The sequence below is a fragment of the Aeromicrobium piscarium genome, from assembly GCF_007421815.1.
In the GTDB taxonomy this organism is placed as follows: Bacteria; Actinomycetota; Actinomycetes; order Propionibacteriales; family Nocardioidaceae; genus Aeromicrobium; species Aeromicrobium piscarium.
The window spans coordinates 1-57,671 of sequence record NZ_VLNT01000010.1; the positions used below are offsets into that span (position 1 = coordinate 1).

Here is a 57,671-nt window from a genome sequence, read left to right on the forward strand (position 1 = left end):
GACGACTCGAACACCTCCGCGGCTCTGCCCTCGGCTTCAGGAATCTGACCAACTACATCGCTCGGAGCCTGCTCGAGACCGGCGGCTTCAGACCCCAACTACACCCTCGATTCGGATGAGCCGCTTTGTACTGAGGAATGGCATGCGGCTCCCCGGCATTGTCATCGATGCGTCGACGAACCCTAACGGCGTATGGAAGGCCTACAAGGCGGTGTGGCGCGAGAACGACGAGTGGAACTGCGGCAATCTCGACGACAGGGCTGTACTCCCCTGTTCGCATCTCCAGCATGTGAGAGCACCCAACCAGCTCATCTTCGGCCGTCGCTGCTCAACCCACTGATTTGCTGAAACACTGCTGGGAATGCACACGGGCCGATTCGTTTCGTGCCATGGATCTACGCTGCATTCCACCTACACAATCGCGGCCGTTCGCATATGCATGCAGTTGGTGACCGCGGCCTACGCCCGAGACGTCAACGGCAAAGACTGACGCATGCGGTGGGTTCTAGTCGCCGAACCACTTGCGGTCCAGGGTCTTGAAGTAGCCCTTCTTTAGTGCACGTTCCGCACTCGCTTTCGGCGTGGAGAAGAAGTCCCGCTCTGACGAAGAGAGCCCCACCTTCTCGATCTTCTTACGCAACAATGCCATAGTGCAACACAAATCAGCCATCTGGAACAGGCTGTAATCCGAAGGCACGACGTTGCGGACCTCGACGCTCAAATGGGCGTTGAAAACGCTATTGACGAGGTTCGTGATCTCCTTCTGGCCGTTGTCGTAGTAGATGACGATGCGTTCCCACCGCGCGAAAAACTCATACTCGGCGCGGATCCAAGCGCCAAGCTCACGCGACATGGCGCTGACGAGCCGATCGCTGTCGTCGAGCTCCCTCTTGCTGAACACCCAGGAGTGGTAGGTGACGTCACATCTGTGTACGAAATCGACGAGCATTCGAAAGATCGAACGCCGATCAGACAGCCCCATCCAGCGGTACTCCCGCTCTCGACGAATCAGCGGACCAGTGTGGACGGCGTGATCTTGTGGAAGCTTCCGAGCTCTCAGTCCCTCGTGGATCGAGTCGAGGTGCCTTGAGATGTCGTCACTCTGATCGTGCAAGACGAGACTGAGAACGTAGAACGGAGAGTGCTTCTGGAAAGGCCCGAAATCGCCCGACTCATCGATGAAGATGCTGAATTCTCGCAAGACAGGCTTCCCAGAAAAAGCTTCAGGCGGGTATTTACCCGCCTGAAGATGTGTGGCGGGGGTATCCCCGCCTAGAGGGTGGACCATGGCCCTTCGGCCAGCCCAGTGCGACGATCCTAGCACGGCGTTCAGAAGCTCGACAGGCTCCACCAGCTAGCCTCGGCACCCTCCGGCCGTCTCGTGGCGAAGCCATGCCGAGGCTAGCTGGTGGACGCAAAAACGCCGCGGCGCTCGACGGCTTCTGACAGGTCAGATCAGGTCGACGAGGGTGTCGATCTGTCCTGCCGCGGGGACGAAAATTTGGGCGGTCTCCCACAAGCCTTCGGACCCTCGATCAGGACGGCACCGATGCAGCCGAGACGCGCGTCAAGTTCTCGATCCGCGATCCGCGGACGATAGGTGGCCATGGTTCTATTCTAGTGTTTGCATAGAATCGAGACGACCTTTCGCAAGATGCACGTAGCAGGGCACCCCGGCCTCGAGAATCGGCCATGGCCGCATAAGGGCGGGACAGCACCATGTCGGGAGGTGTCGACGAAGCTCAGTCCTCGCTGATGTGGAGGACAACCTTGCCGCCGCCGTGGCCTTCCTGGTTTGCGCGCAACGCGTCACCAGCCTGCTCCAGGCCCTCGAACTCGCGGGTGATGTCGATCTCGACGCGACCCGCGGCCACGAGGTCAACGAGCCACTGCAACTGCCCGCCATCGGGGCGCACCCAGACGATCTCGTCCTCGATACCCGGCACATCGTGCTCCGCGATCGAGGCGTGGCGACCACCCTCGGTCAACAGCGCCCGCGTCACGTCGTAGACACCACCGACGAAATCGGCCACCGCATCGACACCATCAGGCGCGATCTCCCGCACCCGATCCGCGAGGCCGTCGCCGTAAGCGACCGGTGCGACACCGAGCTCACGCAGGCGATCATGGTGGCGCTCCGAAGCCGTCCCGATGACCGTGCTGGCGCCCAGCACCCGAGCGAGCTGCACGCCAATGCGCCCCACACCGCCCGCCGCGTTATGCACGAGCACGACATCGCCCTCACCCACGCCGAGACGATCACGGATCGTCCGCGCCGCGGTCTGGCCGGCGAGCGGAAGGGCCGCCGCCTGCTGCCAGCTCAGCTCGCGCGGCTTCCGCGCGATCGCCCGCACCGGCACAGAGACGAGCTCGGCGAACGTGCCCGCCTGAACCCAGTCCTTGCGCCCATACGCGAGCACATGATCACCGACCGCCACCTCCGGCGTATCAGGACCGACGGCCCGGACGACACCCGCAACATCCCACCCCGGCACCACCGGGAATCGGACCTCCATCAGCGCGTCCAGTCCCCCGGCCATGACCTTCCAGTCCACCGGGTTGATCGACACCGCGCGCACCTCCACGAGGGCCTCGCCCGGCCCCACCCGTGGGTCCGGCAGCTCCCCGGTCTGCAGCACATCGACGTCACCGTACGAGTCATAGAACGCAGCACGCATACCTTTCACAGCGCGTGATCCCGCGCCCGCATTCCCTGGCCGCAACCAGGCGAAAGCCACGTGCTGAGACACCGTCCGCTTACGATGGACGGGTGCCCGCTCTTCCCGCCCTCGGACACGCGAACCTTCGTCTCGGTCCCCACCTGGACGCGCACCGACTCCAGGTCACGGCACAGCGAGCCGGCAGCCTCGACACGGTGACCATCGACCTTTCGGACGCCTCCTTCGTGACGCCCTACGGACTCGTCTTCATCGCCGTCCACGCCGAACACATCTCCCGGGCCGGACGCCGCCCGCTCGTCATCGCACCGCACGATCCCCACGTCGCGCGCTATATCGCCCGGATGAAGCTGGGCGGGGTCATCGAGGGCCTCGGCGGTACCCACGACCTGCCCGCGGTCCGCCACCACGATGTGGGCGACCGGCTCCTCGAGCTCCAGCGAGTCTCCGACTCCGCCCGCACCGATGCGCTGGCCGAGAATGTTCACGACCGGCTTCACCCGGCAGACCGGAGAGCCGCCAGCGCCATGCACCAATCGATCTGCGAGATCGGCCAGAACGTCTTCCAGCACTCCGGCCAGCCACACGGCTACATCGCCGCCCAGTCCTACGACGGCAATCGAGTCAGCTTCGCGATCGGCGACGGCGGAGTCGGCCTACGACGCTCGCTGGAACCCTTCCGCCATTTCACCGACGACCTCGACGTCATCGACGCCGTACTCCACGGCGGTGTCACCTCGACCGGGAAAGCCGGCCGAGGACACGGGATCGCGCACACGCGCGGGCTCATCGCGGCCCGTGGCGGGACCCTCACCGTGCACACCGAAGAAACCGTCCGCACGGTATCCAGCAGTCATCAGACCCTCGCTCGACGCCCGATGTCGGGAACCCTCATCTGCGGAGATATCAACACCCAGTAGATGTCATCGCGCCTGTGGATGAGCCGTACGCACCTCGTACGCCGTGTCATACTGGGGCTATCAGCGCCCCGGCTGGGCGCCCGACCCGACGAGAAAGGGGCCACGACATGACCGTCGAACACACACTCCCCCTGCCTCGCCTCGCCGGCAGCCGCGAGGCGGCCCGCCGCGCCGTCGAGAAGCTCGGCGATATCCGCAACGCCATCGTCATCCTCGACGGGCGCGAACTGCAGTCAGCCGCCGGATCCTACGCCGACGAGACGGTTGAGGCCGTCCTCGTCGACGGCGACGCCGCCGCACTCGTCGTCAAGAACTCCACCGCGGAGTTCGAGCAGTATCTGCGGGAGTCAGTCGCCCACCACGGCATCTCCGCCGATCGCGTCGACTTCCTCGACCTGACGCGTCCCTGACCTCAGGAATCGACCCGCCGGAGCTCGACTCGGATGGTGTCCCGCAGCGCCTCCCATCGCTCACGCTCCTGCACGAGCGTGACCTCCTCGGCTCTCCGCCACGCCAGCCGAGCATCTTTCACCCACCGCTCGCACGCCTCACGCACCGTCGCACAGGCGACACGGTCCGCGACCAAACCGAGCCCGCTGTCCAACTGGTCATAGCGCCGCAGCTGGTCGTCGGTCATGTCACCTTCGCCCACCTCGATCAGCACCTGCCGCAAGGCACCAGCGGCCTCCTGCAACGCGTGCAGGGCCGAGACCTGATACTGCGAACGGCGCGCACGCTTCTCCGCGTAGACCTTGAAGAAGCCAGACACCGCTCCGCCCGCCAGCGCACCGACCAGTCCACCGATCGCGCTGAGAACGACCGGCCACCACACGGTGGTCGAGTCGACGGCGACGCTCCAGGACGACATGCCGGCCAGTCTCGCAGAGAACACGGACGTTCCTCGGCTTTTCCACAGCCGGCAGCCGATCGCCCTGACGGTTCGTGGGAGACATGACGATGCCCACCGGCCCGGGATCCGGTGGGCATCGTCATGTGTTCCTCCTACTGATCGGCCAGCACAGACCTCCGGCGCCAGACGAGCACCCCGCTGCCCGCGAGCGTCAGCAGCACCGCCAGCGCCACGAGGGTCATCGAGTCCTCGGGAGCACCGAGATCCGGCAGATCAGGGCCGCCCGCCACCGGACGATCGGCCCCATCTCGGTCCACCCCACCAGGCGTCTCACCCGTGGGCGGCGGCGTAGGCTCCGGGGTCGGCTCGGGCTCCTGCGGTGCCGTGTCCAGCGCGTAGGCGTACACCGCCGCACCGATCCGCTGGAGATACGGATTGGCCGTGGCCTGGACGTCCCCGCTGAAACCTTCCGCGCCCCGAGAGAACACCGAGAGCGTCATCTCCTGGCCCGGCACCAGCAGCATCCCCACATCGTGGCTCACCACATCGTTCTCCCCCGTCTTGTGCGCCAGCACCTCGGCGGGCACCGTCGCACCGAGCTTGGTCTTCACCTGCTGCGCGAGCATCAGCTCCACGATGTGCTGCGCCGACTCCGCGCTCAGGAACTCCGGCATCGCCTGCTCGCCCGATGCGATGTCGTAGAACAGCACCATCAGCCTGTTCATCCCGCGCGGCGTCAGCCACACATCCCCATCGGGCGGGACCACCGGACCGAACATCTTGCGGCCGAAGTGCAGATCGCGCTGAGCGATACCCGCGTCCTGGGTGAGCGTGTTGATCGCCTCGAAGCCGCCCACCACGTCGACCAGCTTGTTCGTCGCCGTGTTGTCGCTGACCGTCACCATCAGCTCGAGCAAGGTGCCGACGCTGACGTCCTGCGGGAACGGGTTGTCCTTCAACGTCCCCGACCCGCCATACCGCTCGTCCTCGGTGATCGTCACGACGTCATCGAGGGACAGCTGACCGCGCTCCACCTGGTGCATCACCGCGGCCGCCAGCGACATCTTGATCGTGCTCGCGGTCGTGAAGCGGTCCTGCGCCCCGAGGAAGAGCTGACGATCCTCGTAGTAGCCCGAGAGATCCTCGATCGCCACACCGATGTCGATACCGTTCGCCCGCGCCTCATCGATGATCGGCTGGACGACCGCCGCCAGCTCCGGCCAGTTCTCCGGCGTCGGCTGATGTTCCGGCACCAACGGCTCGCGCGTCGCGTCGTACACAATCGACGCCGCACGCTGGACGTAGACATCGACCTGCGGGCGCTCGATCACAACGGGGTCGAAGGACGTGGTCACCGTCAACGCCACCTCGCGGCCGGGTACCAGGATCAACCCCGAGTCGTGCGACACATCGACCAACTCACCCGTCTTGTTCGCCAGCACCTCGCGCGGTATCACCGCACCGAACTTCGTGTCGACCAGCTGACCCTTCATCAACGAGATGATGTGTTCGCTCGACTCCGGGCTCAGCACCTCGTGCTCGTAGAGCATCCGCACCAGCTCGTTCACCTCACCGCTGGTGATCCAGTTCTCCTGCAACGGCGGCGACGCCGGATGGATCATCTTGCGCCCCAGCCACAGGTGCTCGAAGCCCAACCCCTCGATGTACTCATTCACCCCGTCGAACCCGCCCGCACGGTCGATCAGCACATTGGTCGCCGTGTTGTCCGAGACCTGCACCATCAGCTCCATGAGCTCGGCGATGGTGATGTCCAGCGGGAACTCGCGATCGCGCAGCGTCCCCGACCCGCCGACGATATTGCTGCTGCCCGCTTCGATGGTGACGACCTCGTCGAGGCTCAACCGGCCCTGGTCGGCCTCGTCCATCAGCGCCGCCAACAGCGGCAGCTTGATGATGCTCGCGGCCTTGACCGGCTCCTGACCGCCGACCTGGAAGGTCGCACCCGAGAACACGCCGCTCAGGTCCGTGACGGTCGCGCTGAGGTCGACCCCCGCCTCAGCGGCCTCGGCGGACAGATGGTCGAGGCTCGCACTCATGTCGTGCCAGGCCTCGTCGGCAGTCGACTGCGCCGATGCCGGCACAGCGGCGATCAGCGGAAGCGCCACCAACCCGGCGACCGCCGCGGCGACGCGAGCGCGGACCCTCCCGGACCGCACTGGAGATGAAGTTGTCATCGGAACCTCTCGTCAGAGCGCCACTCCCTCCGCGGCGCGTCCTGACGAGGCTATGGACACCATGCTTCGTCCCGATGACGACGAGTTCTCACTCGCGTGACGAGATGCGACGACCCGAGCGCAGTACATCAATCACCGCCCCGCGCTGTTCTCGCTCACATGATGAGCAGCCGTTTTCGACCCAGGACGCCTCGGTAATTTCACGGCTCTCACGTCGTCAACAGATCGAGGCCCCATGTCCAGCATCATCACCGCCGCACAGCTGCGCGAGCTGCTCGACACCGACAGCGAGATCGCGGTGCTCGACCTGCGTACCCCGCAGGAGCGCACCACCGGCCACATCGCCCGCAGCAGCGGAGTCCCGCTCCACGACCTCGAACAGCGCATCACGCGCCTGGTGCCGCGGAGGCACACCCCGATCGTCCTGGCCTCGACCCGTGTCCTCGACGAGCGCGGCGCCGCGATCCTCGGCGATCTCGGCTACACCGATGTCCGCCTCCTCCCGAACGGAGTCGACTCCTGGACCGAGGCGGGACAGCGTCTCTACACCGGCACCAATGTGCTCAGCAAGACCCTCGGCGAGTGGATCGAGGAGACCTTCGGCACCTCCACCGTCGACCCTCAGACCGTGCAGGACTGGCGCGAGGAGGGACGGGATGTCATCGTCCTCGACAGCCGTCCGCACGCCGAGTACGTCCACCACCACATCCCCGGTGCCTATGACACCGGCGGCGGCGCCGAGCTCGCCTACCGCGGCCTCGACACCGTCCCGGACCCGGACACGACCATCGTCGTCAACTGCGCCGGCCGCACGCGCGGCATCGTCGGCGCGCAGTCGCTCGTCAACACCGGCATCACCAACCCCGTCTACTCGCTGCAGAACGGCACTCCCGCCTGGGAATGGGCCGGGTTGGAGATCGTCCGGGGCGAGGAGAAGTCCCTCAACGCACCCGTCCACGTCGAGCGCCACCTGCTGCGCTGGGCTGCCGACACCCTCGCTGAGGCCGAGGCCGAGGTCCTCGACTCCAACCAGGTGGACGCCTGGCTTCGCGACACCGCCCACACGACCTATGTCATCGACATTCGCAGCCCCGAGGAGTACGCCGCCGGCCACCTTCCCGGAAGCCACCACGTCCAGGGCGGACAGCTCATCCAGACCAGCGACGAGCACCTCGCCGTGCAGCAGTCGCGCGTCGTGCTCATCGACACCGAGGACCATGTCCGCGGCGCGAGCACCGTCCAGTGGCTGCGCTACCTCCACCGCGGCCCGCTCGCCGTCCACACCTACACCCCCAGCGGCCTCACGATCGAGTCCTCCGACATCCCCGTGCCCGCTGTCTCCACGATCAGCGGCGTCGAGCTGGCCGAGCTCGTCGGCACCGCCACGGTCGTCGATCTGCGGTCATCGAACGCGTACCGACGCGCTCACGTACCCGGCTCGATCCACGCCCGGCGCGAACACCTCGAGAGCATCGCCGACGGCGCCACCCCTCCTCTCATCCTCGTCGGAGACTCGAGCTATCTCCCGCACTTCGCGGCCGCCGAGCTGACAGCGCCCGCTGCCGTGCTCGACGGCGGCATCGACGCCTACCCCGGGGAGCTCACCGCCGAACGTCCCGTCCATGCCGGCGACATCGTCGACCAGACCGGGCCACCGCCCTTCGGCCCCGAACGCGATGCCTTCTACCGCGCCTACTTCGAATGGGAGTACAGCCTCGTCCCGAGCTCCGAGGGCGACCCCGACTTCGGCTTCGACCGCATCGCCACCCGCACGAGGCTCCTGCGATGAGTACCACCATCGCACCCGCACGCGACGACCTCGCCACCATCACGCGGCGCTACGCCTCCACCGACGACACCGCTCGGACCACGCGTACCCCCAGCCGGTGGCGCCAGCTGGCCCTGCGTGCCGCCGCGCCCCTCCTCGTCCTCGTCCTCTGGCAGATCGGCAGCTCCCGTGGTTGGATCTCGCCGGTCATCCTCCCGAGCCCCGCGACGATCCTCGCCGCCTACCGGGAGCTGTGGTCGACGGGGGACCTGCAGGCCGCACTCCCGATCTCGCTTCAGCGAGCCGGCCTCGGACTGCTCGTCGGAGGCCTCGCCGGACTCGTCCTCGGGGTGATCGCCGGCCTGTCGGTCACCGCCGAACGCATCTACGACGCGCCCCTGCAGATGATCCGCACCATCCCGTTCATCGCGCTCGTGCCGCTGTTCGTCGTCTGGTTCGGCATCGGCGAGGACTCGAAGGTCGCCCTCATCATCGGCGCGTCGATCTTCCCGGTCTACCTGAACACCTACCACGGGATCCGGGGCATCGACCGCAAACTCCTCGAGGTCGCCCGCAGCTTCGAGATGTCGCGCTGGCAGACCGTCCGGCTCATCGTGGTGCCCCAGTCGCTGCCCAGCATCCTCGTGGGCTGGCGCTACGCCGCCGGCGCAGCGCTCCTGGCCCTCGTCGCCGCCGAGCAGATCAACTCCCGCGCCGGCATCGGCTACATCCTCAACACGGCCAACCAGTTCCAGCGCACCGACATCATCCTCGCCGGAATCCTCGTCTACGCCGCACTCGGCCTCCTCGTCGACGCCGTCATGCGGGGCATCGAACACCTGCTCTTGCCCTGGAGGGCCACCCACGATGGCAGCTGACCTGATCACCCCTCCAGCGCCCCAGGTCGTCGCTCTGCGCGGACTCTCCAAGAGCTACGGCGACCAGGTCATCCTCGATGCGATCGACCTGACCGTCGAACGAGGCGAGTTCGTCGCGCTCCTCGGACCGTCGGGCACCGGCAAGACCACGCTGCTGCGCATCCTCGGCCGCCTCGAGGACGCCACCTCCGGCGAGGCGACCATCGCGCAGCGCACCTCCGTCGTGTTCCAGGAGCCGCGCCTCATCCAAGCGCAGAAGGTCTGGCGCAATGTCGTCCTCACCGACGGCCGCGGCACAGCCAGCAAGGCCCGCGCGGTCGCCGCCCTCGACGAGGTCGGCCTCGCGCCGAAGGCCGACGCCTGGCCCAAAGTCCTGTCCGGCGGGGAGGCACAGCGCGTCGGACTCGCCCGCGCGCTCTACCGTTCGCCCGACCTCCTGCTCCTCGACGAACCCTTCGGGGCTCTGGATGCCTTCACCCGGCGCACGGCACACGACCTCGTCCTGCGGCTCTGGAACGACCACCGGCCGGGAGTCCTCCTCGTCACCCACGACGTCGAGGAGTCCATCCTGCTGGCCGACCGTGTGCTGATCCTGGGCGACGGCCACGTCCAGGCCGATATCCCCGTCGAGCTGGAACGTCCCCGCGACACCACCTCCGCGGCATTCAACGCCACTAAACGACTCGTGCTCCACCACCTCGGACACGTCTCGGCCCGCCCTCACACCACCAGCCCCTGACCCCCCGACCGGAAGAACCATGAAGAAGACCCTCCTCGCCCTGACCGCTGCCCTCCTGACCCTCGCGACCGCCGCTTGCGCCTCCGGCGAGGGCGATGACGAGCGCACCACCCTGGTGATCTCCTATCAGGACTCCGCCTTCCCCGCGCTGATCGAAGCCTCCGGTCTCCTCGACGGCGCCGACTTCGACATCGAGTGGGCGAATCTCTCCGGACCGGCCAGCAACCTGCAGGCCCTCTACTCCGGAGCCATCGACCTCGGCCACATGGGCGACACCTCGCTCACCATCGAACAGGCCAATTCCGACACCGAATGGACCGAGGAGAACGCTCCCCTGCGGATCGTCGCCGGCTGGCGCAGCGCCCGCGACGACGAGCACTCGCCCCTCGTGACCGCGGTGCGCACCTCATCGGGGATCGACGACATCGCCGAGGCCCGCGGACACGCCTGGGCGTACAACTTCGGCGGCTACAACCACGCGCAGTACCTCATCTCGCTCGTCCAGGCTGGACTGAGCGAGGACGACATCGAACCCACCCAGTTCGCCGACGGCGCCTCCTCCGCCGCCGCCTTCAACAACGGAGAGGTCGACGTGTACTCCGGAGCCCAGGGCGCCATCCTCAGCTCGCTGAACTCCGGCGACGCCAGGATCCTCCTGCGCGACAGCGACACGGACATCCCGGCGCTCAATGTCTGGACCGCCCGCAGCGATGTCCTCGACGACCCCGCCAAGGACGCCGCCCTCCAGGACTTCTTCGAGCGGCTCTCCGGCTACTTCGACTGGCATGCCGAGCATCCCGACGAGGTCAAGGAGATCCTCAAGAGCTCGCTCAAGCTCGATGACGAGCGCACCGAGTTCGAGTACATCGTGCGCGGGGGAGCCTTCCAGACCTTCCACGACGACCTCCTCGCGTAGGAGCAGGCCGTCGCCCAGAGCCTCTACGACGGCGGCGCCATCGAGCGCCTTCCCGAGGTCAGCATCTCCTTCGACGGCCGGTACAACGAGGCGCAGGGTGCCGTCGAGAGCGCCGCAGAGGGACGCTGATGACGGCCACCCTCACGACATCCTCGGACTTCCTGGGACGACTCGATGCGATCGTGGACGATCTCCGGGAGACCGCCGGCCATCGCGATCGGCACCGGCAGTACGCACGTGAGGAGATCGACCGCCTCCGCGAGATCGGGTTCTGGCGCCTGACGGTCCCCGTCGAGCACGGCGGGCACGGCCTCGACGCCACGACCCTCGTCGAGGCCGTGCTGCGCCTCGCCGCCGCCGACGCCAGCCTCGGCCAGATCCCGCAGAACCACTTCATGACCGTCGAGCGCCTCCGCCTGAGCGCCCCCCGCGCTCAGCGCGAGCACTGGCTCGACGTCCTCGGACGCGGCGCGCTGTTCGGCAACGCCGCCGCCGAGCCCGGGGAACGACCGCCCGGCGCCTCCGCCACCTCGGTGACGCCGGCCGCCGCTGGTTGGTCACTCACTGGCAGCAAGGTCTACAGCACCGGCGCCCTGCTCGCGGACTACGTCGCCGTACAGGCACGCGATCTCGACGATGTCGTCATCACCGTGCTGGTGCCGGCATCGGCCGACGGCGTCACCATCGACGACGACTGGGACGCCCTCGGCCAGCGCACGACCGCCTCCGGACGCTCGTACTACCGCCAGGTTCCGATCGCCGAACACGATGTCATCGTCCACACCGCCGACCCGGTCGCCACCTACCGCATCAGCGCCCTCGGCCAGCTGCTGCACGCCGCCATCGACGCCGGGATCGCCAGCGGCGCGCTCGACGAGAGCATCGACCTCGCCCGTCGCGTCCACGCCGGCCGGGGAAGCGGCGCCGCCACCTTCACCGAGGACACCCTCGGACTCGACCTCGTCGGCGAACTGCATCTCGCGACGCTCACCGCACGGCGCCTCGTCGAATCGGCCGCCGCCCAGGTGAGCGCGCTCGACGACACGTCCACGCTGTCCGAGACCGCCGCCGCCTTCCACGAGGTCGTCGCCGCGAAGGTGGCGAGCACCCGCGCCGCACTACGCGTGACCAACGGACTCTTCGAGGTCGGTGGATCGAGCTCCACCCGCCCCGACCTCGGACTGGACCGCTACTGGCGCGACGCCCGCACGCACACCCTGCACGACGCGGTGTGCTGGAAGCCGTACACGCTCGGGCGGTGGGTCGTCACCGGCGACCTGGCCGACCCGTGGAGCATCGCCCACCCCTTCGCCCCGACGCCCACAGCGCACGAAACGAGTCCCCTCCCATGAGTGACACGCCCCCTCGTCAGCTCCACCTCAATGTCAACGTCAACAACTCCGGGCGCCACCCGGCCGCCTGGCGGGTGCAACCCGATCCCCTCGGGTTCCTCGACCTCGGGTACTACGAGACCATCGGCCGGCTGGCCGAACGCGGCAAGCTGGACGCCGTCTTCTTCTCCGACGGCTTCGACTACGGACAGCCCTCCGTGTCGCGCCCCTGGCAGTCGCTCGACCCGCTCGTGCCACTGACCGCCATCGCCCGTGTCACCGAGCATGTGGGCCTCGTCGCCACCCAGTCGTCAAGCTTCGAGCACGCCTTCAACATCGCGCGAGCCACCGCCTCGCTGGACTTCATCTCCGGGGGCCGGGCCGCCTGGAATGTCGTCGCCACCCGCAATACCGCCGCGGCAGGGTTGTTCGGACTCGATGAACTGCCCACCCACGACGATCGCTATGAACGCGCGGAGGAGACGGTACGAGCCGTGATCGGGCTCTGGGAGTCGTGGGAGGCCGACGCCCTCATCGCCGATCAGAGCACCGGCGAGTTCGCCGACCCCACACGTATCCATCCCATCGAGTTCAGCGGGCGCCACGTACGGGTCCGCGGCGCCCTCAACGTCCCCCGCTCTCCGCAGGGACGCCCCGTCCTGCTCCAGGCCGGCGGGTCACCGCAGGGCACCGCCCTGGCCAGCCGCTACGCCGAGGCCGTCTTCTCCGTCAGCCACACCATCGAGGGCGGACGAGAGTTCTACGCCGATGTCAAGGCGCAGGCGGTCGCGTGGGGCCGTCGTCCCGAGGACATCGTCATCCTCCCGGGGCTCTTTCCCGTCCTCGGCGGCACCGAGCGCGAGGCCCGCGAACGAAAGCGCTGGCTGGACGAGACCTCGGGCCTCGACAACGAACTCGCCGCTCTCGCCGGCACCCTGGGCCTCCAGGTCGAAGACCTCCCCCTCGACGAGACCCTCCCCTGGGATCTCCTCGAGAAGGCCTCGGCACCGAGCCAGGGCTTCGCCCAGGCCATCCTCGATCTCGCCCACCAAGAACGGCTCACCGTTCGCGAACTGCTCGACAAGAACCCCAACGGCCATCGCAGCTTCGTCGGCACACCCGAGCAGGTCGCCGACACCATCGAGCTGTGGTTCCGGGAGCGCGCCGCCGATGGTTTCAACCTCAACGTCGACTACTTCCCTGACGGGCTCGAGAGCATCGTCGACCATCTCGTCCCCGAGCTGCAGCGGCGCGGCATCTTCCGCACGGACTACACGGCATCGACCCTGCGCGGGAATCTCGGCCTTCCCGTGCCCCGGCCACTCGCCGACGCGACGGCAAGCCCCGCCGGGTCCTAGCTTCTACCGTCGTCGAGCACCCTCCTGTCAGTGCCTACCGGTGCAGCCGGCACAAAGATGATGAGATAGGAGCATCACAAGCGGACGATGGGGCGTAGATGAGCGACGAATCGGTGGGATCTACCCGCCTCCGGGACTGGCGGCTCTGGGTAATCATCGGTGCAGTCGTCGCGTTACTCGCCGCCATCGCCGTCGTCGCAGCCTTGAGCGGAGACGATGGCTCCGACAGCGCCGACGGCGACAGCGACGGCCGCCGGGTCACAGACGTGAAGTACACCGATGCCGACTGGCCGGCCACCGGCAGCCTCGTCGACGATGCCGACTTCATCGAGGACGCCGCGGCCCAGCTGGACACCGACACCACTCCGATCCTGCTCTGGGCCGGCACAGGAACCATGGGGACGCTCGACATCAGTGAGTACGCCGCCTTCGCCGTCCCCGTGAACTCCCTGGACACGTCCCATCGGCTGGCTCGGCTCTACGTCGTCGGCATCGGCGACGACATCGACTCCCCCTACATCAAGTCCGGCCTCGCGCCCCTCGACAATCTCGTCATCGCGCTCCCCCTGGACGAGGCCGAGGGGAACGACCACTCCGGCGTCTGGCTGGCGCGCGAGGATGTCGTCTCCGCCGCACCGCTCGACAGCGAGAGCGATGAGGAGCTGACGATCGATGACCGATTCATCGGCGGAGGGGGCGGCCGTGGGCTCGAACTGAAGACCGATTCCGGCGTGTTCTACACCGATCCCAAGCTCGACTCGCCACTCCCCGCCGACCCCTGGGACCGCGAGGTCGTGATCGATTTCTTCGGCAAGCTCGAGTTCGACGGCCCGTGGGTCACAGCGATCGGCGAACCCTCCGAGGTCGAGTTCGCGGAGGGGACCGGCATCGTCGCACCGATCGCCGAACAGAACCTCAGCGATCTCGCTGAGGAGGAGGACGGCGCGATCCGCTGGTCGGCATTCATCCAGCTCCCCGCCGCCATGGTCGACACAGCCACCTCCCCCACCATCCGTGCACCTGCGGCAGCCGACACCCAGCACCCCGACGCCCTCGCCACCGGCTACCCGTACGCGGTCGCGCTGACCGACCGACGCATCGGCGAACCCGCGCTCGTCATCACTCCCGGCATCACCACTCGGAATCCCCGCGACTCCGGACGAGGCCTCGGCACCCTGTCACCCCTGGTAGCCAGCGCCCGCACCGAGCCCGAACTGCCTGTCATCGCTGCTCCCAGCGAGGGGAAGCCCGCCCAGATCCTCGGTTTCGACGCCTCCCCTGTCGTGGTGATCTGGTACGACGAAGGAGGCGCGCCGCTCTGGTCCACCGTCGTCAGAGCCCCGGAGGAGTGACCCGCGATGACGGCCTCAGAAGAAGGGAACGCATGACCGGCGCACCGATGAGTGACCAGCAGACCCACCCGCCTGGCCACCGCGACTGGCGGCTGTGGGCGGTGCTCGGGGTCACCGCCGTGCTGCTGACCGGAGGGCTGATCGCCTGGGCCGTCAGCGAAGGCGTCCTCTTCGGCGACGAGGACACTCCCCACCTCGTGGACGACTACTCCGGCTGGACCGCGACGGGCACGCTCGCGGACGACACCGATCTCATCGAGGATGCCGCTGAGAAGCTGGACAGCGAGAGGACCCCCGTACTGCTCTGGGCCGGAGAGGGCCGCAACGGTGTCAACGAAGTCACCGATTTCGTCGCCTTCGCGGTGTCGGTGGACGATCCGCAGCTCGCCCGCGGAATCGTGCGCGTCGTCCTCGTGAACATGGGCGACTCGCCCACCTCTCCGGCGATCTCCGCCAGCTCCGGCTCGCTCGACAATGTCGTCATCAGGCTGCCCCTGGACGAGGCCGACGGAACCGAGGAGAACAACATCTACCTGACCCGTGAGGACGTCCGATCCCTCACCACGCTCGACGGAGACGAGGTCACCGTCGACGATCGCCTCGCCGGATCCTCCGACAGCCGTTTCGAGATCCGCAGCGATGACGGGATCGGCTACACCTCGGACCGGCTGGCCACACCGCTCTACCGCGACGCGTGGGATGCCGAGATCGCGACCGTCGCCATGCAAGACACCCCTCACAAGGGCGGCTGGATCACCACCTTGGGCGAGCCCACGAGCGTGGAGTTCGACGAAGGCACCGGTGTCGTCGTGCCTCTGGTCGAACAGCGCGTGCGAGGCCTCACTCCCGGTACAGAGGATGTGGACGATCTCCCCGAGAATGTCGAGGTCACCAGCCGCTGGGCGGCCCTCGTCCAGGTCCCCGATGCGATGGTCGACTCAGCCACCTCGCCCACCGTTCGCTCCCCCTACGTGCCGACGAATCAGAACGTCGACGCGCTCACCGTCGGCTACCCCTATGCCGTGCCCGTGACCGACGACCGTCTGGGCGGAAGCGTGCTCATCACCACCGAAGGTCTGGCCCCGCTCGGGGGCACGGGTGGGGCCGTCCCCGATCCCGCCTACGGGACCTTCAACGCCGAACTGTCGAGCGTGCGGACCGAGCCCGATCTCCCCGCCATCGCCAGCGCGGAATCGGGCGTCACCTCGGTGCTCCGCTTCGACGCGAGGACCGCTCTGGTGGCCTGGTATGCCGAGGACGGCTCCCCCGCCTGGTCCACTATCGTCCGTCCAACAGAGGACGACTAGATATCGATCGACCGGACTGACCCGGTACCGCACCATCCGCGTGAACGACGCCGAGGTCTACGAGACCCACCGCGACCAAGTGACTCCAGGCATCGGCGCTGGACTACTGCTGGATCACACGGTCAGACGCGACGGACTCTTCGTCAACGGGCCGCCGCAAGCTGTCCGCCGGGTTGCCTGTGGACAACATCCGCGGATCCCTCGGATCTCTGGAAAGGTGGTCGGGGAGATGCCAGGATGGGAAGGTGATCGAGTTGAACGAACCGCAGGTGTGGACGCTGATCGGCGTCTTCGCTGCCGCTCTGTTCGGCATGCTCACGCTGATGTCAACGATGTTCGCGCGGCTCCTCAACGCCCGTTTCGACAGTCTGCAAGCGCAGCTGGAGGCCCAGATCGGCGGTCTACGCGGCGAGATGAACGCTCGCTTCGCGAAAGTCGAGTCCCAGATCAACCACCTCGACCGGGATGTGCAGGCGCTGGCCAAGCGAGTCTTCCCGGACTAAGCCGCCCGCTACCGCCCGCGAAGGTCCCACCCGCCATCTCGGATGGGACCTTCGCCAGTGCGCTCAGCGCGAACGGCGTCGGATCAGCACCACGACCACGACGGCCACCAGAGCCACCACCGCGCCCGCACCCGCGAGCACCTTGGGGTCGGGTCTCCCGTCGTCCGTCGTCCCGGCGTCCTTGGCATGTTCGGCGAACGATGTGGCCTTCGCCTTGGCCTCCTCTGCCTTGCGCTTCGCCTGGGCCTTCACGTTCAACCGGTCGGTCAACGCGTCGACGGTGTCGCCGAGATCCTCTCGTGTGCGCTCGATATCGGCCTCGATATCGTCCACGCTCGCGCCCTGCTCCGGTTCGGGATGCTCACTTGTCATGGTGCGTCGCCTCCTTGATCTCCTCGATGTCGTCCTTGACCGTCTCGACGGTGCGCTCCGGCGTCGGCGCGGCCTGCTGGATCTCCTTCTTGCCGACCAGGGCCGCCACTCCCGCGGCAACGAACAGCACCGCGGCGACGACCAATGCCGCGGCCCACGCCGGGAGGACCAGGGCGAGCGCGAGCACTGCCGCGGCGATCAACGTGCCCAGTCCGAACAGCGCCAGCAGACCGCCTGCCCCGAACAGGCCCGCGCCGATCCCGCCGTGCTTGGCCTTCTGTGACATCTCGGCCTGCGCCAGCCGCAGCTCGTCACGCACCAGTCGAGAGGTCTGCTCCGACAGCCGGGTGACCAGCTCCCCGGTCGACATCTCCTGTGGTCTCTCGTCGCTCATCGCTCATCGCTCCTTCGTCGTCGAGGATTCGTCATGGTCGTCTGTGTGCGCCCGGTCGTCTGCGCCGGTCCGCTGCTGCGCCTGCCGCCGCAGCCGACGGCCGCGCACGCGATCCTTCTCGTCCTTCTTCTGGGCCTTCTCGATCTGCCGCGTATCGCGCGGCGGCAGTTGGATGCTCTCCTCGGCGGCGATCCCGGCCTGCAGCTCCCGTCCGCGCTCCACCTCGGCGTCGAACTCCGCCCCGAACAGCAGCGCCAGATTGGTGATCCACAGCCACAGCAGGAAGACGATGACGCCGCCGAGCGAGCCGTAGGTGCTGTTGTAGTTCGAGAAGTTCAGGACATAGAGGGCGAAGCCCGCCGAAGCGATGATCCAGGCGATGATCGCCAGGACCGCCCCGATGCTGAGCCAGCGGAACTTCGGCTGCCGGACATTCGGCGTGGAGTGATAGAGGAGCGCCACGATCACCACGACGATCGCGAGCAGGACCGGCCACTTGGCGATATTCCAGGCCATGACCGCTCCGCTTCCGAAACCGACCGCCGATCCCACCGAGCTGGCCACCGGCCCCGACAACGCGAGAAGGAGCCCCGCGATGCCGGTCAGCAGCACGATCACCACCGTGATCACGATCATCCAGGGACGCAGCTTCCAGATCGGCCGACCCTCATCGACCTCGTAGATCCGGTTCATCGCGCGGCCGAAGGCGCCGACATAGCCCGACGCCGTCCAGAGGGCGCCGAGGACACCGGTGACCAACGCGAGGCCTGCGGTCGGAGCATTGGCGAGGGTCTCGATCGGCCCGCGCAGTGTGTCGACGGTCGAGCTCGGCAGCAGATCGGCCAGCACGTCGAGCACCGCGTCGGTCGTCCGGTCGGCCTGGCCGACCACGCCGAGCAGGGAGACCACCGCGAGCAGCGCCGGGAACAGTGACAACGTCGCGTAGTAGGTGAGGGCGGCAGCGAGATCGAGGCACTGGTCCTTCGTGAACTCGCGCGCGGTCTTGCGGACGATATAGAACCACGAGGGTTTGGTCAGGTCCGTCGGGTCATCCGGCTTGCGCGGATCCTCCGGCGGCGGACCTCCATGGACATGACTATCTGCCGAACTCACACGATCCCCCACGTCGATATCGAACGGCCACTGCTCGACCTGACTTCACCATAGATCGCCTGGCGCCGCGCCGCGCGACGAACGAGAGGCCCCGCGTCGCAGCCGCGACGGGCACGCACCACGACCGGCCTCACGGCGGACGCTGCGGGACATCCACGCCGGCGGCCGCGTGGACCTCTGGGCCTGACCCCTCGTGTCCGTATGTCGCTTATTAAGTGACATACGGACACCGCGGTCGTCGCTACCTCGACTGGCTGCTGCGCGGGAGAGGGAAGAAGAACGGCACGCGACGCTGGTAGTCGCGGTAGCCGGGACGGTCTTCCATGCGCTTCTCGGTGCGCTTGGCGCCGGTGGCGTACATCAGGAAGTACGACATCGCCGCGGGCGCGGGCCACGTCCATCCGGCGGGCGCCGAGGCCGAGGCGGTCAGCCAGGCGCCGTCCCACACGATCGAGTCGCCGAGATAGTTGGGATGGCGGGAGATTCCCCACAGGCCCGTGTCGAGCACCTCGGGCTTGTCCTCGTCGTCGCGGGCCTTGTACGCGTCCTTCTGCCGGTCGGCGATCGTCTCGACCACCAGTCCGCCCACCATCACAGCGACACCCAGAGGGAACGCCAGCCGGCGGGCCGACCGCGGCAGCGTGCTCGCCGCCGCCACCTGAAGCGGCGCGGAGACGAGCAACTGCGCGAGGCCCTGCGTGACGAAGACCTTGCCGACCACTGCCGGCGTGGAGTCGCCCTCGAGGTATTCGGTGTAGCGAGGATCCTCCTCGTCGCTTCCCCGCAGGCGACCGACCATCAGCGACGACAACCGTGCCGCCCAGGCGCTCGTGACCGCCGCCAGCGTCCACCTGCGCCACGGGTTGCCGTTGCCGCTGAGTGCACTGGTGACAGCCACGGCCGCCAGGCCCGGCCCCCACGCCGCGTCGGCGTAGTCCCGGCGTCCCCGGCGAAGCGCCGCCACTGCCGTCGCCCCCTGCACGACTGCCACCGCGAGCCCGGCGCGACGCGAGACCCGTCCCAGATTCGACCTGTCGAGGGCCATGATCAGTCGTTCGGCTCGACGACACCGTGCCGGGCATCGTAGGTGTCACCGGTGAGCTTGGTCTTGACCAGGCTGATGACCGAAGCGACCTTGCCGCCCGGCGTGTCCCAGTACTCCGCGCGATCGACGGTCACCCGCAGCAGCGTCGAGTTCTCTCCCTCCGGCCCCTCGGGCAGCCAGGCCTCGGCGAACGTCGTCCACAGCTCGCGCAGCTTGTCGACATCGTCGACCACCTCGGCACGCCCCGTCAGCGATACCCAGGTGTCGGACGAGCTGAAGGACAAGGACACGTGCGGCCGAGCCCGCACGTCCTGGGTGTGCTCGGTGTCGCGAGCGGTGATGAACCACAGCAGCTGCGGATCCAGGTCGGTCTCCTGGCGCGCCATCGGCACGCTCCGCATCGAACCTTCGTCCGTGATCGTCGTGAACATGCAGATCGGCAGGCCGTCGAGCAGTTCGTCGACGGTCCTCTCGTCGTTCTCACTCATGCTGTCGCCTCTCCTCGTCGGGCCTTCCTCATGACCGTACGGCCGGATCCGCGCCCCCGCGCGGTGACGGCCGACTGGCCCCAGACTGAGGAGATGACCTCTGTCTCCCGCACCTTCACCGTCGAGCCCAGCCCCGACCGTGTCATCGACTACCTCAAGGACTTCTCGAACGCTCCCGAGTGGGATCCCGGCACCGAGTGGTGCGAACGCATCGACCACGGGCCCATCGCCCCGGGCAGTCGGTGGAAGAACTCCTCGAAGATCGCCGGTGTCTCCACCGAGCTCGTCTACGAGCTCAAGGAGCTGACCGATGATCGCGTCGTCTTCGAGGGTACGAACGACACCGCCACGGCGACCGACACCATCACGATCCGACCCCACGAGGGCGGCAGCGAGATCACCTACGACGCACATATCCAGATGCACGGCATCGCCAAGGTCGCCGACCCGGTGATGAAGGTCGTCTTCGAGAAGATCGGCACCGACACCGAGGACGATCTCGTCACCATCCTCAACCGACTCGCCTGAGTCAGCCGGCGAGGCCGGACACGGGCCTTCAGCCCCACGTGGTTGGCAACCGCTCGCCGATGCGATCAGCGCGATGCCCGTCGACGCCGTAGCGTGGTCCCGTGTCCTCGATCCACGTCCCCGACGACCCGTGTACGACGATCCATCTCGCGTACTCGGCGGCCGTCGCGCGACGGGCCCGGGCGCTCATGCACGCAGAGCTCGTCGACGCCGGCGTCCGCGAGGCCGTGATCGACGACGCCGTCCTCGTGCTCTCCGAGCTGGTGGCGAATGCCGTCGAGCACGGGCACCCGGACAAGCAGGGGCGCATCGAGGTGTCCTGGTGCATCCACGAGGACTATGTGCGTGTCAGCGTCCACGACAGCGGGCAGGCTCCCGATCTGCGCCCCCTCGAGGCCCCCGACGACGCGGTGAGCGGGCGCGGTCTCACCATCGTCGACTACATCTGTCGCACGTGGGACGTCGACCATGACTCCGGCCTGCGGATCACCGCCGAACTCGACTACTCCGCCACCTGAGCCGACGCATCCTCCTTGGTGCCACCCACACGGGCGGGCAACTTCGCGCGCAGCGCCGCCGTCCCGGCGGTCACCCGGGGCTTCAGCCAACGATCGAGCGCCATGAAGGTCGCCGTCGAGACGAAGATCGCGTCGAAGGCGAGCATCGACAGCGAGAACCAGGGCAGACCCATCAACACCGCGATCCCACCATGCAGCAGCACCACGCCGATGAGCACGATGCGTCGCGTCACGGGGTGGAGCAGGCCGATCACGAAGTAGAGCTGGACCAGGACGCCGACGTACGTCCCGATCATGACCCCGAGGCCGTTGCCGGTCAGGAGCGTGTTCAGCCACGGGAACACCCCGAACTCGTGCAAGGCCAGCGGGTAGTAGATCGCCGTCCCGTCCTGCCAGTAGGTGCCCTGCATCTTGAACAGGGCCGAGGCGGTGTAGAGGATGAACAGCTGCAGAGCCAGCGCGATGAGGGCGACATTGTGCAGCACCGTGCTGAGCCACTCCGGCAGCACGGATCCGCCACCCCACCACCGACGCCACAACGGATCGGCATCGCTCACCCGGGAACGTCGTCGGGCGTCGAGCGACCAGTGCCGCGAGGTGTCCATGAAGAGCATCAGCAGCAGGCCGACACGAGCGATGTTGTCGCCCTGATCGCCCACGAGCCCGTTGCGTTCCACCAGCGCGGCGAGGCCGATGACCAGCACCGCGACGGCCGCGCGGGTACGCCACCCCACGATGACGGCGATCGCCACGGCCATCAACAGCAGATAGGTGAGGGTGAACCGCGTCGGTCCGCCATCGAACACCCAGTAGAGGAAGCCCCAGGACGAGTCGCGGCGCAGCGGCTCGACCCACTCCGAGGCCCCTCCCCAGAGCGCATGCCGGTGGCCGAAGTTCGCCAGCAGGACACCCAGGGCGGCGATACCCACCAGGATCCGGCTGACCGCGAGTCCGTAGAGGGCGTGCTTCTTCTCGAGGACCCAGTCCTCGCCGCGGCCCAGTAGGTCGGCGAGGCGATCCAGCGCCGTGACGATGAGCGTCCTCACTGCGGCTCCTCCCCCGTGTAGGCGGAGAACATGCGCGTCACGTCGGCATCGGGTGGAGTCGTGGAACGCCAGCCGTACTCGTAGTACGTGCGTTCGGCATCGTCGATATCGCGTTCCTTGCGCTGGTCGAAACCGGGGACGTACCGGATGGACGTGCGGTACTGCACATAGGCGATGTCGCCTTCCCAGACGGTGGAGGCGTAGTAGGTCGCGAGGCTCGTGGCGATCTCGTCGTAGCGCATGTACCGGCTGACATCGGAGATCCCGGCCCCGCCTTCGATATCGGCGAGACGACCGCGGAGATCGGCGACGGGCGTCGTCAGGTAGTTGGCAGCGATCTGGGTGCGCTGCCGTTCATTCATCTCGGCCATGACCGAGTTGAGCGTGTTGGCTGTGCGCCGGCCGGCCAATGACATCCGCGACGGTGTCATATTGCCGCGGATGATGTCGTCCTCGCGTTCGACGACATCGATCCAGTCCGTGGGCGAGGTCTCTCCGGTGGTCGGATCCTCGATCGAGGCGCGGATCTCGAAGGTGACTGCCGCGCGGCGCGGGGTGGGCGCGAAGATGCGCCAGTTCTGGTCGAAGAACGGCATGACGTAGCTGCGGAGACGCTCATCGCCCACTGCATTGCGCAGCGGGGTGGAGGGGCCGACCCACAGGGCGATGATCGCGGTGTGGGCGAGCACGATCGCCACGAGGAACCACGCCGTGGCACGGCGAACCGGCGACCGAGCAGCTGACGAGGAGCTGGGACGCCGGGAGGAAGGGGAAGCACTGTTCATGGAACAACCTGATCCGATCGAGGAGACGGCCATGTGGGCCCGGCATACGCCGGGCCCACATGGCCTAGATGAGACGGATGACTCCGACTCCCCTTGTTACTCGTTCACTCCGTCCCGGCGGCGCGAGACCACCAGAGCACCGGCACCGGCCATGAGGAACATGGCGGCGATGGCGCCCAGTGGGAGCGCTCCGGCGTCAGCACCGGTCCGGGGCAGCTTGCCGCCGCTGGCGCTGCTGCCACCTCCGTCGGTGCTGCCTCCGTCGGCGCTGCCGCCGGACTCGGCGACCACACGGAAGTCGATCGACTGATCCGGGTAGTCATCGGCCGCCAGGCTGAACGAGTGGACCGCCAGATCGGCCGAAGCCGGGATCTGCCACTCGAACCGCACATCGCCGTTCTCATCGGCGACCTGCGTACCGAGGTCGAGCTGCGGGCTCGAGTTCATGTAGCCCTGCACCACCGTGCCCGGTGCATAACCGCTACCCGTGCCCACCTGCGTCTGCAGGCGCTCGAGGACCGGACGGCTGATGTCGATGGAGAGATCACCAGCGTCGGGGTCCGTGCCCGCATCGGGATCGGTACCCGCATCCGGGTCCGTGCCCGCATCCGGGTCCGTGCCCGCATCCGGGTCCGTACCGGCATCCGGGTCCGTGCCCGCATCCGGATCGGTGCCCGCATCGGGATCGGTGCCCGCGTCCGGGTCCGTACCGGCGTCCGGATCGGTACCCGCATCAGGATCCGTGCCCGCATCCGGGTCCGTGCCCGCATCAGGATCCGTGCCCGCATCCGGATCGGTACCCGCATCCGGGTCCGTGCCCGCATCCGGATCGGTACCGGCGTCAGGGTCCGTGCCCGCATCCGGATCAGTACCGGCGTCAGGGTCCGTGCCCGCATCCGGATCAGTACCGGCATCCGGATCAGTGCCCGCGTCAGGATCCGTACCGGCATCCGGATCAGTGCCCGCGTCAGGATCGGTGCCCGCATCCGGATCAGTACCGGCGTCAGGGTCCGTGCCCGCATCGGGATCGGTACCCGCATCCGGATCCGTACCCGCATCCGGATCCGTACCCGCATCCGGATCGGTACCCGCATCCGGATCAGTACCGGCGTCCGGATCGGTACCCGCATCCGGATCCGTGCCCGCATCCGGATCCGTACCCGCATCCGGATCCGTACCCGCATCGGGATCGGTACCCGCATCCGGATCCGTACCGGCATCCGGGTCCGTGCCCGCATCCGGATCCGTACCAGCGTCAGGGTCCGTGCCCGCATCCGGATCAGTGCCCGCATCCGGATCCGTACCAGCGTCAGGGTCCGTGCCCGCATCCGGATCCGTACCAGCGTCGGGGTCCGTGCCCGCATCCGGATCCGTACCCGCGTCGCCATCGACGACGGAGATGCTCACCGAGTCACTGCCCGCGGGCTCGCCGTCCACCGTCTGATCGGCGACGATCGTGTGATCGCCGATCTCCAGGCCCGGAACGTCGAGCGTCCAGGTGCCGTCTTCCTCGACAGTGGTCGAGCCCGTGAAGTCACCGACGGTGACCGTGATGGTCGCGCCCGGCTCGCCGGTACCCGAGACGGGGACCGTCGCGGTGTCGTCGGTGCCCGCCGGGATCTCATCGCCCTCGGACGGATCGGTGATGACGACATCCTCGATCGCGACATCCTGGACCGAGTTCGGACCGACACTCGCAGTCGCCAGATTGGCTGTGGCGACGCCGCCGGTACCGAGGATGTCACCAACCGTGAGCCGTAGCGCAGTCTCACTGAAGCGACCATCGGCCTCTTCCTGGACATTGCCCTGGAGCGACGCCACAGCATTGACGACCTGGAAGAGTCCGAGCTCGTTCAAGTCCGTGACCAGACCAGTGACCACGCCGGTCACCACAGGCGTCACCTGCGCAAGCACACCGGTCTCTTCGTCGAAGAGCGTGTCGACGATCGGAGCCGCCAAGGTGCTGAGCAGCTCACTGACCGGGATGGTGATCGGAAGCTGAGCCACGATCAGGGAGATCGACGCGTCGGCGGAACCTTCGATGACCTCACCCAGGGTTCCGTCGACTGTGACATCGATTCCGGTGGCGCAACCAACCACGGGCAACGTCAGCAAACAGATGTCCGCGCCGATGTTGAGGTTAGCGGCCCTCAGCGCGGAGTCCACGGCGGTGTTCACCGCTGCCGGGATGGTGTTGACGATCTGGCCAACGCGCGTGACGAGGTTGTTCAACACCGACTCGGACAGGATCTCCTCGCCCGGATTGAGGTTGTTCAGGCCCCGCCCCGTCGTATCCGTCAGCAGAGCGTCGATGTCCGCGGTGACCGTGCCCTCTCGCAGGTCAAGGGTTACCACCCCATCGCTGAGATTCAGGCCCTCGTCGATGAGCGTGTTCAGCGTCGCGGTGATGTCTGAGGTGATCTCCACCGTGAGCGCGTCGTTGCCGACGATCGGCGCCAATGCCGCGTTCAACGTGGCCAACACCTGAGCGAGCGCACCGTCAGGCCCCGTGAGACCCGCAACGGCGGTATCGACCTGGCTCGCAACGCCCCCTTCGCCGACCAGCGTGTCGACGATTCCAGTCAACGCCGGGACACCGAGGCGTAGATCGCCGCCCGCGATGCTGTAGTCCCTCGTAACGGCCGGATCCGCCGCCGCATCCATCGATGCCTCAGCGGTGATGGCCCCCAGCTCCAGATCGAGGGATGCCAGCGTGCTAGTGATCTCGGGGCCGAGCAGACCTGTCAGGCTCAGCGTCGCATTCGCCGGGTAGCCGGAGCTGCCGGTGGTGTCGACGATGCCGTCATCGCTCACCGCACCCGTCGCCGCCCGCGAGACACCCTCGTCGTTGGCTTCTGCGTAGTGGTTGACGGCGCCGATCCTCAGGAAGCTGTCGAGCGGGATCTCGATACCTCCGGGGATCTGGACATTCAGCAGGTCCAGGGCCGTGAGGTCGAGGTCGGCGGTATCGACATTCGGCTCGGCACTCGAGCCGTCGTGGCTGGCCTGAGCTCCCGCGAGCTCCGCGATGTCGTCGAGATCGATGTTGTCGATCAGCAGGCTGCCGCTGAGGAACCTCGCGTCAGCATTGGAGATGTCGCCAGGTGCGGCGGTGGCCGCTCCAGCTCCGAGCATGCCGCCGACGAGCGCCCCCGCCGCTCCCGCGGCCACCCATCGACGGACTGAACTTCTAGCAGCGGACCGTGGTGGCCCGTTTCTTAAGCGATTCCAGTGTGAATCCATTAGTCCCCATCCGAACTATGGATCGACGCGAGGTCGATACCCGAGCAGAAACCGGGGAGCACACGTCACCCCGTTGCGGGGACGCTATCGTCCGCTAAAGCGGACAACCACCTTTTACGAAAGGTAGGTGCCTCCACTTTTGCCGCGAGTCGGACGATTTTCACCGTAATAGCGGACGAAAAGTTCGCTAAGAAAACTCTGAAAATCGATCGTGGCCCGTCTCACACCTCGAAGCATCCGACGCGAGGAACCGCGGGCCCCGCCCGGGACCCGCGGCTCCTCGACCTGCGTCGGCGGCTCGCTACGTGGCCGAGGACAGCTCCGGCAGGAAGGTCACGATGCCCGGCACCGCGATGAGCAGAGCGACCACGACGACATCGGCCAGGATGAACGGCCCGATGCCGCGGAACACCTTGCCGAGTCCCGCCTCCGGCACGGCACCGGAATATACGAAGGCGTTCATGCCCACCGGCGGCGTGATGAGCGCCATCTCAGCGACCTTCACGATGATGATGCCGAGCCAGATCCCGTCGAAGTCGTAGCCCGTCAGGATCGGGTGCAGCAACGGCGCCGCGATGAGGATCATCGAGATGCCGTCCAGGAACATGCCCAGCGGCAACAGCAACAACAGGCACAGCACCAGCACCAGATAGGGCTGGAGATCGGCATTGACCACCACGTCGACGAGCGCGGCGCTCGCTCCCGAGAGGGCGAGGAAGTAGGTGAAGACACCCGCGCCGGTCATCAGCAGGAAGGTCATCGCCGTCAGACCGATGGCCTCGGTCACCGACTCCTTGAGGCGTGCGATCCACTGCGGCGGGCGCACCCGCAGCAGCATGATGATGAGCGCGGCCAGCGCACCGAACGACGCCGCCTCGGTCGGCGTCGCGACACCGAGGTAGATAGTACCGATCGACGTGCCGAAGATGACACCGAGGAACACCACGCCCATGACGTCGACCTTGGTGGCCGTATCGACGCGGGTGGCCGTCGACGTGCCACCACGTCCGCCGTCGGCCGCATCCGTCTCGGCGGCCTCCGCACGGTGCCGTCGACGACGGACCGAGACGATGATCATCGCCGTCGCGGCATAGGCGAGGATCGTGAGGAGTCCGGGCCCGATGCCGCCGAGCAGCAACTGGCCGATGCTCTCGCTCGCGACCACGCCGTAGAGAACGAGGACGATCGACGGTGGAATGAGCACGCCCAACGTGCCGCCGGCGCAGACCACCCCCGCGGCCAGCCGCAGGCCGAGGCCCGCCTTGACGATGGCATCGGTCGAGACGCGCGCCATCGTCGCGACGGTCGCGACACTAGAGCCGGTCACGGCAGCGAAGAGCCCCGAGCCCGCCAGCGACGCCAGTGCGCTGCCGCCCGGCAGCCGGCCGAGCACCCGCGAGGCGAAGTCAAAGCCCGCCTGGGCCAATCCGGCGTTCACCGCGAGCACACCCATGACGATGAACAGCGGGATGATCGTCAACGAATAGTCCGCCGCGGTGGAGTACGGCTGATTGGCCGCCGTACCCACCGCCGCACCGGTGCCGCGCAGCACCACCACGCCCGCCAGCCCGGCGAGCATGAGCGACAGCCCGACGTGCAGGCGGACAGCCAGCAGTCCGAGGAACAGGACGATGACGAGAACCAGCGTCACGATGGAGTCAACGGTCACGAGAGCCTCCCAGGGCAACGGGCTCGGTCTGCTCGATGAGCACCTCGACATCGCTGGAGGGGACGTCCTTACCCGCCCGCAACGCGCGGAAGGTCAGGATCTCCTTCCAGATCGCGAGGACGAAGAACAACAGGAAGGACAGCGCGACGGCCAGCTTGGCCGGCCAGGTCGGCAGCCGGAGAACATCGTTCGTGGTCTCACCGCGCTCCAGGGCGCTGTCGAAGGTGCCGAACATGCCATACACGAGCACCACGCCGAGCACGGTCACCAGGACCGCGCGCAGCAGGCTCATCGCCATGCGTCCGCGACGCCCCAGGCGCTCCTCGACCAGGCTCACCGAGACGTGCCGGCCGTCGATCTCCGCCGCGGCCAGCCCGAAGAAGGCGACGGCCACCAGCAGCAGCGTCGAGATCTCGATGGCGCCGAGGATCGACTGGCCGCGCAGATTGCGGCTCAGCACGTCGGCGACGGTCAAGATCCCGAGGCCCAAGAGCACGATGCCGGCCACGATGACCAGCACCGACGAGAACCTGCGGACGGGACGGGGAAAACTCACCGGGCTCATCAGGGCACCTCCTGCAGGCAGATGTCGAGGGCATCGGCATAGGACGACGACTCGTTCTCCTCGGCGAGGAAGTCGCGATAGTCATCGAGGACGGACTGCGCGTCGTAGTCCCGCTCCTCGTACCGCTCGACCCAGGCCTCTGCCGCACCGGTCTCGTCGCGGATCTCGGCCACGTCCTCGTCAGCGAGCGCCGAGAAGGTGGCACCCGCCTCGCGCAGCTGGTCGCAGGCGAGCAGACCGAGCTCGTCGAGCTCCTCGATCCCGTAGGCGCGCGCCTGCACCGAGGCGTCGAGCAGAGCCTCTCGATACTGCTCGGGCATCTCCTGGAAGAGGTCCTCGTTGACGACGACGATCGAGGATCCGTAGGCACCGATCCCGGGATCGACGATGTACGGCGTCGAACGGGACAGGCCGAAGGTCGGCAGATTCGACATGCCCAGCGAGGTGTACCCGCCGACCACGCCGCGCTCCATCGACTCGTAGACATCGGTCGCGGTCATCGCCACCGGGTTCACACCTGCCGCCACCATGACCTCCGAGAGCAGACCGCCGGCGCGGATGCTGCGGCCACGCAGATCGTCGACGGACTCGACCGGCCGCGTGGTGCCCAGCACCGCGTTGCCGATCGGCAGCGGGAACAGCAAGCGAACGCCCTGGCGCTCGAAGTCCTCACGGAAGGTGTCATTCTCCTCGTACAGCCGCTGGATCGCCGCCATATGGGCCTCGGGATTCGAGGACTCGAAGGGCAGTTCCACGGCGGTGTACATCGAGAGGTCCGAGGCCGCGTACAGCGAGCCCACCTGGGCGAGGTCGACCCGTCCGTCCAGGGTCGCCTGCACCGACTCGTCGGCGTCGACCAGGCTCTCGGAGTAGTGGAACTTGACCGTGACGCCGCCGTCTGTCAGCTCCTCGACATCCTCGGCCCACCGCTGGACGGTCTTGGACTGGTCGGAGGTGGGGTTGGAGTAGGTCGAGTAGTGCAGCACGTACTCGTCGCTTCCCCCCTCGCCGCAGGCAGCGAGGCTCGTCGCGGCCAACAGCGCCGCCGTGGCCACGGCCACGCGCGTGGCCCTGATCCTCATCTCGTCACTCCTCTCGTGGCACGACGCGGTACCGGCGCAATGTCAGTGCTGGATTGATGGTCCGGACCGCATCGATGCGCGATCGCTCCACCTCGGCCACGGCGACGCCGACGGCCTCGCCGATCCCCGCGAGTGTGTTGCCCATCGGGTCGAGCACGACGCTGTTGCCGGCACCCGTCGGCGCGCACTGGTCGGCGGCGACCACATATACGGTGTTCTCGATGGCACGCGCTCGCAGCAGCGTCGACCAGTGGAACTCCTTGAGCGGGCCGGGGACCCATTCTGCCGGGAGGGCGATGACATCGGCTCCCGCGTCGACGAGCGTGCGCGAGACCTCCGGGAAGCGCAGGTCGTAGCAGGTCTGCATGCCGATGGAGTAACCGTCGATCTGCAGCAGCTCGGGCGCGCCCGGGTCACTGGCGATCACGCGGTCGGACTCGCGATAGCCGAAGGCATCGTAGAGGTGGACCTTGCGGTAGACCGCGCGCACCTGACCGTCCTGCAGGCCGACCAGGGTGTTGTGGATGCGCCCCTCGCCGGCCGCCTCGTTGACTCCGGCGACGATCGTCGCGCCGGTCTCGGCGGAGAGCTCGCGCAACCGCGCGACCGAGGGCCCGTCCAGCGGCTCGGCGCTGTCGACGAAGCGGTCGTCCATCGCCGGTGCGGTAAAGACGGCGTACTCGGGCAGCACCACGAGGCGGGCGCCTCGCGCGACGGCCGAGCGCACGAGGCGCTCGATCTCGGCCAGGTTGGCGTCCTTGTCCTCGGTGGGCGCGAACTGCACCGCGGCGACGTACAGGCTCATCGGTGACCTCCGTGCTCGTTCTCGATGGCGCGCATGGTCTCCAACGCGGCGGTGAATCCGCCGAGCATGGCGCCGTACTGCATGACGCCCACCATCGTGTGGGCGCCTTCCTCGACCGCGAGCCGCTTCTCCGCATCGCTCCAGGCGGGCAGGATCCAGGGCTTGCCGGCGGCACGTGCCGCGCGGGCGATGACCCGCAGGTCGTCGAGATCGGCCGCGGTGACACCGTAGGCGCCGCGGCCGCGCAGCAGCGACAGGTCCGAGGGGCCGATGAACACGCCGTCGACGGTGGGCAGCTCGAGGATGCCCTCGATCTCGGCGAAGGCCGACGCGTCCTCGATCATCGGGTAGCAGCGGGTGGTGGTGTCCTGCTCGGTGACCCAGTCGTCGGTGAAGCCCCGGTAGCGCGACGTACGACCGCCGGCGAAGGAGCGCAGGCCCAACGGCGGGAACTTCGCGAAGGCGGACACCTCGGCGGCGTGCTCGACGGACTCCACATGGGGGATCGCGACGGCGCTCGCGCCGAGGTCGAGGGCCTGCTGGATCGGGCCACGCTCAGGACCCAGCACCTTGACGATCGATGTCAGGCGCTGCGCGCGGATCAGCGGCAGCATCCAGTCGAGCGCGGCCAGGTCGAAGGTGCCGTGCTCGACATCGAGCACCACCGTGTCGTACCCGGCCAGCGCGGCCATCTCGACGGCCGCGCTCGACGGCTCGGACAGCCAGACGGCGTGCCGCGGGGTCGTGGATTCGGTCATCGTTCTCCCTCGATGTCGGAGTCGAACCGGCGTGCGTACGCTCGGTGGACGTTACGTCTACAGTGTGTATACAAGTGGAGGCTACACGTCCACCGTGACCTGGGACACGAGCAGGGTCCGACTCAACAGATAGGCTGAACAGCATGCCGACGCCGCCGATGCCCCTCTTGCCTGAGGGAGGCGCACGCGCTTCAGCCGGGGAGACGGCCTATCGGCATATCAGTGAGGCCATCCTGCGTGGCGAATATGCCGAAGGTGGATTCCTCGACGAATCCACCCTCGCCCGCGCCGTCGGCACCTCACGGACCCCGGTCCGCGAGGCCCTCAACCGGCTGCATGCCGAACGCTATGTCGATCTCGTTCCCCGCCGCGGCGCGCAGGTCAGGGTCATCACGGCCACCGAGATGCAGGAGATATACGACACCCGGCTCATCATCGAGTCCGCCGCACTCGCCAAGATCTGCCGGCACGAGCGTGGCGCGCCGGCAGCGGCCGCCCAGATCCTCGGCGAGATGGAGACGGCCGGTGCCCAGCAGGACTGGTCGAGCTTCGCGCGGCTGGACCAGCGGTTCCATCAGTCGATCGTCGAGCAGGGCGGCAACGCGGTCCTCACCGATCTCTACCTCGCGCTGCGCCCCCGACACATCCGGCTCGCGATCCGCACCATCACCGAGGCACCGCACCGGCGGGCGACGATCGAACGCGAGCACCGCGAGCTGGTCGAGGCGATGAACACCCATGACGCCGAACGCGCCACACAGGTGCTCAGCGAACATCTGCGCTTCGTGCCCGAATTGATCAACGCCCTTCCGGGCTGACCGCGCGCGGCGACCAGCCCGGAAGGGCGTCTCTCAGGCTGACGACTCGGTGGTTGACAGCTCACCGCGATGCGGAGGTACGTGATCGCGGTGCGTGGTCAACCACGGGATCATCTGCCGCCGCCTTGAGACGGCCAGAGAGATGGTCGGGTGACGGCGACCGCGACCGCCGAAGCACCTCCGATCTCACCAGCCGGCTCGAGTCGACGAGTCAGATCCGGCGTCGCTGACGACTCAGCACCGCCGCACCCGCGAGCACCAGGAGCGCCGCCGAGGCGAGGAGCCCACCCGAGACCTCCGCTCCCGTGGCAGGCAGTCGTCCACGGACGGCGGCGGGCTTCACCGCCGCCGCAGGCTCGTCGTCCGCACTCGGAGCCACCGGAGCGTCGACCACGGTCACCGCCGTGCTGACATGTCCCGCCTCACTGACCAAGAGGATCTCGGCCTTCCCGGCCGGGATCGACGCCGGCAGGCCGAGCTCGACACCGGTGTCCGCACCGGCGAGCTGCTCACCGGCGACGAGATCGTTGACCACGATCGTGACCGGCTCGCCGGGCTGGAAGCCCATCCCGCCCACGAGCACACCGTCGGTGAGCTGCTGCTGGGTGACGGTCTCCGGCGCATCGACCGAGAGATCGGTCAGCACGAAGTCGTCGAGCAGGAACTGGACCGTCGGCGCGGCCATCGGCGTCACCGACATCAACATCGGCATCTCGGCGAAGAACAACGCCTCGACCGTGTAGTCGCCGGCCTCGACCTCCTCGAAGAACTCCCCCGGAAGCTCCAGGACCACGGCACCGTCCTCATCTGCCTCCGCATCCGTGATGGCCAGGGGATCCCCCTCCGCGTCGAGCAGGGCCACGAAACCGTAGGACCCAGGCTCGATGCCCTCGATACGCACGTCGAAACCGTGCCGCGCGTGCGTGGCGCGGTCCAGCCAGCGCCCGGCGATATTGCTGGTCAGATCGGTCTCGAACTCCGCATCGACGATCTCCAAGGTCGACTCCCGGAGCACGCCGACGTGGTCGTAGATCCGTACCTCGTGATCGCCGACCTCGAGATAGCCGGGCACCCAGAACTCGACTCGACCGCCCGCGACCCGCACCGTGTCGATCTCCTCACCGTCGATCTCGAGGGTGACGGGGAACTCCTCCGGAAGGTTCTCACCGGTGATGACGACATCCTCGAAGAACAGGTCCAGGAGACTGACGCGCTGGGGCACCTGGAAGCTCGGATCGCGACGCTCCACGACCTGCTCGACCTTGCGCGTAGGGCTTTCGAGGGTCAGGATCGGGGCCTCGCCGAGACTCGAGGCCTCGGACTGCGCGTTGATGTAGAAGCGCAGCTTGCCGGCCGAGTCGGCCTTGCCATTCGTATAGGTGAATCCGTGCAGTGCGGTCACCGATACCGGCTCGTCGGGAGCGAAGCCCTCGGCCTCGATCTGGTAGCCGCGGTGCTGCACGATGCGGTCATTGGTGAAGCCCGGGGTGACCACCACGGGGTCGGCGACGATGGTCAACGTGACCGGGTCGGAGAGCTCACTGCTCGGGGCCCTGACCACCACCTCGTAGGTGCCCGGCGTCCGCGGCAGCGTGCGCCACGTCAGCTGTCCGCCCTCACCCGCGGTCCCGAGCGTCTGCTCCTCCCCGTCAACGAGGATGCGGTACTCACCCGGCTCGGGGTGCGGACCGACCCCGACACTCAGCCCCGCCCCCTCGTTCAAGGACCGGGCCTTCGTCGCTGAGAGCGTGGACTGGGCCAGCGTGGCCTGGGGCGGATCCGCCGCGAAGGGCTTGAGGCGCTCGGCCTGCGGCGCCTCGGACTCCGTGACCTCCTCGACGACCGGCCCGGCTTCCTGCTCGGCCTCGGGAACCACCGGGACGTACTCGCCCTCCGCCTCCTCGTCGACGGGGGCGATCTCCTGCTCCACCGGTTCCTCGAGGGGCTGTGGCTGCACGTCCTCGGCCTCCACCACCGGATCGACCACGGTCTCGGCGACGGCCGGAGTCACCCCACCGGCCAGCATCACCGCGAACAGACCGCCCGCGATCGCCCGGCGCGCCCGACGGCGCACATTGGTCCTCATTCTTCAGTTCTCCTCCCAGACCCCACGCCCAGTGCGCGAGATCCCCTGGCCGGAGAGTAACGGTTCGTGACCGCGCTTGGAGGCCAAATCGGTAAACCGGCGGCAGCTACTCGACCGGCCCGTGAAAACTGTCGGCGATCTCATCGAGGTGCGCGCGCAAGGCCGCGAGCCGGGTGGCATCCCATCCGGCCGGATCCAAGGTCTCGTACCACGTCATCAGCGGCATCGTCCCGTAGCGATGCCCCCAGCCCTCGCCGAACTCCGTCCCGACGACCTGGTCGGCGGTCAGCTGCAAGAAGGTGGTCACCGGACGCCAGGAGATCCCCGGCATCACCCGGGAGTCCAAGGGCTCGGACAGCCAGTCCGGACGCCGCCACAACAGCCGCGCATCCCACCAGACGATCGGATCATCGGCGAACTGCAGGAAGGCATGGGTCGCCGCGGTCCCCTCGAACTCCGACTCGCGACCGCCGACGACGAGCTGCGGCAAACGTTCGATCCGCGGACGGATCTGCAACGATCCGGGGTCCCGGCGCCGCTCGGCCTCGCGGCGCAGATTCGACATCGGCGGCGTACCGACCCACAGCGAACCGTCGACGCGCCGCACGAGCTCATCGAGGTTCTCGAAGGCACCGGTACCCCCGTAGGCGCCGAGGCTCTCCCCCGCCACCAGCAACAACGGCCGCTCATCCTCGGGCATCTGCTCCAGGCGCGCGGTGACGGCATCGATCAGCGCTGTGGCGCTGTCGACCGCCGCGTGCTGCTCCGACACATACGCGACCGGACTCGGCAGATGCGAGTACTGCACCGCCACCGTCGCGGTGTCTCCGGCATGGAAGTACTCCACCGGCTGCACGATCTGCTCGTTGACCCAGCCGGTGCCGGTGGGAGTGACGACCAACAGGACGGACCGCTCGAAGCCGCCCGATCGCTCCAGCTCCTCCACTGCGAGGGCCGCGCGGCCGTCGAAGCTCGGATCCGAGGCTCGGCCCACGAACACCCTGACCGGCTCCATCGGCTCGCGACCGGCGAAACGCGCGAGCTCGTCCGTGCTCGGCGCCCGGGTGATGAACCGTCGTCCCTCCCGGCCGAGCGACGCCCAGTCGACGACATCGGAGGCTCGCGGGTCGGCCGGCTCCTCCTCACCGACCTCGATATCGGCACCCGATCGCGCCTCGTTGATGCCGTCCATGAACCTCGTGTAGGCGAACTCGTTCACCGCGAGCACCGTCACCAGGATCGTCGCCAGCACGCTCACCGTCGCGGCGATCGACAGCGGCACGATCTTCGACACCCCTCGGAAGATCCGGTGATAGATCCACCGCAGGCCGGCGATGACGAGACCGCAGACGACGAGCACCGCGACCACGACGACGACAACACCCAGGTACAGGAAGCGATCGGTCACGTCGTATCCGAGGGCGCGCCACTCCTCCTGCCGGCCAGGGACGCTCAGCAGCAACAGCAGCGGCAACGCGGCGACGCCCACCCAGCCGACGACCACGCGCCATCGGCGGATCCGCTCAAGTCGCGGGCCATCGAACACGGCCGCGGTCAGCCGGCCGACCCCGGCACCGAGCAGATAGAGGACCACGACACCCAGGCCGCTGATGACCCCCTGGGCCAACCAGGTGCGCGGCAGCAGCGAGGGCGTGAGCGATTGCTGGTAGGCCACGATCGCGAACACGATCCCCGTGCCGCTTCGCCGTCCGAAGAACGCGCTGAGACCTTCGAGGGTCGCCCTCACGGGGCTCAGTGTACGACCGTCCACGCCCCGTCGCGTGACGTGCGCGTAACGCGCCGTAATCTGTTCGTCATCGTCGTCATTCCGGCGACCATGCAGAGAAAGGCCCGCATGAGCAACGATCAGATCGACGCCATCCTCGAGCAGGTGCTCGCACGCAACCCCGGCGAAGACGAATTCCACCAAGCCGTGCGCGAGGTCTTCGACTCGCTGCCGCGCGTCCTCGCCAAGCGCCCCGAGTACACCGAGGCCTCGATCCTGCAGCGACTGTGCGAGCCCGAGCGCCAGATCATCTTCCGTGTGCCGTGGGTCGACGACAACGGCCGCGTGCAGATCAACCGCGGCTTCCGCGTGCAGTTCAACTCCGCCCTCGGCCCCTACAAGGGCGGGCTGCGGTTCCACCCGACGGTGATGCTCGGGACGGTCAAGTTCCTCGGCTTCGAGCAAATCTTCAAGAACGCGCTCACCGGCATGCCCATCGGCGGCGGCAAGGGCGGCAGCGATTTCGATCCCAAGGGCAAGAGCGATGGCGAGATCATGCGCTTCTGCCAGTCCTTCATGACCGAGCTCAGCCAGCATCTCGGCGAGTACACCGATGTCCCGGCGGGTGACATCGGTGTGGGCGGTCGCGAGATCGGCTATCTCTTCGGCCAGTACAAGCGGATGACGAATGCCTACGAGTCCGGTGTCCTCACCGGCAAGGGGCTGACCTGGGGCGGGTCGCTGGTCCGCACCGAGGCCACGGGTTACGGCACGGTCTTCTTCGCCCGGCGGATGCTGGAGCTCGCCGGTCGCTCGCTCGACGGAGCGAAGGTGCTGGTGTCCGGGTCCGGCAATGTCGCCATCTACGCCGCCGAGAAGGTCAAGGAGTTCGGCGGCCTCGTCGTCGGCGCATCCGACTCCGCCGGGTCCATCTACGACCCGGAGGGCATCGACCTCGACCTGTTGCGTGACATCAAGGAGCGTCGCCGCGACCGCATCTCGGCCTATGCCGACGAGCGCCTCGGCGCGCAGTACCGCGACGGCCGGCGCGTCTGGTCCGTCGCCGATGAGACGCCGATCGATGTCGCCCTCCCCTGCGCGACCCAGAACGAGATCTCGGAGTCCGACGCGAAGTCACTGCTGAACGGCGGCGTCACGGCGGTCGCGGAGGGGGCGAACATGCCCACCACCCCCGAGGCCGTCCGCCTGTTCCGCGATGCCGGCGTGCTCTTCGCGCCGGGCAAGGCCGCCAACGCCGGCGGTGTCGCCACCTCGGCCTTGGAGATGCAGCAGAACGCGTCCCGCGACTCGTGGAGCTTCGAGTACACCGAGCAGCGACTGTCGGACATCATGGACGGCATTCACGAGCGGTGCGCCGAGACCGCCGAGGAGTACGGCACCCCGGGCGACTATGTGCTCGGCGCCAATATCGCCGGTTTCACGCGCGTGGCCGATGCCATGCTCGCTCTCGGCGTGATCTAGGAGATCGTGGAGAGGCCCGGCACCGGCTCATCGGGGGGATCGGGAGACTGACGTCGAGACGTCGGCCCACCGGTGCCGGACCTCGGTAGGATCCTACGCGATACCGCCATCTTTGTCTGGCCATTTCCCGAATAACCCCGGAAACTCGTACGACAGCACGATCTCCGGGGCCGCCGGTTAGACGGAGCGGGGGCGAGGGCCGCCCGACATCAGCAAGCGCACACGTTCGGCGGACGAGACGATGTGGTGACGCACAGCCTCAACGGCCGCCTCGGCATCGTTGTCGATGATGGCCTGCGCGAGCTCGGAGTGGTCCACCCGGATCTCCTGATCGGGAGACAGCGACTGCACGCAGAGGTACCAGACCTTGAGCGCGAGGTTGTAGTGCTGATTGAGCGCCGCCTCCAGGAAGCGATTGTGCGTGAGGCGGTAGAACTCACGGTGGAAGCGCGCGTCCTTGTCGATGCGCTCCTTGCGAGTGCCCCCCACGTTCGCGGCGAATGACGCCAGCTGGTCGCGCTCACCCATCGTCGCCCGCTCACACACCAGCCGGGCGGCCAGCGCCTCCAGCTCCAGGCGGATCTCCTGGATGAGCTGCTGGTCGTTCAGCCCGATGCCCGAGGCGAAGGTGCCCCGCCGGGGGTAGATCTCCACCAGCTTCTCATGCTGAAGGCGACGCAAGGCCTCGCGGATCGGCGTCAAGCCGATACCCAGTTCCTCGCTCAGCGCGCGCTCGTTGAGAGGCTCCATCGGCGCGTAGTGCAGCGACACCAGCCGATCGCGAAGAGTCAGGTAGGCCTGCGTGCTCAGGCTCACCTGCGGTGTCGCGTCCGTCCCCGTGTGAGTCACAAACGTCCCGCCTCCGTCACGCGCCGCAGGAACTGCTGCGTAGCCGCCTCCACCGGCGCACCGAAGATCTGCTCCGGCGGCCCCTGTTCGACGATTGTGCCACGACTCAAGAAGCACACACGGTCGGAGATCTCACGCGCGAAGGACATCTCGTGGGTCGTGAGGATCATCGTCATTCCACCGTGCGCGAGCTCGCGGACCAGATCCAAGACCTCCACCACCAGCTCGGGGTCGAGGGCGGAGGTGATCTCGTCGAGCAGCAGCACACGGGGCTGCATGAGCAGGCTCCGCGCGATCGCGACGCGCTGCTGCTGGCCGCCCGACAACCGGTCGGGGAAGGAGTCGGCCTTGTCGGCCAGTCCGACCCGCTGGAGCATCTCCATGGCGGCCGTCCTGGCGGTCGCCTCGTTCACCTGGCCGTTCTTGACCGGTGCGACCGTGCAGTTCTTGAGCACCGACATGTGCGGGAACAGGTTGAAGCTCTGGAACACCATGCCGACCTGGCGACGCAGCGCCACCAGGTCCACGCCCGGGCCGGACACGACATCGCCGTCGAACAGGATGCGGCCGCCCTGGATCTCCTCCAGGCCGTTGACGCAGCGCAGCAGCGTCGACTTGCCGGAACCGGATGCGCCGATCAGCGTGATGACCTCGTGCTGGCGGACCTCCAGGTCGATATCGCGGAGCACGACATGCTCGCCGTACTTCTTGGTCACCCGATCGAGCTGGACCAACTGCTGGTCACTCATGCCGACACCTCGCAGAAAAGAGAACGGTAGCGAGATGCCGGCATGACACCCCGTCGATGATTCACTCGCTGGCGCTCACTCATGCCGACACCCCGCAGAAAAGAAGACGGTAGCGAGATGCCGGCATGACACCCCGTCGATGATTCACTCGCTGGCGCTCACTCATGCGGTCTCTCTCCGGCGGGCCTTGGCGAGCTGATAGTCCACGAATCGGGTCTGCGGGATGGTGCAGGCGATGAACAGCACGCACACGACCACGATCGAGGAGAGGTTGTAGTAGTTGCCGGAGTAGATCTTCGACTGCTGGAAGGCGTCGACGATGCCCACGATATTGACCAGCGCCGTGTCCTTCTGCAACATGACGAAGGCACCGAGCATCGCCGGAGCGAGCCGGCGCGCCACCTGCGGCAGCACGACGAGCCGGTACACCGAGGCCGGCGACATGCCCAGCGAGTAGGCCGCCGAGATCTGGCTGTGGTGGATCGACTCCATGCCCGAACGGAACAGCTCGGCGTTGTAGGCGCTGAAGGTCATCGACAGGGCGATGATCGCGTAGGCGATCGGGTTGGCGTCGCTGATCACGGGCACGCCGGAGAGCGGCAGCCCCAGACAGATCAGATAGATGACGACGATCGCCGGCAGGGAGCGGAATCCGTCGATGTACATCACCGCGAGGACCCGCAGGGGGCGGAAGCTGTCCCCGGGCAGGGAGCGGCCGATCGCGAGCACGAGGCCGAAGAGCATGGCCAGAATCTGCGCCGAGCACGCGATGAGCACGTTGATCGCGAACGCCTTGGTGATGTCCCCCGCACTCAGCTGGATCAGATCCCAGCGGAAGAAGGTCTCCTGGACGGCGAAGTCGTCGGCGCAGACCAGCAGCACCACCGCGGCCAGGATGACGAAGAAGCCGCTGTAGGCCATCGAGCGCAGCGAGTGGTGGCGGGACCGGGCGGCGGCGTGACGCGCGGAGACGATGTCACCGGCGCGGCGCGCGGCGCGGGAGGCCCCGGCGGCCTTGGTCGCCGCCGCGAGCGAAGCGCCGAGCACGCCGACGACGATCAGCAGCACGCCGATCGTCGCCAGCAGCCGGATCGAGCCGGGGGTCTTGCTCGTCGCGACCGACACCGCGAGGTAGCTGACGGCGAGCGCGATCACGGTGAGGATCGACGCGACCGCGATCAGCCGGTCGGTGCGGGGCGGCGGGGCGAGCAGCGTCGCTGAGCTGCTCGCCTCCACCGTCTCCTGGGGGACGGAGGTCATCACGCCGTCCACACCGGCACGTCGTTCGGGTCACCGCCGAGGATCGGGTTCAGCCACTCCTCGAAGATCGCGTCGAGGTCGCCGCTGTCGAGCCAGTCGGCGACGATGCTGTCGACGGTCGCGGTGTTGGGCGAATCCTTCGGCAGCACCACACCGGGCTCGCCGCCCTCCTCGAACTTGGCGATGACCTCGAAGCCGCCACCGGAGGCCTTCGCCGCCGGCATCAGGGTCGTGAGGTCCTGCAGCACCACATCGACCTGCCCGGCGCGAAGAGCAGTGAACATGTCCTCATTGGACTGGAACTGGCGCACCGGCTGGCTCGGCTGGATCTTCTCCTTGGCGAGCGTCTCCTGGAAGGAGCCGATGAGCACGCCGATCTGGGCGTCGGCGAGATCGCCCTCGTCGAGCTCCTCGCCCTCCTTCACGGCGACCGCCGACGGGATGAGCATGTACGGCTCGGAGAAGTCGACCGCCTCGGCGCGCTCGTCGGTGCGGATGACGTTCCAGATGGCGATATCGAAGTCGCCGCCGCGGCCGGTGACGATCGACTCGAAGGACGTGTTCTTGACGACGACCTTCTCCAGGCCCGCGCGCGAGGCGATATCGGCCGCCATGCAGTACATGTAGCCGCCGTCGATGCTCTCGGGCGTATCGCCCTGGTAGCCGTTGGGCGAGGGCAGCGGGACCGCCACCGTGAGCTGGCCGTCCACCGCCGGCTCGAAGGTCAACGAGTCGTCCTGCGGTGCGACATCGCAACGGCCGTAGCCGCCGGAGGCCGCGTCGTCGCTGCCGTCGTCACTGCCGCCGCACGCGGCCAATGACGCGGTCAGCACCAGTCCGCCGGCGAGGGCGGTGAGCTTGTGAAGACGCATGGGGATCTCCTTGTCAGATGAGGTGGTCAGACCCGGGCCAGATCGGCGAGCAGGGTCGGCTTGGTGTTCTCTTCGGTCGCCGCGAAGTCGCCGACCTTGTACTCGCCGCCGAGCACCTCGAGGACATCGAGGCGCTTGCCGCGGAACGAGACGGCGTCGCCGAGCTCGACGGTGGCCGGACCGATGTGCCGGGAGGTCAGCGTGTAATCGGCGCTGGTGTCACGGCTCAGCACCTGGAAGCTCTCGAACCCGGGGCCGTCGAACTCCGGGACGGCGCGGATCTGCAGGTGCGGGTAGAGCGCCAGGCCCTGCCAGGCACTCGGGTCGGCCTCGGCCGTCAGGTCCACCGAGATGTCCAGGTGCACGTCGTCGCCGAGGAAGACCCGGCCGCGGGCCGTGGTGTCGTCGGCATCGAGTCCGGCGTGCGCATAGACCTTCGGGTAGCCCCACTTCTCACGACCGGAGGCGACCGTGAAGTGCTGATCCTCGAACTCGAACAGGAAACTGCCGCCGACGGTGTCGCCGAAGCGGACGGCCAGCAGGATGCCGGCATCGTGGTACGGGTAGCTGGAGTTGTTCCGGAAGTCCGTGACGACGACGGCGAAGCGATCGTCGACCAGCTCGAAGGGCGTGGGCTCGAGGATCTCCTCGAGCTGTTCGCGACGGCCTCGGCAGAAGACGGTGAGCCCCTTCTGGTCCGGGCAGAAGTAGGGCAGGTTCGCGGGGCGGTACTTCAGGAACTCGAAGAACGACGTCGGATCGTAGTTCTCTTTCACGGGGGCATTCCTCCAGATCTGCGACACAGCTCACATCGAACTGAAATGTTAGTGCGACGCTAGTGCAATGCCAATGATGTGGCAAGAACTATTTTCCCGGCCCCGATGGGCAGTGCGCCTCAGATCAGCTGGTGGCGGCGAAAGGCGTTCCAGACACCGCCGTCCATGACGCCCGAGGTCATCTCATCCGCCGCCGCCACGACCTCGGGAGCGGCTCCCGACATCGCGATCCCGACGCCGCAGATCCGCAGCATCTCCACGTCATTGCGGCTGTCGCCGATGCCGATCGCCTGTGCCGGATCGAGCCCCAGGTGATCGAGGGCGCGGAGGATCGCCGTGCCCTTGTTGACCCCGCGCGGTGAGATCTCGCCGCTCGCGCTGCCGAGATAGGCGATCGTCCCGGTGATGAGGTCCACGGCATCGCGCAGCTCGCCGTGGACCGCTGCCTCCACCCGGCCGAAGTCCTCCTGCGAGTCGCCGATGAACACCGCCTTGGCGACCTCGCCGCGGCCGTGCATCCGGTCGTCGGCGAAGATCCGCGCCACGGCATGCTGCGAGGGTGCCGCGGCACCGTGCGCCACCAGAACCTCGTCGAGCCGCTCGACCACCCGGCCGTGTGGCTCGACGCCCTGGTGCGACTGTAGATAGTAGTCCAGGCCCAAGGCCTCCAGCAGCTCCGTGATCTCCTCGACCAGCCGCTCGGGCATGGTCTGCTCGATGATCAGCTCACCGGCATGCTCGACGAAACCGCCGCCGGCGGTGATCTCACCGTCGAAGCCGATGTCGCGGATCCACGGGTACACCTCGGGCGCGCTCCGCCCCGTGGAGATGAACACCAGATGGCCCCGTGCCCGCGCGGAGCGGATGGCCTCGACGGTCGAATCGGCGATCGACTCGTCATGGTCGACGATCGTGCCGTCGATGTCCAGGAAGGCGATACGTGGCGACGAGGTGAGCAGTGCGATCAATCCTTCGGTGACGACTCCCGGCGACCCGAGCATCGTCTCACCGCGGAGCCGGCCCCCGTTGCCTCAGGACAGCAGCTCGAGCAGGTACTGGCCGTAGCCGCTCTTGACCAGCGGCTCGGCGCGCGCACGCAGCTCATCGGCGCTCAGCCAGCCCTGACGCCAGGCGATCTCCTCGGGGCAGGCGATCTTGAGTCCCTGCCTCTTCTCGATCGTGCGCACGAAGGCACCGGCATCCGCGAGATCGTCGAAGGTGCCCGTGTCGAGCCAGGCCGTTCCGCGCGGCAGCACCTCGACCTGGAGCTTGCCCTCATCGAGGTAGAGACGATTGAGATCGGTGATCTCCAGCTCCCCGCGGGCCGAGGGGCGCAGGCCCTTGGCCCGCTCGACGACCGAGTTGTCGTAGAAGTACAGCCCCGGCACCGCGTAATTGCTCTTGGGCGACGGCGGCTTCTCCTCCAGGGAGATCGCCCGCCCGGAGTCGTCGAACTCCACGACGCCGTACGCGGTGGGGTCGGACACCCAGTAGCCGAAGACCGCCGCCCCCTCGGTCTCATCGAAGCGGTGCAGGCTCGTGCCGACACCGGCCCCGTAGAAGATGTTGTCGCCGAGCACGAGCGCCGCGCCCTCGGAGCCGATGTGCTCCTCGCCGATGACGAAGGCCTGGGCCAGTCCGTCGGGGCTCGGCTGCTGGGCGAAGGTGATGTTCACGCCCAGATGCGAGCCGTCGCCGAGCAGCCGCTCGAACTGGGCCGCGTCGTGCGGCGTGGTGATGACGAGGATGTCGCGGATGCCCGCCGTCATCAACGTCGACAACGGGTAGTAGATCATCGGCTTGTCGTACACGGGGACGAGCTGCTTGCTCACCCCCAGGGTGATGGGGTGCAGCCGAGATCCGGTGCCCCCGGCCAGGATGATTCCGCGCATGGTGCCGAGCCTACCGGGATCCCGGGGCCGGCACGGGATCGATTGGTAGCGTCAGAGCATGGAGAAGATCGTGGTCACCGGTGGCGCCGGGTTCATCGGATCGAATTTCGTGCACCACCTGGTGCGCGAGACGGACCTGCGGGTCACCGTCCTGGACAAACTGACCTATGCCGGCAGCAGGGAGAGCATCGCCGGACTCCCCGAGGACCGGGTGAACCTCGTCGTCGGCGATATCGCCGATGCCGAGCTCGTCGACGAGCTCGCGGGCACGCACGACGCGATCGTGCACTACGCCGCCGAGTCGCACAATGACAACTCCCTCGACGGACCGCGGCCCTTCCTCGACACCAACATCATCGGCACCTACACACTGCTGGAGGCCGCCCGCAAGCACGATGTCCGGCTGCACCACATCTCCACCGACGAGGTCTACGGCGATCTGGAGTTCGACGACCCCAACCGGTTCACCGAGTCCACGCCCTACAACCCGTCGAGCCCGTACTCCTCCACCAAGGCCGGTTCGGATCTGCTCGTGCGCGCGTGGGTGCGCTCCTTCGGCGTGCGCGCGACCATCTCGAACTGCTCGAACAACTACGGACCCTGGCAGCACATCGAGAAGTTCATTCCCCGCCAGATCACCGGCCTCATCGACGGCATCCGTCCGCGCGTGTACGGCGACGGCGCCAATGTCCGCGACTGGATCCACGCCGAGGACCACTCCAGCGCCGTGCTGACGATCCTGGAGCAGGGACGCATCGGCGAGACCTATCTCATCGGCGCCGACGGCGAGAAGACCAACAAGCAGGTCGTCGAGATGCTGCTGCGACTGTTCGGGCGTGACGCCGATGATTTCGACCACGTCACCGACCGCGCCGGTCACGATCTGCGCTACGCGATCGACTCGACCAAGCTGCGCACCGAGCTGGGATGGTCGCCCCGCTTCACCGACTTCTCCGATGGACTGGAGCAGACCGTGCAGTGGTACCGCGATCACGAGAGCTGGTGGCGGCCGAAGAAGGCCGCCGTCGAGGCCGGCTACGCGGCGAAGGGACAGTGATGGTCAGCGTCGACACCACCGAGATCCCCGGCCTGCTCGTCGTCCACCTGGACCTGCACGGCGACAACCGCGGCTGGTTCAAGGAGAACTGGCAACGCTCGAAGATGACCGAGCTGGGACTGCCGGACTTCGGGCCCGTGCAGAACAATGTCTCGTTCAATGCCGACGCCGGCACCATCCGTGGCATCCATGCCGAGCCGTGGGACAAGTTCGTGTCCGTGGCCGCGGGACGTGCCTTCGGCGCGTGGGTGGATCTGCGCGAGGGCGAGTCCTTCGGGCGCACCTTCTGGATCGAGCTGAACCCCGAGACCGCGGTGTTCGTGCCGCGCGGAGTGGCCAACTCCTTCCAGGTGCTGGAGGACCACACGGCCTACTCCTATCTCGTCAACGCGCACTGGCGCGCGGACGCCACTTACACCAATGTCAATCTGCTCGACCCGGCCCTCGCGATCCCGTGGCCCGCGGAGATCGCCGAGATGTCCGAGAAGGACAAGGGACATCCGCTGCTCGCCGATGTCACCCCGATGCCCGCCAAGCAGACGGTCGTGATCGGCGCGAACGGCCAACTGGGGCGCGCGCTGCGCAAGGCCAGGCCCGACCTCACCTTCTACGACCGCTCCACCGTCGATCTCGCCGATCCGTCGACCCTCGACACCGTGCCGTGGGACGACGTGCAGACGGTCATCAACGCCGCCGCGTACACGAATGTCGACGGCGCCGAGACTCCCGAGGGACGCCGCGACGCCTGGGCGGTGAATGTGACGGGTGTGGCCGCCCTCGCCCGCATCGCCATCGAGCGGGGACTGACGCTGGTGAACGTGTCGAGCGACTACGTCTTCGACGGCACGGTCGAGGAGCACCCGACCGACGAGCCGCTGTCGCCGCTCGGGGTCTACGGCCAGACCAAGGCGGCAGGCGAGGCCGTCACCTCAACGGTGCCGCGGCACTACATCGTGCGCACCAGCTGGGTGATCGGCGACGGCAAGAACTTCGTGGAGACGATGCGGCGGCTCGCGCGCGACGGCGTGAGTCCGTCCGTGGTGGACGACCAGATCGGCCGCCTGACGCACGCCGACGATCTCGCCGCGGGCATCCTCCGTCTGCTGGACGACCGAGCCCCGTTCGGCGTGCACCACGTCACCGGCCCCGGCGAGCCGAGGTCCTGGGCCGCCATCGCGCGCGAGGTCTTCGCCGAGGAGGGACGCGACCCCGGCGATGTGACCGGCGTCAGCACCGAGGAGTACGCGGCCGGAAAGCCGACCGCTCCGCGCCCCCGGCACTCGGCACTGCTCCTGCCGTGAACGAGACGGGGGGCAACGCTGGCAACCAAGCGGGCCGGCCGGCGGATAGGAGGGCCCGGCGCGGGCCTCCCCCCCGCCGGCCCGCTGGGGCCCCCCCCCGCCCCCCCGTCCGGAGAAGAGGCGGCCCACCGCGCTCTCGTCGCGGCCAGCTCGAGAACGAATGGCCGCGCCAGCGACCAAGCCGGGCGCGGTGGGCGCTGAGGCCACGCTAGCGAGCCACGAGGCGCGCGCCAAATCGAGACAAGCTCTGAGCGGGAAAATCCCACGATGCGAACACGTACGCCGCATATTTATCACCCACATGACAACTTTTCGTGGGGTCCGCGGCGGGCGTCGGAGTCGGCACCGCTGTGCCCTCGGCCCGTGCGATGTCGAGTGACCCGACGATGTGAGGATCAGTCGACGTCATCGTCCACCCAGTCGAAGGTCTTGGTGACGGCCTTCTTCCAGTTGCGGTAGAGCCGGTCGCGCTCTGCCTCGTCCATCGCGGGCTCCCAGCGCTCGTCCTCCTGCCAGTTGCGCTCCAGCTCCTCGGTGCTCTCCCAGAAGCCGACGGCCAGGCCCGCCGCGTAGGCCGCACCGAGGGCGGTCGTCTCCACGACCACCGGGCGCACCACCGGAACCCGCAGGATGTCGGCCTGGAACTGCATCAACGTGTCGTTGGCGGTCATGCCGCCGTCCACCCTCAGCTCCGTCAACGGCACCTCCGCATCGGAGTTGACGGCGTCCAGCACCTCCGCGGTCTGATAGGCCGTGGCCTCCAGAACCGCGCGAGCGATGTGCCCCTTGTTGATGTACCGGGTGAGGCCCACGAGGGCACCACGCGCGTCCGGGCGCCAGTACGGTGCGAACAGGCCCGAGAACGCCGGAACGAAGTAGGCGCCGCCGTTGTCCTCGACGGACTCCGCCAGCTGCTCGATCTCCGGGGCCGAGGAGATGATGCCCAGATTGTCGCGCAGCCACTGCACGAGCGAGCCGGTCACGGCGATCGACCCCTCCAGCGCATAGTAGGGCTCGTCGTCGCCGAGCTGATAGGCGAGCGTGGTGATGAGCCCGCTATCGGACTTGACGATCTCATGGCCCGTGTTGACGATCAGGAAGTTGCCGGTGCCGTAGGTGTTCTTGGCGCCGCCGCGATCGAAGGCCGCCTGACCGAAGGTGGCGGCCTGCTGATCGCCGAGGATGCCCGCGATCGGGGTCTCACGCAGCAACGACTCCGAGTGCGCGTGCCCGTACACCTCGCTCGAGGACTTGATCTCCGGCAGCATCGACGTGGGGACGCCGAAGACCTCGAGGATGTCCTCGTCCCAGGTGCGGCTCTCCAGATCCATGAACAGGGTGCGTGACGCATTGGTGACATCGGTGACGTGCACGCCCCCGTCGGTGCCGCCGGTGAGATTCCACAGCACCCAGGTGTCGGTGGTCCCGAACAGGAGATCGCCGGCCTCGGCCCGCTCGCGGGCGCCGTCGACATTGTCGAGAATCCACTTGACCTTGGTGCCCGCGAAGTAGGTGGCCAGCGGGAGACCCGTGGTCTCCTTGAAGCGCTCGGTGCCACCATCCTCCGCCAGCTCGTCCACGATCTTCTGCGTACGCGTGTCCTGCCAGACGATCGCGTTGTAGACCGCCTCGCCGGTGTTCTTGTCCCACACGACGGTCGTCTCGCGCTGATTGGTGATGCCGATGGCCTCGACATTGTGGCGGGTGACATTGGCGCGGCTCAGGGCCTGGCCGATGACCTCGCGCGTGTTGTCCCAGATCTCCTTCGGATCGTGCTCGACCCAACCGGCATGGGGGAAGATCTGCTCGTGCTCGATCTGACCGGTGCTGACGACGGCGCCATCGTGGTCGAAGAGGATCGCTCGGCTGGACGTGGTGCCTTGGTCGATGGCCATCACGTACTGGGTCATGGGTCTCTCCTTGGGGGTCGCGGTCAGGACAGCAGGGGCAACAGAGGATAGGAGGCGAGGCCCGCGAGCAGGCCGCCGAACAGGGGTCCGAGGATCGGCACCCAGGCGTAGGCCCAGTCGCTCGTGCCCTTGCCCTTGATGGGCAGCACGGCGTGCGCGATACGCGGACCGAGGTCACGGGCCGGGTTGATGGCGTAGCCGGTCGGACCGCCGAGTGAGGCGCCGATGCCGACGACGAGGAGCGCGACAGGCATCGCGCCGAGTGCAGCCAGCCCGGCCGGAGCGTCCGAACCGGTGTCGCCCACCCGGCTGAACGCGATCACCACGAAGACGAGGACGAAGGTCGCGATCGTCTCGGTCACCACGTTCCACCGGTACGAACGGATCTCCGGGGCCGTGGAGAACACCGAGAACTTCTTGGTCGTGTCCTCCTCCGCATCGAAATGCTGCTTGTACGCGAGGAAGACCAGACAGGCGCCGAGGAAGGCGCCGATCAGCTGCGCGGCCACGTAGACCGCGAACTGGACGACGTCGATCTCGCCCGTGACGAGCAGCCCCACCGAGACGGCCGGGTTCAGATGCGCGCCCGAGGCATAGGCGACGCTGACGCCGGCGAAGACACCGAGACCCCAGCCGAAGTTGATCATCAGCCAGCCGCCGTCGAGGCCCTTGGACTTGGCGAGCAGCGCGGTCGCCACCACGCCCCCGCCGAGCAGGACCAGGATGCCGGTGCCGACGGCCTCGGCCAGGAAGATCGTCCCGAGCGAGGGGTCATCCATGGCGATCCACCTCCTTCGGGGCAGTGACGCGTCTCACCCCTTCGTCGATCGTAGGAGTTGTCAGCCTCGACGGCTCGCCGAGCGATCTGCGCGCGGGACACTAGACTGCCCGCGTGCCCGCCGACCGCGATCCTCTCGCCCTCGACGAACAGGTGTGCTTCGCCCTCGCCGTGGCAGCGCGCTCGGTGATCGCCGCCTACAAGCCCGCCCTCGAACCCCTCGGGCTGACCCACCCGCAGTACCTCGTGATGCTCGCGCTTTGGCAGAACGACGGCCTCGGCCTGAGCGAGCTCAGCACCACGCTGTCACTCGACCCGGGCACCGCCTCGCCCCTCGTCAAGAGACTCGAGCAGATGGGGCTCGTCGAGCGCGTGCGCTCACCCCACGACCAACGCTCGCTGCAGATCACCCTGACCGCGGACGGACGGGCGCTGCGCTCACGCGCACTCGACGTGCCACCGGCCATGCTCGAACGACTCGGCATGACCGAGGACGACCTCGACCACGCCAACGCCCTCCTCCACCGCATCATCGCCGCCGCGCACGCGGCGGAGTGAGCCCTAGACGATGGCCTGGTAGACCAGCTGACGCAACCCTTCACGCACGGGGAGCGGTCTGCCGGTGAACGCCTGCGTGAAGAACAGCGCCGTCAGCTCCTCGGTCGGATCCACCCAGAACCGCGTTCCGGCCATGCCGCCCCAGCCGTACGTGCCCGGGCTGCCCGGCCGTCCCGCCGCGGCGGCATCGAGATCGACCGAGAATCCCAGCCCGAAACCGACGCCCCGCATCGTCGACTCCGAGTACACCGGCGGACCGTAGGTCTGAAGATCGACACCGCCGGGGAGGTGATTGCGCGTCATGAAGTCGACGATGCGCGGACCGAGCAGCCTCTGGCCGTCCAGCTCGCCACCGCGCAGGAGCATCTGGGTGAACCGGTGGTAGTCCCGCGCGGAGCTGATCAGTCCACCGCCCCCGCCCGGGTAGGCCGGACGATCCACCGTCTCGGCGAGATGGTCGGCCGGCTCCAGTCCGGACTGGGTGAGCGAGTACAGCCGCGCGAGCCGTGTTACTGCCGACTCCTCGATGCCGAATCGCGTCTCGGTCATCCCCAGCGGCCCGAAGATCCGCGACGCGAGGAAGGACTCCACGCTCTGCCCGCTGAGCACCTCCACTACCCGACCGAGGACGTCCGAGGCCATCGAGTAGGCCCACCTGGAACCCGGCTCGAACAACAGCGGCAGTCCCGCTAGTCGATCGCAGAGGGCGGCCAGATCGAGACCGCCGCTGCCATCGAGGCCGTGGGAACGGTAGAGCGCGTCCACGGGATGCTGGCGGACGAAGCCATAGGTCAGCCCGGAGGTATGGGTCAGCAGGTGGACCATGCGCATCGGCTCGGCGGCCGGCACCGTGGAGGGTCGCAGATCGCTTCCGCCGCTGTAGACCGAGAGGTCGGCGAAGGACGGGATGACGTCGCCGACCGGGTCGCTGAGCTGGAAGGCCCCCTGCTCGTAGAGCATCATCGCCGCCACCGAGACGATGGGCTTGGTCATGGAGTAGATCCGGAACAAGGAGTCGTCGCCGACCGGCACCGAGTCCTCGCGATGCCGGAGTCCGTAGGACGAGGCGTGCGCGATCCTGCCGCCACGACTGATGGCCAGCTGCCATCCCGGTAACAGTCCGTCGTCGACGTATCGTCGCAGATAGGCGTCGATACGACCGAGCCGACCGGGGTCCAGCCCCACCTCATGTGCCTCGACCTGTGGTTCCATGCCGCTCCTCATCGATGGTCTCCTCGCGCCCGAGACGCGCTGCTCGACATCAGGCGATCACTCCCTCGGCGCGGAGGGTGCCGAGTGCGCCGTCGCCGAGATCGAGCAGCTCCCTCAGCACCTCGTCGGTGTGCTGGCCGGATGCCGGGCCGGGATGACGGATGCCGCCCGGGGTTCCCGACAGATGCGGCACGACGCCCGGCATGACGACGTCCCGGCCGCCCTCATCGGGCACTCGGACCAGCAGGCCCTCCTCCCAGGCGTCCGCATCCGCGAAGAGATCGGCCATCGAGTTGACCCGTCCGACCGCCACCTGATGGGCACGGAGCGACTCGTACAGATCGTCCAGTTCCCGGCCGGCGATCATCGGTTCGAGAACCGCCTCCAGCTCCTCGCGATGGCGCAGCCGATCCGCATTCGTGCGGAAGCGTTCGTCCTCGGCCACCTCGGGGCGGCCGAGGGCGACCCACAGCCGCTGCCACATACTCGGCGTGCTGATCGGCAGGACGATCCACTGATCGTCCGCGGTGCGGTAGATCCCATTGGGCGCGATGCTGTCGTTGCGGTTCCCGCTCCGCTCCGGCGATCTCCCCGTCGTCTCGTAGGCGGCGACGAGTCCCTCCAGCATGCGCACCATCGCCCCGGCGAGCGATACCTCGACGAGTTGTCCCCTCCCGGAGACACGCGCCTCGTAGAGAGCCAGCAGCACCGCGAAGGCCCCGTGTACGCCGCCGACACCGTCGGCGATCGCATAGCCCGAGAACATCGGCGGGCCGTCGGGGTCTCCCGAGGCGTAGGTGAGACCGGAGTAGGCCTCGGCGACGCGGGCGAAGCCGGGGTCGTCGCGGCGCGTGCCGGAACGGCCGAAGGCGGACAGGTGGTACATGATGAGCCCGGGATTGGCCCGCGACAGTTCCGGATAACCGAGCCCCCACCGTTCGAGGGTCGACATGCGCAGGTTCGTCACGACGACATCCACCTGCCCCGTCAACTCGCGGAACAGCGCCTGCCCCTGGGCGTCACGCAGGTCGATGGCGACGCTGCGCTTGTTGCGGTGGGAGATCTTCGACAGCACCGACCGGCCGTCCTCATCGGAGGAGATGAGCCGCATCGGGTCGCCGCCGCGAGTGTCCTCGACCTTGATGACCTCCGCGCCGAAGTCGGCGAGCAGGCCGCCGGTGAGCGGACCCGCGAGCATGGTGCTCGCGTCAAGCACCCGCACGCCACGCAGGGGGCCCTCGCCTGCCGAGAGAGGCGCACCCTCGGTCATCAGGTGTCCGCCCGCAGCAGCTGAGGGATCGAGTCCACGAGCAGTCGCGTGTACTCGTGCTGCGGAGATCCGCACACCTCGTCGGCGGTCCCCGACTCGACGATCCGTCCCTCGCGCATGACGTGGACCCGATCGCACAGCTGCCGGATCATCGCCAGATCATGGCCGATGAACAGCATGGCCGAATCGGGACGCAGGAGACCGTGCAGCAGCCGCGCCACCGAGGCGGCGGTGGTCACGTCCAGGGCGCTCAGCGCCTCATCGAGGATCAGCAACGAAGGATCGACGATGATCGCGCGGGCGATGGCGACCCGCTGTCGCTGCCCGCCCGACAGCTCCCGCGTCGTCCGCGGCAGGAAGCCGGAGTCGAGCCCCACCGACTCGAGGGTCGCGATCACGCGGTCCCGTCGCTCACGCGACCCCAGATCGGTGTGCAGCACCAGCGGCTCCGCGACGATATCGGCCACGCTGTGGCGTGGATTGAGCGCCTGCAGCGGATCCTGGAAGACCGCCTGCACCGTCCGCCGGTAGGCGAGGGGCGGCGGCGTCGGCAGCGTGGAGAGATCGAATCCGCAGATCGTCGCGTCGCCGGTGAACGGCGTCAGTTTCAAGAGCGCACGGGCCACGGTCGACTTGCCCGAGCCGGACTCCCCGACGAGCCCGGTGATCTCGCCGGCTCGCAGATCGAGCGTGGCGTGATCGACCGCGGTGAACGGCTTGGGACGCAGGTCGCCCCACCGTGGGCGACGGGCGAAGGTGACGGTGAGGTCCTCGATCGACCCCAGCAGCTCGGTCGTCATCACATGATCTCCTCGGTGATCCGCGGCGGTTCGAGGATCGCCCGGCCCGGTTCGTTGCGTGGGACCGCGGCCACCAGCGCGGCCGTGTACTCGTGCTGCGGCCGGCGGACGACCGACTCGATGGGGCCGGACTCCACCACATGACCGTGCAGCATGACGACGACCTCGTCGGCGAGCTCGCCGGCGACACCGAGGTCATGGGTCACGAGCAGGACGCCGAACTCACGCTCCTCGCAGAGCCGTCGCAACAGGGCGATGATCTCGGCCTGCACGGTCACGTCCAGGGCCGTCGTGGGCTCGTCGGCTATGAGCAGATCCGGGGACTTGGCCAACGCGAGAGCGATCATGACGCGCTGGGCCATACCGCCGGAGATCTGGCCGGGCCGCAACCGCGCCACCTCGTCCGGCCGGCGCAGACCGACGGAGGTGAGCAGATCGACGATCTCCTCGTCGACCGCTCTCGGGGTTCCGCCCTGCCGCCGGCCGCCGGTGAGGCGGCGCTGTGCCTCGATGACATCGCGGAGCTGGCGGCCGACCGTCTGCAGCGGATTCAGGGCCGCGGACGGCTCCTGGAAGACCACGCCGACCCGTCCGCGCCAGGCTGCGCGCGTGGCATCGTCGGCATCGACGAGCTCGAGCGGTCGGCGACCGCCGAGGCGCACCCGTGCGGCCGTGCTGGATGCCGGTGGGGTGAGCAGGTCGGCGAGGGCCATCGCCAGCGAGGTCTTCCCGCTGCCGGACTCTCCCACGAGGGCCACGACCTGACCGTGCCGGATCGCGAGGTCGGCGGCATCGACCGCCGTGGTCTCGCCGTATCGCACGGTGATCCCCTCGACCTCCAGCAGCGGGCTCACGGTCCCGCCCGGCACGTCTGACTCGTCGCCGCGGACACGCGCATCGGACGCGCCCAGATCGGTCGGCTCGAGATATCCCGTGGGATTCTCGGCGCTGGCACCGCGACGACGGCGGATCAGCGCGTCGCCGACGATATTGAGCGCCAGCACCGTCAACACGAGCGCGAGACCGGGCGGGATCGCCTGGAACGGCGCCTCACGGATCGCGCGCTGCGCGCTCGACAGCATGATCCCCCAACTCGCCGCCGGTGGTTGAGTGCCGAGACCGAGGAAGCTCAGCGCTGCCTCGATGGCCACCGCATGGGCGAACACCAAGGTGGCCTCTACCCCCATCGGCGCGGCGATATTCGGAGCGATGTGGCGGAACAGCAGTCGCCGCCGATCGGCGCCGATCACCCGGGCGCCGTCCACATACAATCGGTCGCGCTCCGCCATCGTCAGTCCGCGGGCCAGCCGGGCGATACCCATCGCGAAGGCGATGCCGACGGCGAACATCGAGGTGGTCAGACCGCTGCCGAGGGCCGCGATGAGCGCGATGGCGAGCACGATCGCGGGGATCGCCGAGATGCCCTCGACGATGCGCATGACGATGCGATCGGGCCAGCCGCCGACAAGACCGATCACCATGCCCACGCCGCCGCCGAGCACCACCGCGACCGCGGTTGCCTCGAAACCGGCGATCGTCGACACCCGGGCGCCGTCGATGAGCCGGCTCAGTGTGTCCCGACCGAGGTAGTCGGTGCCGAGCCAGTGGTCGCCGCTCGGGCCGGCGAGGGCGTCACCGACCGCGCCGGCCGTCGGGTCGTAGGGCGCGATCCACGGTCCGGCCACAGCGAGCACACCGACGACGATCAGCACGCCCCAGGATGCCTTGACGAGCACCGAACTGCTCCTCATGACGCACGCACCCGAGGATCGACGAGGGCGTAGGCCAGGTCCAGCAGGAACTGGATGACGGCCATCAAGAGGGCCATGAGGACGACGAATCCCAGCACCACGGGCATGTCTCCGTTCCGGATGGCGTTGAGTACGAGCTGACCGAGGCCGGGCAGCGCGAAGACCTGTTCGATCACGACGGCTCCGCCGACGAGCACGGCGGCCTGTCCCGCGATCGTGGTGACCACGGGGACCGCCGCATTGCGCAGCGCCGTGCGCCACAGGATCCGCCGGCGCGCCAGACCCCCGGCGACGGCCGTGCGAATGTACGGCTCGTGCAGGACCCGGACGAATCCCGCCCGGGTCTGCCGGGCGAAGGCCCCGGCGGCCGCCGCCCCGAGCGCGAGCGATGGAAGCGCGATACTGCGCAGCCACTCCCCGGGGTCGGTGCCGAAGGGGACGTAGCCGGTCGCCGGGAACCACGGCGTCTGCATCGCCACATAGGCGACCAGCAGGAGAGCCAGCCAGAAGCTCGGGATGGCCTGCCCGACCGAGGCGGCGCCCGTGAGCAGCGAATCGGTGCTGCGGCCCGCGCGGATGCCCGCGGCGATACCCGCCGGGATGCCGATCAGCAGTCCCACGACGAGCGCCCCGACGGAGATGGCCAAGGTGACCGGGAATCGGCTCATCAGCAGCTCCGTCACCGGGGTGGAGCTCGACCAGGACACGCCGAGATCGCCCTGCACGGCACCCAGCAGCCAACTTCCGAACTGGACGAGGACCGGACGATCCAGGCCGAGCTCGTGGCGGAAGGCCGCGTAGGCCTCGTCCGTCGCGGTCTCGCCGAGGCGCACCACCGCGGGATCGACCGCGGTCAGCTGCAACAGCAGGAAGGTGGTGAAGCTGGCCACGAAGACCAAGGGGATGAGCGCCGCGAGGCGGCTCAGAGCGACACGAAGCACCGTCAGTCCAACGTGATGTCGTAGGGCTTCGGCAGATTGTCCGAGGGCGACAGCTCGGCACCGGACACGTGCTCCGCGGCCACGACCACCGGGATCTGGTGTGCGACCACCATGAGGTAGCCCTGCTCGATCAGGTAGGAGTAGACATCGCGCCAGCCTTCAGCCTGACCTTCCTCCGTCTCGGCGTTCAAGGCGATATCCGCCAGCTCGGCGACATCGCCGCGATCGGTGCCCAGCGGATCGTAGGGGCTGCCCGGCGCGTGCCGCTCGTCGTAGTGGGACTCGGCGGTGAAACCGCGGGCGAGCGTGACGGCCATGGCGGTCGTGCCGTTGCGCATCACGTCGGCGAGGGTCCCGGGCTCGACCTGATCGATCGTGACCTCGACACCGATCTCGCCCCACATCTGCTGCACCGACTCGGCCACCTCGGTGATCGCACCGAAGCTCGGGAAGGTCACCGAGAAGCCATCGGCATAGCCGGCCTCGGCCAGCAGGTCGCGTGCCTCCTCGGGATCGTAGGCGAGATCCTCCAGGTCCTCGTCGTAGTAGGGGGTCTCCTCCAGCCAGAAGCTGGGGCTCGGATCGCCCTGCCCGAACTGCAGGCCCTTCATGACCGATTCACGATCGATGGCCAGGTTGAGTGCCCGGCGGACGCGCTCATCGCCCATCGGCTCGATCAGCGTGCCATCGGTATCCATGATCTGGACGTAGTAGACATTCGCATTCGCCCGCTCGATCAGCTGCAGTGAGCCGTTGTCGAGGGTCGACCGGTCGGCCTCACTGCGCATCTCGATGACGTCGACCTGTCCGTCGAGCACGGCATTGGTAGCGGCCGAGGCGTCCTCGAGCGCACGGATCTCGACGGTGTCGACACCGACTCGGTCGGTATCCCAGTAGTCGGGATTGGCGCGGTACACCTGCACCTCGCCCGCATTGGAGGCCGCGGCATCATAGGTCCATCCGCCGGCACCGATCGGCGTCGTCTCCGGGTTCGCCTCGAAGGAGGCGGGGCTCATCATCATGCCGGGCAGACGGCTGAGCTGGGAGAGCATGTCGGTAGTCGGCTCGGAGAGCGTGAGCCGGACCGTGGAGTCGTCGACGGCCTCGACACCGGCGATATTGCTGTAGAAGGCCGCCGAGGGGCTGGCCTCCATCCCCATGCCGCGCTCGAAGTTGGCGACCACCGCGTCGGTGTCCATCGGCTCGCCGTCGCTGAAGACCACATCCGGACGGACGGTCAGCTCGAAGGTCACCGGGTCGACGATCTCCCACTCCTCGGCGAGGCCGGGCTCGAAGGTTCCGTCGGGCTGGGCGTGGATCAACGTGTCGAAGACCGGGTTCACGTAGTACTCCTGCGCCACCGCGGCCATCTGCGGGTCGAGGGTCTGCAGATTGGTCGCTGCGCCGATCGTCAAGGTGCCATCACCCGACGCCTCGGATCCACCGCCGGAGCACGCGGTCAGCGCGAGGGCGGCGCTCACAGCGCCGACGAGGATGCCGAGGCGACGGGAGGGACGCTGCGGTCGGTGAGTCTTCATGACACTCCTTGGTGATGTCTCGGTCACGTGCGGATCAGGCCGGTCCGCGAAGGCAGGGCGGTTGATGGGGTCGTCGTTCGGCGGCGATGGGCGCATCAGATCGTTCCATTCGCGCGCAGAGTGCCGATCTCCTCGGCGGACAGACCCGCGAGATCGGCCAGCACGGCGTCGGTGTGCTGGCCGAGTCCGGGTGCTGGCGAGCGGAGCGTGCCCTCGAAGCCGGAGAACAGCCCGGCCGGCGACTGCATCCGGCGTAGATGTCCTGAGTCGTCCGGGAACTCCACCACCGAACCACGGGCGCGGATGTGCGGATCGGCGCAGATCTCCTCGGCGGTGTTGACCGGGCCCGCGGCGATACCCGCGTCGACGAGCAACTCCATCAGGGGCTCGAGATCGTACGAACCGACGAAGGCGTGGACACGATCCTCGATCTGCTGGCGGTGCGCTACCCGCTGCGCCATGTCGGTGTAACCGGCGAGATCGTCGGCACCCATCGCCTTCACCAGACGCCTCCACATCTGCTCGGTGGACGCGGGCAATGCCAGCCAGCGTCCGTCACGCGTCCGGTACAGGTTGTTGGGGCTGATGTGGGGGTTCTCATTGCCCTGTCGGCCCACGCTATGACCGGTGACGTCGTAGTCGACGATGAAGTCCTCCATCATCCGCAGCAGCGGCTCGTAGAGCGCGAGGTCCACGAGCTGCGGCTCGGCCGTTCGGTCCCGTTGGCGCAATGCCAGCAGGGCGGTGAAGGCCGCGTAGATGCCGGTCACTCCATCGGCGACCGGATAACCCGCGAAGACGGGAGGCCGGTCGGGCTCGCCGGTCCGGTGGGTCAGCCC

Annotated in this window: 53 protein-coding genes (1 of these 53 running past the window's edge); 18 read left to right on the plus strand and 35 right to left on the minus strand. The window is 67.9% G+C overall.

All coding sequences use genetic code 11. The annotated features are described in order from the left end of the window. Positions 1-505: 505 nt before the first annotated feature. The gene (locus FNM00_RS12495) at positions 506-1,351 is read right to left on the minus strand and encodes a DUF3800 domain-containing protein (RefSeq protein WP_143913886.1); all 846 of its coding nucleotides are present in this window, start codon (positions 1,349-1,351) and stop codon (positions 506-508) included. A 391-nt stretch (positions 1,352-1,742) separates the two neighbouring features. Beyond that, complete coding sequence (locus FNM00_RS12500; protein ID WP_185973129.1) at positions 1,743-2,678, minus strand: NADP-dependent oxidoreductase; 936 nt, start codon at positions 2,676-2,678, stop codon at positions 1,743-1,745. 92 nt (positions 2,679-2,770) lie between these two features. Between FNM00_RS12500 and FNM00_RS12505 the strand changes: the two genes are divergently transcribed. Then, positions 2,771-3,598, plus strand: coding sequence for a sensor histidine kinase (locus FNM00_RS12505; RefSeq protein WP_143913888.1), 828 nt, complete (start codon positions 2,771-2,773; stop codon positions 3,596-3,598). Between the two features lie 107 nt (positions 3,599-3,705). Next, positions 3,706-4,008, plus strand: coding sequence for a hypothetical protein (locus FNM00_RS12510; protein WP_143913889.1), 303 nt, complete (start codon positions 3,706-3,708; stop codon positions 4,006-4,008). A gap of 2 nt (positions 4,009-4,010) precedes the next feature. Here the strand turns inward: FNM00_RS12510 and FNM00_RS12515 are convergent, their stop codons facing one another. Both FNM00_RS12515 and FNM00_RS12520 read right to left on the minus strand, forming a co-directional pair. Then, positions 4,011-4,490: a hypothetical protein gene (locus FNM00_RS12515; protein ID WP_143913890.1), complete on the minus strand. Its 480-nt coding sequence runs from the start codon at positions 4,488-4,490 to the stop codon at positions 4,011-4,013. A 110-nt stretch (positions 4,491-4,600) separates the two neighbouring features. Then, complete coding sequence (locus FNM00_RS12520) at positions 4,601-6,643, minus strand: serine hydrolase (RefSeq protein ID WP_143913891.1); 2,043 nt, start codon at positions 6,641-6,643, stop codon at positions 4,601-4,603. Between the two features lie 235 nt (positions 6,644-6,878). On the opposite strand from FNM00_RS12520, the gene FNM00_RS12525 reads away from it, so the two are divergent. From FNM00_RS12525 to FNM00_RS12565, 9 genes are all read left to right on the plus strand, one after another. Further along, the gene (locus tag FNM00_RS12525) at positions 6,879-8,432 is read left to right on the plus strand and encodes a rhodanese-like domain-containing protein (RefSeq protein WP_143913892.1); all 1,554 of its coding nucleotides are present in this window, start codon (positions 6,879-6,881) and stop codon (positions 8,430-8,432) included. Further along, positions 8,429-9,289: an ABC transporter permease gene (locus tag FNM00_RS12530; RefSeq protein ID WP_143913893.1), complete on the plus strand. Its 861-nt coding sequence runs from the start codon at positions 8,429-8,431 to the stop codon at positions 9,287-9,289. Before FNM00_RS12525 ends, FNM00_RS12530 begins: the two co-directional genes overlap by 4 nt. Continuing rightward, complete coding sequence (locus FNM00_RS12535; RefSeq protein WP_143913894.1) at positions 9,279-10,028, plus strand: ABC transporter ATP-binding protein; 750 nt, start codon at positions 9,279-9,281, stop codon at positions 10,026-10,028. The genes FNM00_RS12530 and FNM00_RS12535 overlap by 11 nt, the downstream gene beginning before the upstream one ends. Positions 10,029-10,047: 19 nt before the next feature. Next, the gene (locus FNM00_RS12540) at positions 10,048-10,944 is read left to right on the plus strand and encodes an ABC transporter substrate-binding protein (RefSeq protein WP_221933716.1); all 897 of its coding nucleotides are present in this window, start codon (positions 10,048-10,050) and stop codon (positions 10,942-10,944) included. 128 nt (positions 10,945-11,072) lie between these two features. Continuing rightward, positions 11,073-12,296 (plus strand): acyl-CoA dehydrogenase family protein, encoded by a 1,224-nt coding sequence (locus FNM00_RS12545; protein WP_143913895.1) that lies wholly within the window; start codon positions 11,073-11,075, stop codon positions 12,294-12,296. Then, complete coding sequence (locus FNM00_RS12550) at positions 12,293-13,633, plus strand: LLM class flavin-dependent oxidoreductase (protein WP_143913896.1); 1,341 nt, start codon at positions 12,293-12,295, stop codon at positions 13,631-13,633. Before FNM00_RS12545 ends, FNM00_RS12550 begins: the two co-directional genes overlap by 4 nt. Before the next feature lie 98 nt (positions 13,634-13,731). After that, positions 13,732-14,985, plus strand: coding sequence for a hypothetical protein (locus FNM00_RS12555; RefSeq protein WP_143913897.1), 1,254 nt, complete (start codon positions 13,732-13,734; stop codon positions 14,983-14,985). A gap of 32 nt (positions 14,986-15,017) precedes the next feature. Further along, complete coding sequence (locus FNM00_RS12560; RefSeq protein ID WP_143913898.1) at positions 15,018-16,292, plus strand: hypothetical protein; 1,275 nt, start codon at positions 15,018-15,020, stop codon at positions 16,290-16,292. A 245-nt stretch (positions 16,293-16,537) separates the two neighbouring features. Further along, positions 16,538-16,795 carry a hypothetical protein gene (locus tag FNM00_RS12565; protein ID WP_205197801.1) on the plus strand — a complete coding sequence of 86 codons (258 nt, stop codon included), beginning with the start codon at positions 16,538-16,540 and terminating at the stop codon, positions 16,793-16,795. Between the two features lie 63 nt (positions 16,796-16,858). Here the strand turns inward: FNM00_RS12565 and FNM00_RS12570 are convergent, their stop codons facing one another. The 5 genes from FNM00_RS12570 to FNM00_RS12585 form a co-directional block, all read right to left on the minus strand. Beyond that, a complete protein-coding gene (locus FNM00_RS12570) occupies positions 16,859-17,167 on the minus strand; it encodes a DUF3618 domain-containing protein (protein ID WP_143913899.1) in 309 nt (102 codons plus the stop codon). Then, positions 17,157-17,561 (minus strand): phage holin family protein, encoded by a 405-nt coding sequence (locus FNM00_RS19025; RefSeq protein WP_221933717.1) that lies wholly within the window; start codon positions 17,559-17,561, stop codon positions 17,157-17,159. The genes FNM00_RS12570 and FNM00_RS19025 overlap by 11 nt, the downstream gene beginning before the upstream one ends. Positions 17,562-17,564: 3 nt before the next feature. Next, entirely contained in the window at positions 17,565-18,674 is a 1,110-nt protein-coding gene (locus tag FNM00_RS12575) for a YihY/virulence factor BrkB family protein (RefSeq protein ID WP_221933718.1), read from the minus strand. Positions 18,675-18,915: 241 nt separating this feature from the next. After that, the gene (locus tag FNM00_RS12580; RefSeq protein WP_143913900.1) at positions 18,916-19,719 is read right to left on the minus strand and encodes a DUF1295 domain-containing protein; all 804 of its coding nucleotides are present in this window, start codon (positions 19,717-19,719) and stop codon (positions 18,916-18,918) included. 2 nt (positions 19,720-19,721) lie between these two features. Further along, a complete protein-coding gene (locus FNM00_RS12585; protein WP_143913901.1) occupies positions 19,722-20,207 on the minus strand; it encodes a pyridoxamine 5'-phosphate oxidase family protein in 486 nt (161 codons plus the stop codon). Positions 20,208-20,300: 93 nt separating this feature from the next. On the opposite strand from FNM00_RS12585, the gene FNM00_RS12590 reads away from it, so the two are divergent. Further along, positions 20,301-20,735: an SRPBCC family protein gene (locus tag FNM00_RS12590; protein WP_143913902.1), complete on the plus strand. Its 435-nt coding sequence runs from the start codon at positions 20,301-20,303 to the stop codon at positions 20,733-20,735. A gap of 101 nt (positions 20,736-20,836) precedes the next feature. After that, entirely contained in the window at positions 20,837-21,253 is a 417-nt protein-coding gene (locus FNM00_RS12595; protein ID WP_143913903.1) for an ATP-binding protein, read from the plus strand. Here FNM00_RS12595 and FNM00_RS12600 read toward each other — a convergent pair. The 8 genes from FNM00_RS12600 to FNM00_RS12650 all read right to left on the minus strand — a co-directional run bounded on the left by FNM00_RS12600 (position 21,238) and on the right by FNM00_RS12650 (position 31,206). Continuing rightward, positions 21,238-22,299 carry an HTTM domain-containing protein gene (locus FNM00_RS12600; RefSeq protein WP_143913904.1) on the minus strand — a complete coding sequence of 354 codons (1,062 nt, stop codon included), beginning with the start codon at positions 22,297-22,299 and terminating at the stop codon, positions 21,238-21,240. The genes FNM00_RS12595 and FNM00_RS12600 overlap by 16 nt on opposite strands. Continuing rightward, complete coding sequence (locus FNM00_RS12605; protein WP_143913905.1) at positions 22,296-23,084, minus strand: DUF5819 family protein; 789 nt, start codon at positions 23,082-23,084, stop codon at positions 22,296-22,298. The genes FNM00_RS12600 and FNM00_RS12605 overlap by 4 nt, the downstream gene beginning before the upstream one ends. Positions 23,085-23,180: 96 nt before the next feature. Next, positions 23,181-26,255: a choice-of-anchor G family protein gene (locus FNM00_RS18850; RefSeq protein ID WP_185973130.1), complete on the minus strand. Its 3,075-nt coding sequence runs from the start codon at positions 26,253-26,255 to the stop codon at positions 23,181-23,183. Positions 26,256-26,628: 373 nt separating this feature from the next. Then, the gene (locus FNM00_RS12630; protein ID WP_143913906.1) at positions 26,629-27,996 is read right to left on the minus strand and encodes a TRAP transporter large permease; all 1,368 of its coding nucleotides are present in this window, start codon (positions 27,994-27,996) and stop codon (positions 26,629-26,631) included. Continuing rightward, entirely contained in the window at positions 27,986-28,561 is a 576-nt protein-coding gene (locus tag FNM00_RS12635; RefSeq protein ID WP_143913907.1) for a TRAP transporter small permease subunit, read from the minus strand. Before FNM00_RS12635 ends, FNM00_RS12630 begins: the two co-directional genes overlap by 11 nt. Beyond that, entirely contained in the window at positions 28,561-29,643 is a 1,083-nt protein-coding gene (locus tag FNM00_RS12640; RefSeq protein ID WP_143913908.1) for a C4-dicarboxylate TRAP transporter substrate-binding protein, read from the minus strand. The genes FNM00_RS12635 and FNM00_RS12640 overlap by 1 nt, the downstream gene beginning before the upstream one ends. A 4-nt stretch (positions 29,644-29,647) precedes the next feature. Continuing rightward, the gene (locus tag FNM00_RS12645) at positions 29,648-30,448 is read right to left on the minus strand and encodes a carbon-nitrogen hydrolase family protein (protein WP_143913909.1); all 801 of its coding nucleotides are present in this window, start codon (positions 30,446-30,448) and stop codon (positions 29,648-29,650) included. Next, positions 30,445-31,206, minus strand: a complete 762-nt coding sequence (locus FNM00_RS12650) for an HpcH/HpaI aldolase family protein (RefSeq protein ID WP_143913910.1) — start codon at positions 31,204-31,206, stop codon at positions 30,445-30,447. The genes FNM00_RS12645 and FNM00_RS12650 overlap by 4 nt, the downstream gene beginning before the upstream one ends. 143 nt (positions 31,207-31,349) lie before the next feature. Between FNM00_RS12650 and FNM00_RS12655 the strand changes: the two genes are divergently transcribed. Next, the gene (locus tag FNM00_RS12655; protein WP_221933719.1) at positions 31,350-32,024 is read left to right on the plus strand and encodes a GntR family transcriptional regulator; all 675 of its coding nucleotides are present in this window, start codon (positions 31,350-31,352) and stop codon (positions 32,022-32,024) included. Between the two features lie 211 nt (positions 32,025-32,235). Here the strand turns inward: FNM00_RS12655 and FNM00_RS12660 are convergent, their stop codons facing one another. Both FNM00_RS12660 and FNM00_RS12665 read right to left on the minus strand, forming a co-directional pair. Next, positions 32,236-34,110 (minus strand): LPXTG cell wall anchor domain-containing protein, encoded by a 1,875-nt coding sequence (locus FNM00_RS12660; RefSeq protein ID WP_143913911.1) that lies wholly within the window; start codon positions 34,108-34,110, stop codon positions 32,236-32,238. A gap of 106 nt (positions 34,111-34,216) precedes the next feature. Then, positions 34,217-35,857, minus strand: coding sequence for an alpha/beta-hydrolase family protein (locus tag FNM00_RS12665; protein ID WP_185973131.1), 1,641 nt, complete (start codon positions 35,855-35,857; stop codon positions 34,217-34,219). Positions 35,858-35,965: 108 nt separating this feature from the next. On the opposite strand from FNM00_RS12665, the gene gdhA reads away from it, so the two are divergent. Continuing rightward, on the plus strand, positions 35,966-37,318 hold the full coding sequence (gene gdhA, locus FNM00_RS12670; RefSeq protein ID WP_143913913.1) for an NADP-specific glutamate dehydrogenase: 1,353 nt from the start codon (positions 35,966-35,968) through the stop codon (positions 37,316-37,318). 177 nt (positions 37,319-37,495) lie between these two features. On the opposite strand, the gene FNM00_RS12675 is transcribed toward gdhA, so the two are convergent. The 7 genes from FNM00_RS12675 to rfbA form a co-directional block, all read right to left on the minus strand. After that, complete coding sequence (locus FNM00_RS12675) at positions 37,496-38,167, minus strand: GntR family transcriptional regulator (RefSeq protein ID WP_185973132.1); 672 nt, start codon at positions 38,165-38,167, stop codon at positions 37,496-37,498. Continuing rightward, complete coding sequence (locus FNM00_RS12680) at positions 38,164-38,916, minus strand: amino acid ABC transporter ATP-binding protein (RefSeq protein ID WP_143913915.1); 753 nt, start codon at positions 38,914-38,916, stop codon at positions 38,164-38,166. The genes FNM00_RS12675 and FNM00_RS12680 overlap by 4 nt, the downstream gene beginning before the upstream one ends. A 162-nt stretch (positions 38,917-39,078) precedes the next feature. Then, complete coding sequence (locus tag FNM00_RS12685) at positions 39,079-40,176, minus strand: amino acid ABC transporter permease (protein ID WP_143913916.1); 1,098 nt, start codon at positions 40,174-40,176, stop codon at positions 39,079-39,081. Beyond that, on the minus strand, positions 40,176-41,048 hold the full coding sequence (locus FNM00_RS12690; protein WP_143913917.1) for an ABC transporter substrate-binding protein: 873 nt from the start codon (positions 41,046-41,048) through the stop codon (positions 40,176-40,178). Before FNM00_RS12690 ends, FNM00_RS12685 begins: the two co-directional genes overlap by 1 nt. Before the next feature lie 26 nt (positions 41,049-41,074). Beyond that, positions 41,075-41,824 (minus strand): acetoacetate decarboxylase family protein, encoded by a 750-nt coding sequence (locus FNM00_RS12695; protein ID WP_185973133.1) that lies wholly within the window; start codon positions 41,822-41,824, stop codon positions 41,075-41,077. 119 nt (positions 41,825-41,943) lie between these two features. After that, complete coding sequence (locus FNM00_RS12700) at positions 41,944-42,825, minus strand: Cof-type HAD-IIB family hydrolase (protein WP_143913919.1); 882 nt, start codon at positions 42,823-42,825, stop codon at positions 41,944-41,946. Between the two features lie 30 nt (positions 42,826-42,855). Further along, entirely contained in the window at positions 42,856-43,716 is an 861-nt protein-coding gene (gene rfbA / locus FNM00_RS12705) for a glucose-1-phosphate thymidylyltransferase RfbA (RefSeq protein WP_143913920.1), read from the minus strand. A 58-nt stretch (positions 43,717-43,774) separates the two neighbouring features. Here rfbA and rfbB point away from each other — a divergent pair, with 58 nt between their 5' ends. Together rfbB and FNM00_RS12715 are read left to right on the plus strand one after the other, a co-directional pair. Beyond that, positions 43,775-44,773 carry a dTDP-glucose 4,6-dehydratase gene (gene rfbB / locus FNM00_RS12710; RefSeq protein WP_143913921.1) on the plus strand — a complete coding sequence of 333 codons (999 nt, stop codon included), beginning with the start codon at positions 43,775-43,777 and terminating at the stop codon, positions 44,771-44,773. Then, on the plus strand, positions 44,773-46,074 hold the full coding sequence (locus FNM00_RS12715) for a sugar nucleotide-binding protein (RefSeq protein WP_143913922.1): 1,302 nt from the start codon (positions 44,773-44,775) through the stop codon (positions 46,072-46,074). Before rfbB ends, FNM00_RS12715 begins: the two co-directional genes overlap by 1 nt. Positions 46,075-46,469: 395 nt before the next feature. Here the strand turns inward: FNM00_RS12715 and glpK are convergent, their stop codons facing one another. Together glpK and FNM00_RS12725 are read right to left on the minus strand one after the other, a co-directional pair. Next, positions 46,470-47,984 (minus strand): glycerol kinase GlpK, encoded by a 1,515-nt coding sequence (gene glpK / locus FNM00_RS12720; RefSeq protein ID WP_143913923.1) that lies wholly within the window; start codon positions 47,982-47,984, stop codon positions 46,470-46,472. A 23-nt stretch (positions 47,985-48,007) separates the two neighbouring features. Beyond that, positions 48,008-48,763, minus strand: a complete 756-nt coding sequence (locus FNM00_RS12725) for an MIP/aquaporin family protein (protein WP_143913924.1) — start codon at positions 48,761-48,763, stop codon at positions 48,008-48,010. A 113-nt stretch (positions 48,764-48,876) separates the two neighbouring features. On the opposite strand from FNM00_RS12725, the gene FNM00_RS12730 reads away from it, so the two are divergent. Continuing rightward, on the plus strand, positions 48,877-49,320 hold the full coding sequence (locus tag FNM00_RS12730; RefSeq protein WP_143913925.1) for a MarR family winged helix-turn-helix transcriptional regulator: 444 nt from the start codon (positions 48,877-48,879) through the stop codon (positions 49,318-49,320). Positions 49,321-49,323: 3 nt separating this feature from the next. Here FNM00_RS12730 and FNM00_RS12735 read toward each other — a convergent pair whose 3' ends face one another. The 7 genes from FNM00_RS12735 to FNM00_RS12765 all read right to left on the minus strand — a co-directional run. Then, entirely contained in the window at positions 49,324-50,532 is a 1,209-nt protein-coding gene (locus FNM00_RS12735; protein WP_143913926.1) for a serine hydrolase domain-containing protein, read from the minus strand. 49 nt (positions 50,533-50,581) lie between these two features. Next, a complete protein-coding gene (locus FNM00_RS12740) occupies positions 50,582-51,802 on the minus strand; it encodes a CaiB/BaiF CoA transferase family protein (protein ID WP_143913927.1) in 1,221 nt (406 codons plus the stop codon). Continuing rightward, positions 51,802-52,602, minus strand: coding sequence for an ATP-binding cassette domain-containing protein (locus FNM00_RS12745; RefSeq protein ID WP_143913928.1), 801 nt, complete (start codon positions 52,600-52,602; stop codon positions 51,802-51,804). Before FNM00_RS12745 ends, FNM00_RS12740 begins: the two co-directional genes overlap by 1 nt. Further along, positions 52,602-54,338 carry a dipeptide/oligopeptide/nickel ABC transporter permease/ATP-binding protein gene (locus FNM00_RS12750; protein ID WP_185973134.1) on the minus strand — a complete coding sequence of 579 codons (1,737 nt, stop codon included), beginning with the start codon at positions 54,336-54,338 and terminating at the stop codon, positions 52,602-52,604. Before FNM00_RS12750 ends, FNM00_RS12745 begins: the two co-directional genes overlap by 1 nt. An 11-nt stretch (positions 54,339-54,349) precedes the next feature. Further along, positions 54,350-55,294, minus strand: coding sequence for an ABC transporter permease (locus tag FNM00_RS12755; protein WP_143913930.1), 945 nt, complete (start codon positions 55,292-55,294; stop codon positions 54,350-54,352). Positions 55,295-55,296: 2 nt separating this feature from the next. After that, positions 55,297-56,832 carry an ABC transporter substrate-binding protein gene (locus FNM00_RS12760; RefSeq protein ID WP_185973135.1) on the minus strand — a complete coding sequence of 512 codons (1,536 nt, stop codon included), beginning with the start codon at positions 56,830-56,832 and terminating at the stop codon, positions 55,297-55,299. Positions 56,833-56,927: 95 nt separating this feature from the next. Then, on the minus strand, positions 56,928-57,671 hold the 3' portion of the coding sequence (locus FNM00_RS12765) for a CaiB/BaiF CoA transferase family protein (RefSeq protein ID WP_185973136.1). 441 nt of this gene lie beyond the right edge of the window; 744 of the gene's 1,185 nt are visible here — the last part of the coding sequence; its start codon lies off the right edge, out of view — the gene reads right to left on this strand; the stop codon is at positions 56,928-56,930.

Excerpts from the sequence above, each read along its gene's own strand:
- FNM00_RS12500 (WP_185973129.1), bottom strand. The coding sequence starts at position 2,678 with ATGCGTGCTGCGTTCTATGACTCGTACGGTGACGTCGATGTGCTGCAG.
- FNM00_RS12510 (WP_143913889.1), top strand. The coding sequence starts at position 3,706 with ATGACCGTCGAACACACACTCCCCCTGCCTCGCCTCGCCGGCAGCCGC.
- FNM00_RS12520 (WP_143913891.1), bottom strand. The coding sequence starts at position 6,643 with ATGACAACTTCATCTCCAGTGCGGTCCGGGAGGGTCCGCGCTCGCGTC.
- FNM00_RS12525 (WP_143913892.1), top strand. The coding sequence starts at position 6,879 with ATGTCCAGCATCATCACCGCCGCACAGCTGCGCGAGCTGCTCGACACC.
- FNM00_RS12530 (WP_143913893.1), top strand. The coding sequence starts at position 8,429 with ATGAGTACCACCATCGCACCCGCACGCGACGACCTCGCCACCATCACG.
- FNM00_RS12535 (WP_143913894.1), top strand. The coding sequence starts at position 9,279 with ATGGCAGCTGACCTGATCACCCCTCCAGCGCCCCAGGTCGTCGCTCTG.
- FNM00_RS12540 (WP_221933716.1), top strand. The coding sequence starts at position 10,048 with ATGAAGAAGACCCTCCTCGCCCTGACCGCTGCCCTCCTGACCCTCGCG.
- FNM00_RS12545 (WP_143913895.1), top strand. The coding sequence starts at position 11,073 with ATGACGGCCACCCTCACGACATCCTCGGACTTCCTGGGACGACTCGAT.
- FNM00_RS12550 (WP_143913896.1), top strand. The coding sequence starts at position 12,293 with ATGAGTGACACGCCCCCTCGTCAGCTCCACCTCAATGTCAACGTCAAC.
- FNM00_RS12555 (WP_143913897.1), top strand. The coding sequence starts at position 13,732 with ATGAGCGACGAATCGGTGGGATCTACCCGCCTCCGGGACTGGCGGCTC.
- FNM00_RS12560 (WP_143913898.1), top strand. The coding sequence starts at position 15,018 with ATGACCGGCGCACCGATGAGTGACCAGCAGACCCACCCGCCTGGCCAC.
- FNM00_RS12570 (WP_143913899.1), bottom strand. The coding sequence starts at position 17,167 with ATGACAAGTGAGCATCCCGAACCGGAGCAGGGCGCGAGCGTGGACGAT.
- FNM00_RS19025 (WP_221933717.1), bottom strand. The coding sequence starts at position 17,561 with ATGAGCGACGAGAGACCACAGGAGATGTCGACCGGGGAGCTGGTCACC.
- FNM00_RS12580 (WP_143913900.1), bottom strand. The coding sequence starts at position 19,719 with ATGGCCCTCGACAGGTCGAATCTGGGACGGGTCTCGCGTCGCGCCGGG.
- FNM00_RS12585 (WP_143913901.1), bottom strand. The coding sequence starts at position 20,207 with ATGAGTGAGAACGACGAGAGGACCGTCGACGAACTGCTCGACGGCCTG.
- FNM00_RS12590 (WP_143913902.1), top strand. The coding sequence starts at position 20,301 with ATGACCTCTGTCTCCCGCACCTTCACCGTCGAGCCCAGCCCCGACCGT.
- FNM00_RS12605 (WP_143913905.1), bottom strand. The coding sequence starts at position 23,084 with ATGAACAGTGCTTCCCCTTCCTCCCGGCGTCCCAGCTCCTCGTCAGCT.
- FNM00_RS12635 (WP_143913907.1), bottom strand. The coding sequence starts at position 28,561 with ATGAGCCCGGTGAGTTTTCCCCGTCCCGTCCGCAGGTTCTCGTCGGTG.
- FNM00_RS12640 (WP_143913908.1), bottom strand. The coding sequence starts at position 29,643 with ATGAGGATCAGGGCCACGCGCGTGGCCGTGGCCACGGCGGCGCTGTTG.
- FNM00_RS12645 (WP_143913909.1), bottom strand. The coding sequence starts at position 30,448 with ATGAGCCTGTACGTCGCCGCGGTGCAGTTCGCGCCCACCGAGGACAAG.
- FNM00_RS12650 (WP_143913910.1), bottom strand. The coding sequence starts at position 31,206 with ATGACCGAATCCACGACCCCGCGGCACGCCGTCTGGCTGTCCGAGCCG.
- FNM00_RS12655 (WP_221933719.1), top strand. The coding sequence starts at position 31,350 with ATGCCGACGCCGCCGATGCCCCTCTTGCCTGAGGGAGGCGCACGCGCT.
- FNM00_RS12660 (WP_143913911.1), bottom strand. The coding sequence starts at position 34,110 with ATGAGGACCAATGTGCGCCGTCGGGCGCGCCGGGCGATCGCGGGCGGT.
- gdhA (WP_143913913.1), top strand. The coding sequence starts at position 35,966 with ATGAGCAACGATCAGATCGACGCCATCCTCGAGCAGGTGCTCGCACGC.
- FNM00_RS12680 (WP_143913915.1), bottom strand. The coding sequence starts at position 38,916 with ATGAGTGACCAGCAGTTGGTCCAGCTCGATCGGGTGACCAAGAAGTAC.
- FNM00_RS12685 (WP_143913916.1), bottom strand. The coding sequence starts at position 40,176 with ATGACCTCCGTCCCCCAGGAGACGGTGGAGGCGAGCAGCTCAGCGACG.
- FNM00_RS12690 (WP_143913917.1), bottom strand. The coding sequence starts at position 41,048 with ATGCGTCTTCACAAGCTCACCGCCCTCGCCGGCGGACTGGTGCTGACC.
- FNM00_RS12700 (WP_143913919.1), bottom strand. The coding sequence starts at position 42,825 with ATGCTCGGGTCGCCGGGAGTCGTCACCGAAGGATTGATCGCACTGCTC.
- rfbA (WP_143913920.1), bottom strand. The coding sequence starts at position 43,716 with ATGCGCGGAATCATCCTGGCCGGGGGCACCGGATCTCGGCTGCACCCC.
- rfbB (WP_143913921.1), top strand. The coding sequence starts at position 43,775 with ATGGAGAAGATCGTGGTCACCGGTGGCGCCGGGTTCATCGGATCGAAT.
- FNM00_RS12715 (WP_143913922.1), top strand. The coding sequence starts at position 44,773 with ATGGTCAGCGTCGACACCACCGAGATCCCCGGCCTGCTCGTCGTCCAC.
- glpK (WP_143913923.1), bottom strand. The coding sequence starts at position 47,984 with ATGACCCAGTACGTGATGGCCATCGACCAAGGCACCACGTCCAGCCGA.
- FNM00_RS12725 (WP_143913924.1), bottom strand. The coding sequence starts at position 48,763 with ATGGATGACCCCTCGCTCGGGACGATCTTCCTGGCCGAGGCCGTCGGC.
- FNM00_RS12735 (WP_143913926.1), bottom strand. The coding sequence starts at position 50,532 with ATGGAACCACAGGTCGAGGCACATGAGGTGGGGCTGGACCCCGGTCGG.
- FNM00_RS12740 (WP_143913927.1), bottom strand. The coding sequence starts at position 51,802 with ATGACCGAGGGTGCGCCTCTCTCGGCAGGCGAGGGCCCCCTGCGTGGC.
- FNM00_RS12745 (WP_143913928.1), bottom strand. The coding sequence starts at position 52,602 with ATGACGACCGAGCTGCTGGGGTCGATCGAGGACCTCACCGTCACCTTC.
- FNM00_RS12760 (WP_185973135.1), bottom strand. The coding sequence starts at position 56,832 with ATGAAGACTCACCGACCGCAGCGTCCCTCCCGTCGCCTCGGCATCCTC.